Annotated in this window: 54 protein-coding genes (2 of these 54 running past the window's edge); 33 read left to right on the forward strand and 21 right to left on the reverse strand. The window is 67.7% G+C overall.

Features of this window, described 5'->3' with window-relative positions:
* From ACYCAX_RS15305 to ACYCAX_RS15320, 4 genes are all read right to left on the reverse strand, one after another.
* On the reverse strand, positions 1 to 361 hold the 5' portion of the coding sequence (locus ACYCAX_RS15305; RefSeq protein ID WP_294980942.1) for a tetratricopeptide repeat protein. It extends 185 nt beyond the left edge of the window; only the first 361 of its 546 coding nucleotides appear in the window; the start codon lies at positions 359 to 361; its stop codon lies beyond the left edge, outside the window.
* Positions 362 to 577: 216 nt separating this feature from the next.
* A complete protein-coding gene (hemL, locus tag ACYCAX_RS15310) occupies positions 578 to 1864 on the reverse strand; it encodes a glutamate-1-semialdehyde 2,1-aminomutase (protein ID WP_460248338.1) in 1287 nt (428 codons plus the stop codon).
* 41 nt (positions 1865 to 1905) lie between these two features.
* On the reverse strand, positions 1906 to 2535 hold the full coding sequence (thiE, locus tag ACYCAX_RS15315) for a thiamine phosphate synthase (RefSeq protein WP_460248339.1): 630 nt from the start codon (positions 2533 to 2535) through the stop codon (positions 1906 to 1908).
* Positions 2536 to 2551: 16 nt separating this feature from the next.
* The gene (locus ACYCAX_RS15320) at positions 2552 to 3349 is read right to left on the reverse strand and encodes a hydroxymethylpyrimidine/phosphomethylpyrimidine kinase (RefSeq protein ID WP_015475444.1); all 798 of its coding nucleotides are present in this window, start codon (positions 3347 to 3349) and stop codon (positions 2552 to 2554) included.
* A 210-nt stretch (positions 3350 to 3559) separates the two neighbouring features.
* Here ACYCAX_RS15320 and ACYCAX_RS15325 point away from each other — a divergent pair, with 210 nt between their 5' ends.
* Complete coding sequence (locus ACYCAX_RS15325) at positions 3560 to 5950, forward strand: hybrid sensor histidine kinase/response regulator (protein ID WP_015475445.1); 2391 nt, start codon at positions 3560 to 3562, stop codon at positions 5948 to 5950.
* Positions 5951 to 6121: 171 nt separating this feature from the next.
* Here the strand turns inward: ACYCAX_RS15325 and ACYCAX_RS15330 are convergent, their stop codons facing one another.
* Together ACYCAX_RS15330 and ACYCAX_RS15335 are read right to left on the reverse strand one after the other, a co-directional pair.
* Positions 6122 to 7141 (reverse strand): branched-chain amino acid aminotransferase, encoded by a 1020-nt coding sequence (locus ACYCAX_RS15330; RefSeq protein ID WP_015475446.1) that lies wholly within the window; start codon positions 7139 to 7141, stop codon positions 6122 to 6124.
* A gap of 374 nt (positions 7142 to 7515) precedes the next feature.
* A complete protein-coding gene (locus ACYCAX_RS15335; protein ID WP_460248340.1) occupies positions 7516 to 8331 on the reverse strand; it encodes an IclR family transcriptional regulator in 816 nt (271 codons plus the stop codon).
* 175 nt (positions 8332 to 8506) lie between these two features.
* Here ACYCAX_RS15335 and ACYCAX_RS15340 point away from each other — a divergent pair, with 175 nt between their 5' ends.
* From ACYCAX_RS15340 to ACYCAX_RS15430, 19 genes are all read left to right on the forward strand, one after another.
* Complete coding sequence (locus ACYCAX_RS15340) at positions 8507 to 8893, forward strand: Zn-ribbon domain-containing OB-fold protein (RefSeq protein ID WP_192211188.1); 387 nt, start codon at positions 8507 to 8509, stop codon at positions 8891 to 8893.
* The gene (locus tag ACYCAX_RS15345) at positions 8890 to 10041 is read left to right on the forward strand and encodes a thiolase (RefSeq protein ID WP_015475449.1); all 1152 of its coding nucleotides are present in this window, start codon (positions 8890 to 8892) and stop codon (positions 10039 to 10041) included. Before ACYCAX_RS15340 ends, ACYCAX_RS15345 begins: the two co-directional genes overlap by 4 nt.
* 127 nt (positions 10042 to 10168) lie before the next feature.
* Positions 10169 to 12304, forward strand: a complete 2136-nt coding sequence (locus ACYCAX_RS15350; protein WP_460248341.1) for an acetate--CoA ligase family protein — start codon at positions 10169 to 10171, stop codon at positions 12302 to 12304.
* Entirely contained in the window at positions 12288 to 13169 is an 882-nt protein-coding gene (locus ACYCAX_RS15355; protein ID WP_460248342.1) for a MaoC/PaaZ C-terminal domain-containing protein, read from the forward strand. The genes ACYCAX_RS15350 and ACYCAX_RS15355 overlap by 17 nt, the downstream gene beginning before the upstream one ends.
* Positions 13170 to 13208: 39 nt before the next feature.
* Entirely contained in the window at positions 13209 to 14579 is a 1371-nt protein-coding gene (locus ACYCAX_RS15360; protein WP_460248343.1) for an MFS transporter, read from the forward strand.
* Positions 14576 to 15034: a PaaI family thioesterase gene (locus tag ACYCAX_RS15365; protein WP_015475453.1), complete on the forward strand. Its 459-nt coding sequence runs from the start codon at positions 14576 to 14578 to the stop codon at positions 15032 to 15034. Before ACYCAX_RS15360 ends, ACYCAX_RS15365 begins: the two co-directional genes overlap by 4 nt.
* Before the next feature lie 4 nt (positions 15035 to 15038).
* On the forward strand, positions 15039 to 16097 hold the full coding sequence (locus tag ACYCAX_RS15370) for an acyl-CoA dehydrogenase family protein (RefSeq protein ID WP_460248344.1): 1059 nt from the start codon (positions 15039 to 15041) through the stop codon (positions 16095 to 16097).
* Positions 16098 to 16105: 8 nt separating this feature from the next.
* Complete coding sequence (locus tag ACYCAX_RS15375) at positions 16106 to 16861, forward strand: enoyl-CoA hydratase/isomerase family protein (RefSeq protein WP_460248370.1); 756 nt, start codon at positions 16106 to 16108, stop codon at positions 16859 to 16861.
* 15 nt (positions 16862 to 16876) lie between these two features.
* Positions 16877 to 18022: an acyl-CoA dehydrogenase family protein gene (locus ACYCAX_RS15380; RefSeq protein ID WP_460248345.1), complete on the forward strand. Its 1146-nt coding sequence runs from the start codon at positions 16877 to 16879 to the stop codon at positions 18020 to 18022.
* A gap of 48 nt (positions 18023 to 18070) precedes the next feature.
* Positions 18071 to 18988: an SDR family NAD(P)-dependent oxidoreductase gene (locus ACYCAX_RS15385; protein ID WP_460248346.1), complete on the forward strand. Its 918-nt coding sequence runs from the start codon at positions 18071 to 18073 to the stop codon at positions 18986 to 18988.
* 19 nt (positions 18989 to 19007) lie between these two features.
* The gene (locus tag ACYCAX_RS15390) at positions 19008 to 19985 is read left to right on the forward strand and encodes an NADH:ubiquinone reductase (protein WP_015475458.1); all 978 of its coding nucleotides are present in this window, start codon (positions 19008 to 19010) and stop codon (positions 19983 to 19985) included.
* 64 nt (positions 19986 to 20049) lie between these two features.
* Positions 20050 to 21300 (forward strand): OprD family porin, encoded by a 1251-nt coding sequence (locus ACYCAX_RS15395; protein ID WP_460248347.1) that lies wholly within the window; start codon positions 20050 to 20052, stop codon positions 21298 to 21300.
* A gap of 121 nt (positions 21301 to 21421) precedes the next feature.
* Positions 21422 to 22105, forward strand: coding sequence for a TetR/AcrR family transcriptional regulator (locus ACYCAX_RS15400; RefSeq protein WP_460248348.1), 684 nt, complete (start codon positions 21422 to 21424; stop codon positions 22103 to 22105).
* Positions 22102 to 23751, forward strand: coding sequence for an acyl-CoA dehydrogenase family protein (locus tag ACYCAX_RS15405; protein ID WP_294977436.1), 1650 nt, complete (start codon positions 22102 to 22104; stop codon positions 23749 to 23751). The genes ACYCAX_RS15400 and ACYCAX_RS15405 overlap by 4 nt, the downstream gene beginning before the upstream one ends.
* Before the next feature lie 182 nt (positions 23752 to 23933).
* A complete protein-coding gene (locus ACYCAX_RS15410) occupies positions 23934 to 24185 on the forward strand; it encodes a type II toxin-antitoxin system HicA family toxin (RefSeq protein ID WP_015475462.1) in 252 nt (83 codons plus the stop codon).
* The gene (locus tag ACYCAX_RS15415) at positions 24182 to 24523 is read left to right on the forward strand and encodes a type II toxin-antitoxin system HicB family antitoxin (RefSeq protein ID WP_015475463.1); all 342 of its coding nucleotides are present in this window, start codon (positions 24182 to 24184) and stop codon (positions 24521 to 24523) included. Before ACYCAX_RS15410 ends, ACYCAX_RS15415 begins: the two co-directional genes overlap by 4 nt.
* A gap of 245 nt (positions 24524 to 24768) precedes the next feature.
* Entirely contained in the window at positions 24769 to 26253 is a 1485-nt protein-coding gene (gene amn / locus ACYCAX_RS15420; protein WP_460248349.1) for an AMP nucleosidase, read from the forward strand.
* Between the two features lie 82 nt (positions 26254 to 26335).
* A complete protein-coding gene (deoC, locus tag ACYCAX_RS15425; protein WP_460248350.1) occupies positions 26336 to 27112 on the forward strand; it encodes a deoxyribose-phosphate aldolase in 777 nt (258 codons plus the stop codon).
* A gap of 115 nt (positions 27113 to 27227) precedes the next feature.
* Positions 27228 to 27791 carry an SEC-C metal-binding protein gene (locus ACYCAX_RS15430; protein ID WP_015475466.1) on the forward strand — a complete coding sequence of 188 codons (564 nt, stop codon included), beginning with the start codon at positions 27228 to 27230 and terminating at the stop codon, positions 27789 to 27791.
* Between the two features lie 40 nt (positions 27792 to 27831).
* Here the strand turns inward: ACYCAX_RS15430 and ACYCAX_RS15435 are convergent, their stop codons facing one another.
* On the reverse strand, positions 27832 to 28878 hold the full coding sequence (locus ACYCAX_RS15435) for an MBL fold metallo-hydrolase (protein ID WP_015475467.1): 1047 nt from the start codon (positions 28876 to 28878) through the stop codon (positions 27832 to 27834).
* Between the two features lie 147 nt (positions 28879 to 29025).
* On the opposite strand from ACYCAX_RS15435, the gene ACYCAX_RS15440 reads away from it, so the two are divergent.
* Entirely contained in the window at positions 29026 to 29592 is a 567-nt protein-coding gene (locus ACYCAX_RS15440; protein ID WP_294977445.1) for a pseudouridine synthase, read from the forward strand.
* Between the two features lie 27 nt (positions 29593 to 29619).
* On the opposite strand, the gene ACYCAX_RS15445 is transcribed toward ACYCAX_RS15440, so the two are convergent.
* On the reverse strand, positions 29620 to 29823 hold the full coding sequence (locus ACYCAX_RS15445; protein ID WP_015475469.1) for a DUF2788 domain-containing protein: 204 nt from the start codon (positions 29821 to 29823) through the stop codon (positions 29620 to 29622).
* A gap of 454 nt (positions 29824 to 30277) precedes the next feature.
* The gene (locus ACYCAX_RS15450; protein WP_015475470.1) at positions 30278 to 30757 is read right to left on the reverse strand and encodes an Lrp/AsnC family transcriptional regulator; all 480 of its coding nucleotides are present in this window, start codon (positions 30755 to 30757) and stop codon (positions 30278 to 30280) included.
* A gap of 806 nt (positions 30758 to 31563) precedes the next feature.
* Here ACYCAX_RS15450 and ACYCAX_RS15455 point away from each other — a divergent pair.
* A complete protein-coding gene (locus ACYCAX_RS15455) occupies positions 31564 to 32241 on the forward strand; it encodes a DUF6515 family protein (RefSeq protein ID WP_460248371.1) in 678 nt (225 codons plus the stop codon).
* Here ACYCAX_RS15455 and ACYCAX_RS15460 read toward each other — a convergent pair.
* From ACYCAX_RS15460 to ACYCAX_RS15470, 3 genes are read right to left on the reverse strand one after another with little or no spacing between them, the layout of a single operon-like run.
* The gene (locus tag ACYCAX_RS15460) at positions 32234 to 33130 is read right to left on the reverse strand and encodes a cation diffusion facilitator family transporter (protein WP_015475472.1); all 897 of its coding nucleotides are present in this window, start codon (positions 33128 to 33130) and stop codon (positions 32234 to 32236) included. The genes ACYCAX_RS15455 and ACYCAX_RS15460 overlap by 8 nt on opposite strands.
* Positions 33127 to 33639 (reverse strand): DinB family protein, encoded by a 513-nt coding sequence (locus ACYCAX_RS15465; protein ID WP_294977440.1) that lies wholly within the window; start codon positions 33637 to 33639, stop codon positions 33127 to 33129. Before ACYCAX_RS15465 ends, ACYCAX_RS15460 begins: the two co-directional genes overlap by 4 nt.
* Position 33640: 1 nt before the next feature.
* Complete coding sequence (locus ACYCAX_RS15470; protein ID WP_015475474.1) at positions 33641 to 34057, reverse strand: hypothetical protein; 417 nt, start codon at positions 34055 to 34057, stop codon at positions 33641 to 33643.
* 192 nt (positions 34058 to 34249) lie between these two features.
* Between ACYCAX_RS15470 and hrpB the strand changes: the two genes are divergently transcribed.
* Positions 34250 to 36781: an ATP-dependent helicase HrpB gene (gene hrpB / locus ACYCAX_RS15475; protein WP_294977441.1), complete on the forward strand. Its 2532-nt coding sequence runs from the start codon at positions 34250 to 34252 to the stop codon at positions 36779 to 36781.
* A 156-nt stretch (positions 36782 to 36937) separates the two neighbouring features.
* On the opposite strand, the gene ACYCAX_RS15480 is transcribed toward hrpB, so the two are convergent.
* The gene (locus tag ACYCAX_RS15480) at positions 36938 to 37702 is read right to left on the reverse strand and encodes a substrate-binding periplasmic protein (RefSeq protein ID WP_294977442.1); all 765 of its coding nucleotides are present in this window, start codon (positions 37700 to 37702) and stop codon (positions 36938 to 36940) included.
* Between the two features lie 104 nt (positions 37703 to 37806).
* Entirely contained in the window at positions 37807 to 38889 is a 1083-nt protein-coding gene (locus ACYCAX_RS15485; RefSeq protein ID WP_460248351.1) for an endonuclease/exonuclease/phosphatase family protein, read from the reverse strand.
* Positions 38890 to 39013: 124 nt separating this feature from the next.
* Between ACYCAX_RS15485 and ACYCAX_RS15490 the strand changes: the two genes are divergently transcribed.
* Positions 39014 to 39253, forward strand: coding sequence for a CDGSH iron-sulfur domain-containing protein (locus ACYCAX_RS15490; RefSeq protein ID WP_460248352.1), 240 nt, complete (start codon positions 39014 to 39016; stop codon positions 39251 to 39253).
* 154 nt (positions 39254 to 39407) lie between these two features.
* A complete protein-coding gene (locus ACYCAX_RS15495; RefSeq protein ID WP_015475479.1) occupies positions 39408 to 40244 on the forward strand; it encodes an SDR family oxidoreductase in 837 nt (278 codons plus the stop codon).
* 163 nt (positions 40245 to 40407) lie between these two features.
* Here ACYCAX_RS15495 and ACYCAX_RS15500 read toward each other — a convergent pair whose 3' ends face one another.
* Together ACYCAX_RS15500 and ACYCAX_RS15505 are read right to left on the reverse strand one after the other, a co-directional pair.
* Positions 40408 to 40848, reverse strand: a complete 441-nt coding sequence (locus ACYCAX_RS15500) for a VOC family protein (protein ID WP_015475480.1) — start codon at positions 40846 to 40848, stop codon at positions 40408 to 40410.
* Between the two features lie 89 nt (positions 40849 to 40937).
* Positions 40938 to 41606: a YciC family protein gene (locus tag ACYCAX_RS15505; protein WP_041712355.1), complete on the reverse strand. Its 669-nt coding sequence runs from the start codon at positions 41604 to 41606 to the stop codon at positions 40938 to 40940.
* 143 nt (positions 41607 to 41749) lie between these two features.
* Here ACYCAX_RS15505 and ACYCAX_RS15510 point away from each other — a divergent pair, with 143 nt between their 5' ends.
* The 3 genes from ACYCAX_RS15510 to ACYCAX_RS15520 all read left to right on the forward strand — a co-directional run bounded on the left by ACYCAX_RS15510 (position 41750) and on the right by ACYCAX_RS15520 (position 44459).
* Entirely contained in the window at positions 41750 to 42463 is a 714-nt protein-coding gene (locus ACYCAX_RS15510; RefSeq protein WP_460248353.1) for a DUF2076 domain-containing protein, read from the forward strand.
* 93 nt (positions 42464 to 42556) lie between these two features.
* On the forward strand, positions 42557 to 43033 hold the full coding sequence (locus tag ACYCAX_RS15515; protein ID WP_015475483.1) for a LabA-like NYN domain-containing protein: 477 nt from the start codon (positions 42557 to 42559) through the stop codon (positions 43031 to 43033).
* A gap of 49 nt (positions 43034 to 43082) precedes the next feature.
* Positions 43083 to 44459: a DEAD/DEAH box helicase gene (locus tag ACYCAX_RS15520; protein WP_460248354.1), complete on the forward strand. Its 1377-nt coding sequence runs from the start codon at positions 43083 to 43085 to the stop codon at positions 44457 to 44459.
* A gap of 159 nt (positions 44460 to 44618) precedes the next feature.
* On the opposite strand, the gene ACYCAX_RS15525 is transcribed toward ACYCAX_RS15520, so the two are convergent.
* Both ACYCAX_RS15525 and ACYCAX_RS15530 read right to left on the reverse strand, forming a co-directional pair.
* Positions 44619 to 45224, reverse strand: coding sequence for a GNAT family N-acetyltransferase (locus ACYCAX_RS15525; RefSeq protein ID WP_460248355.1), 606 nt, complete (start codon positions 45222 to 45224; stop codon positions 44619 to 44621).
* Positions 45225 to 45283: 59 nt separating this feature from the next.
* Positions 45284 to 46459 (reverse strand): TIGR03862 family flavoprotein, encoded by a 1176-nt coding sequence (locus ACYCAX_RS15530; protein ID WP_041712357.1) that lies wholly within the window; start codon positions 46457 to 46459, stop codon positions 45284 to 45286.
* Between the two features lie 417 nt (positions 46460 to 46876).
* On the opposite strand from ACYCAX_RS15530, the gene ACYCAX_RS15535 reads away from it, so the two are divergent.
* The gene (locus ACYCAX_RS15535) at positions 46877 to 47377 is read left to right on the forward strand and encodes a hypothetical protein (protein ID WP_015475487.1); all 501 of its coding nucleotides are present in this window, start codon (positions 46877 to 46879) and stop codon (positions 47375 to 47377) included.
* Here the strand turns inward: ACYCAX_RS15535 and ACYCAX_RS15540 are convergent.
* Both ACYCAX_RS15540 and ACYCAX_RS15545 read right to left on the reverse strand, forming a co-directional pair.
* Positions 47362 to 48285: a histone deacetylase family protein gene (locus tag ACYCAX_RS15540; RefSeq protein ID WP_294977526.1), complete on the reverse strand. Its 924-nt coding sequence runs from the start codon at positions 48283 to 48285 to the stop codon at positions 47362 to 47364. The two genes, ACYCAX_RS15535 and ACYCAX_RS15540, sit on opposite strands and share 16 nt — an antisense overlap.
* Positions 48286 to 48374: 89 nt before the next feature.
* Complete coding sequence (locus tag ACYCAX_RS15545) at positions 48375 to 49580, reverse strand: MFS transporter (protein WP_294977525.1); 1206 nt, start codon at positions 49578 to 49580, stop codon at positions 48375 to 48377.
* A 210-nt stretch (positions 49581 to 49790) separates the two neighbouring features.
* On the opposite strand from ACYCAX_RS15545, the gene ACYCAX_RS15550 reads away from it, so the two are divergent.
* Genes ACYCAX_RS15550 through ACYCAX_RS15565 form a run of 4 tightly spaced genes read left to right on the forward strand, consistent with a single transcriptional unit; the run spans position 49791 to position 53428 of the window.
* Positions 49791 to 50342: a GNAT family N-acetyltransferase gene (locus ACYCAX_RS15550; RefSeq protein ID WP_460248356.1), complete on the forward strand. Its 552-nt coding sequence runs from the start codon at positions 49791 to 49793 to the stop codon at positions 50340 to 50342.
* Positions 50339 to 51946: a nitroreductase family protein gene (locus ACYCAX_RS15555; RefSeq protein WP_460248357.1), complete on the forward strand. Its 1608-nt coding sequence runs from the start codon at positions 50339 to 50341 to the stop codon at positions 51944 to 51946. Before ACYCAX_RS15550 ends, ACYCAX_RS15555 begins: the two co-directional genes overlap by 4 nt.
* A gap of 19 nt (positions 51947 to 51965) precedes the next feature.
* A complete protein-coding gene (gene tesB, locus ACYCAX_RS15560) occupies positions 51966 to 52835 on the forward strand; it encodes an acyl-CoA thioesterase II (RefSeq protein WP_294977523.1) in 870 nt (289 codons plus the stop codon).
* A complete protein-coding gene (locus tag ACYCAX_RS15565) occupies positions 52832 to 53428 on the forward strand; it encodes an HAD family hydrolase (RefSeq protein WP_294977522.1) in 597 nt (198 codons plus the stop codon). The genes tesB and ACYCAX_RS15565 overlap by 4 nt, the downstream gene beginning before the upstream one ends.
* 356 nt (positions 53429 to 53784) lie before the next feature.
* Here the strand turns inward: ACYCAX_RS15565 and ACYCAX_RS15570 are convergent, their stop codons facing one another.
* Positions 53785 to 54768, reverse strand: the 3' portion of a protein-coding gene (locus tag ACYCAX_RS15570; RefSeq protein ID WP_294977521.1) for a TonB-dependent receptor domain-containing protein. The gene runs 873 nt beyond the window's last position; only the last 984 of its 1857 coding nucleotides appear in the window; its start codon lies off the right edge, out of view; its stop codon occupies positions 53785 to 53787.

The raw sequence follows: 54768 nt of genomic DNA on the forward strand, positions 1-54768 counted from the left end.
AGGCCTGTACGTTGTTGGCTTTCACGCCTTCGCCACGGAAGAACATGGTGCCCAGGCGCAGTTGCGCATTGGCGTGGCCTTGCAGCGAGGCTTTCTCGAACCAGTGCAGCGCGGCCTGGAAGTCGCGCGGGGCGCGCTCGCCGGTGTAGAAAAACTCACCCAGTTCGTACTGTGCTTCCGCATCACCGCCATTGGCCGCCTGCTGGCAGCTGGCGAGGGCCTGTTGCAACTGCTCGGGCACGGTGTTGAGGGTGCAGCGGCCGGTCGCCGGAATCAGCAGTGAGTTACCGCCCGCCTGGGTCAACAGGGGGAAGGCGAGCAACAGGCAACCCAGTAGCAGGGTACGACCGGTGCGGTACATGGGGAACAGCGGCCTCCAGAATCGGGGCGGGCAATGCCCGGCCAGCGAAATGCGCCGGCTTTCACATTATGAAATAAGCGAGCGCTTCCTTACAAAGTCTTTACCGTCTTTTCTGATTTTTCTGTTGTGGCGGCAAGAACAGTGGGGAAGGGCGTAACGCGGGAATAAAGGCTGGGTGGAGCGGAAGGCGCCCATTCGGGCGCCTTCGCAAGGGGCTTACTTGAGTGCGGCAAATGCGCGCTCGGCCGCATCCAGGGTCAGCTTCAGCTCGGTTTCGCCGTGGGCGATGGAGGTGAAGCCGGCTTCATATGCGCTGGGAGCAAGATAGACGCCGCCATCCAGCATCAGGTGGAAGAAGCGCTTGAAGCGCTCCACGTCGCTACCCATCACGTCCTCGAAGGTGACGATGTCGTCGGCACCGGTGAAGTACAGACCGAACATGGCGGCGCCCGCCTGGGTGGTCACGAAGGGGATGCCGGCCGCGTCGGCGCGTTCCTGCAGGCCCTGCAGCATCTTCGTGGTGTAGGCGGTCAGTTCGTCGTGGAAGCCGGGGCGGCTGATCAGGCGCAGGGTGGTCAGGCCGGCAGCCATGGCCAGCGGGTTGCCCGACAGGGTGCCGGCCTGGTAGACCGGGCCGAGCGGGGAAATCTGCTCCATGATCTCGCGCTTGCCGCCGAAGGCGCCCACCGGCATGCCGCCGCCGATGATCTTGCCGAAGGTCGATAGGTCCGGCTTCACGCCGTAGAACGCCTGGGCGCCGCCGAGGGCGACGCGGAAGCCGGTCATCACCTCGTCGAAGATCAGCACCACGCCGTGCTGGTCGCACAGGCTGCGCAGGCCTTCGAGGAAGCCCGGTGCCGGCGGTACGCAGTTCATGTTGCCGGCCACCGGCTCGACGATGATGCACGCCACTTCCTTGCCGACTTCGCCCAGGGTCTTCTCCACGGCGGCGATGTCGTTGAACGGCAGGGTCAGGGTGTGCTTGGCGAAGGCCGCCGGCACGCCGGGGGAGTTCGGCACGCCGAAGGTCAGGGCGCCGGAGCCGGCTTTCACCAGCAGGCTGTCGGAATGGCCGTGGTAGCAGCCTTCGAACTTGATGATGCTGTCGCGGCCGGTGTAGCCACGGGCCAGGCGGATGGCGCTCATGGTGGATTCGGTGCCGGAGCTGACCATGCGCACCATGTCCATCGACGGCACCAGGGAGCAGACCAGGTCGGCCATTTCCACTTCCAGCGCGGTCGGCGCGCCGTAGGACAGGCCGTGGTCGAGCTGCTTGCGCACGGCGTCGAGGACGTCCGGATGGCTGTGGCCGAGGATCATCGGGCCCCAGGAGCCGACGTAGTCGACGTAGCGCTTGTCATCCTCGTCCACCACGTAGGCGCCTTCCGCGTGCTTGAAGAACAGCGGGGTGCCGCCGACGCTCTTGAACGCGCGCACCGGCGAGTTCACGCCACCGGGGATGTGTTTCTGGGCATTGGCGAAAAGCGTTTCGGAACGGGACATGGTGTACCTCGCGAAGCTGTGAAGGGCTGGGCGCGTGGCGCTCAGCGGGTTTCGAAGAGTTGGCTGAAGGCGCGGGCGCGCTGTTCGACCTCGGCCGGGGAGTCGGCGGCGAACAGGGCGTGGATCACGGCGATCATGTCGGCACCACGGGCGATCAGCTCGGGCGCGTTGTCCGGGGTCACGCCGCCGATGGCCACCCGCGGCACGTTGAAGCGGGCCTTGGCCTGTTCCAGCAACTCGACGCTGGCGGCCGGGGCGCCCGGCTTGGTCTGGGAATTGAAGAAGCGACCGAAGGCGACGTAGCTGGCGCCTTCGGCGATGGCCTGTTCGGCCAGCTCCAGGCTGGCGTGGCAGGTGCCACCGATCACCGCGTCGCGGCCGAGCAGGGCGCGGGCGGCGGCCAGCGAGCCGTCGGTCTGGCCCAGGTGCACGCTGACGCCCAGGCGCGCAGCCAGCTCGGCGTCGTCGTTGATCAACAGCGTGGCGCCGTAGCGCGCGCACAGTTCGCGCAGGGCCTCGGCTTCGCGCAGGCGGCGCGAGGCGTCGGTGGACTTGTCGCGGTACTGCAGCAGGCGTGCGCCGCCTTTCAGGGCGGCTTCGACGTAGGGCAGCAGGCGGCCGCCGTCGAGCAGCTGGCTGTCGGTGATGGCGTAGAGTCCGCGCAGTTTCATCAAGGCCTCGATCGGATCAGTTGCAGTAGTCCAGCGGCAGGCGGCGGGGCACGTACTGGCCGTGGCCAGGGGCTTCCGCGTCGCGCAAGGTGCGCCAGGTGTAGTCCAGGGCGCTGCGTACCGCGCCCACCAGTTCCTCGCCCAGGGCCAGGCGGCCGGCGAGGGTGCTCGCCAGGGTGCAGCCCGAGCCGTGGTAGCTGCCCGGCAGGCGCTGGCAGGTGAAGGTGTGGCGCTGGCCGTCGCGGGTGTAGAGGCGGTTGTGGACCTCGGACTCGTCGCCGTGGCCGCCGGTGATCAGCAAGGCCTGGATATACGGCAGCAGCTTCTCGGCGCATTCGTCCGCCGTGCCTTCGGGCAGTTCGGCGAGGATGCGTGCTTCAGGCAGGTTCGGTGTGGCGATGGCGGCGATCGGCAGCAGCCGCTCGCGCATGGCGTAGCCGACGTCGTCCTTGCCCAGCGAGCCGCCGCCACCGGCGCGCAGCACCGGGTCGCAGACCAGCGGGATGCCCGGCAGGGACTGCATGATCTCGACGACCGTATCGACCATCTGCACCGAGCCGAGCATGCCCAGCTTGACCGCAGCCACCGGCAGGTCGGCGATCACGGCGTTGGCCTGGGCCAGCACCCACTCGCGGTCGAGCACGCGGAAGTCGGAAACGTTGACGGTATCCTGAACGGTCAGCGCGGTGACGGTCGGCGCCGCGTGGCAGCCTTGGGCGATCAGGGCTTCGATATCGGCCTGCAGGCCGGCACCGCCACTGGGGTCGTGGCCGGACAGGCAGAGCACTACGGGACGGGAGGTTGGCGTTTTCATGGCGCGGGAGCTTATCACTAAACCGCCGCCGTGAGCTGACCGAGCGGTCCAATTCGCGTCGCCGGGGCAGGCCCTGGGCGGGCGGTCGAATGCCACGTGGCACAAGGCCTGTGCTAAAGTTCGCCGATTCCAACACGACGCCTCCACGGGCGCGCCAATACGGGAGATGGGGCTCCTCGGCGCGACTGTCCGGAGGTACTGCGGGGCACCATGCGGTACTGGCTGATCTTCCTGATCGTTTTCCTTCTCTCGCCAGTGGCGAGCGCTGTCAGCTTCGACGAGCACGTCGGGCAATTGCCCCTGGGGCGGGCAATGGATGTCTTCGAGGACGTGCGTGGCACCGCCGATATTTCGGAGATCAACTCTCCGGCGCTGGCCGCCAGCTTCCGCCGGCATGAACACGATGTGCTCAACGCCGGCTACTCGCGATCGGTGTTCTGGCTGCGCCTGGATCTCGACTACCAGCCCCGGGCATCCCACGACCCTGCCAACTGGCTGCTGGAGCTGGGTTATCCGCCGCTGGACAAGCTCGACCTCTACCTGCCCGACGGCAAGGGCGGCTACCGCCTGGCCCAGCGCACCGGCGACACCCTGCCGTTCGACAGCCGGCCGATCCGCCAGAACAACTACCTGTTCGATCTCAAGCTGGAGCCGGGCAAGCCGCTGCGCGTGTACCTGCGCCTGGAAAGCCAGGGGTCGATCCAGGCGCCGCTGACCCTCTGGTCGCCCAAGGCCTATCTGGAAGAGCAGCCGGGCCGCATCTATGTGCTGGGCATCATCTATGGCGTGCTGCTGGTGATGCTGATCTACAACCTGTTCATCTTCCTCAGCGTCCGCGACACCAGCTACCTCTACTACATCCTTTATATCGCCTCGTTCGGCCTCTACCAGATCTCGGTCAACGGCGCCGGCATCGAGTACTTCTGGCCCAACAGCCCGTGGTGGGCGAATGCCGCCACGCCCTTCCTGATCGGCTCGGCGGGCCTGTTCGGTTGCCAGTTCGCCCGCAGCTTCCTGCACACCCGCGAGCACAGCCTGTGGATCGACCGTCTGCTGCTGGTGCTGATGGGCGTCGGCGCGCTGGTGATGACCCTGGCGCTGACCGTCAGCTACGCCATTGCCCTGCGCCTGGCCACTTACCTGGCGCTGGCCTTCACCGTGGTGATCTTCACCGCCGGCATCCTCGCCTGGCTGCGCGGCATGCGCGTGGCGCGCTACTTCATCTTCGCCTGGAGCGCCTTCCTGCTCGGCGGCATCGCCAACACCCTGATGGTGCTGGGGTTCCTGCCCAACGTGTTCCTCACCATGTACGCCAGCCAGATCGGCTCGGCGCTGGAAGTGGGGCTGCTGTCGCTGGCGCTGGCCGATCGTATCAATGCGATGAAGGAAGAGCGTACGCGCATCCTCCAGGAAACCAGCCGCAAGCTGGAACAGCTCAACCTCGAACTGGCCGGCAGCAACCGCCTGAAGGACGAGTTCCTCGCCACCGTCACGCACGAACTGCGCACGCCGATGAGCGGGGTAATCGGTTCGCTGGAGCTGATGCAGACGGTGCCGATGGACATCGAGCTGGCGCAGTACCACAAGACCGCCACCGGCTCGGCGCGCGACATGATGCGCATGGTCAACGACATCCTTGCGCTGATCGAGCTGCAGGCCGGCAAGCTCTATCCGCGCCGCGAACCGTTCAGCCTGCGCGGCCTGTGCGACGGCCTGCGCGCCCAGTACGCGCCGCGTGCCGAGGAACGGGGCCTGCGCTTCGTCCTGCAACTGGACGAGAGCCTGCCCGACACCCTCGAAGGCGACGCCGGCAAGCTGACCCAGGCATTGGGCTATCTGTTGGACAACGCCATCAAGTTCACCCACCACGGCGGCGTCAGCCTGCGCGTCAGCGGGGCGCCCAGTACCGAAGGACTGGCGCTGCGCCTGGAGATCAAGGACAGCGGCGTCGGCTTCGCCACACCGTCGGATGGTTCGCTCTACCAGCGTTTCTATCAGCTCGACGGCTCGCTGACCCGCGAGTATGGCGGCCTGGGCATCGGCCTTGCGCTGTGCCGCAAGCTGGTCGCGCTGCTGGGCGGCGAACTGTCCCACGAATCCATGCCGGGGCAGGGCAGTTGCTTCGCCCTGACCCTGCAGGTCGGCCAACCGGTGCAGAGCGTCGCGCCGCCGCCGCGCCGCGCGGGTGGTCAGGCATTGCGCGGCCCGGAGCAATGCACCGTGCTGGTGGTGGAAGACAACGCCATCAACCAACTGGTGATCCGCGGCATGTTGCTCAAGCTCGGTTATCGCGTGCGCACCGCCGACAACGGCGCCGAAGCCATCGAGCTGTTGCGCCGCGAGGCCGTCGACGCGGTGCTGCTCGACTGCCAGATGCCGGTGATGGATGGTTTTGCCACCTGCCGTGCCCTGCGCAGCCTGCCGCGCTGCGGCGACCTGCCGGTGCTGGCGATCACCGCCCACAGCCACAGCGGCGATCGCGAGCGCTGCCTGGCCGCCGGGATGAGCGACTACCTGGCCAAGCCGGTGAAGTTCGAGGAACTGCAGACGCTGCTGCATGACTGGCTGCTATGCCAGCCGGCGCTGCCCAGCCACGCTTGAGGCCTGGCTTTGTGTAAGAGTGGACTCCGTCCGCGATAGGCTCGCCCCGCGCCGGAAGCCATCGCGGACGGAGTCCGCTCCTGCGTGATCGGATGCCCCTCTGCCGGATAAAGAAAAACGCCGCGATACCTTTCGGTTCCGCGGCGCTTTGCCTTTGGCTGGCGGTCAGGCTCAGACCTTGACGACCCAGCCTTCCGGGCCTTCCACGTCGCCGGTCTGGATGCCGGTCAGCTCTTCATAGAGGCGACGGGTCACCGGGCCTACGTCTTCGCGGCTGTAGAACACGTGCAGCTTGTCCTGGTACTGGATGCCGCCGATCGGCGTGATCACCGCAGCGGTACCGCAGGCGCCGGCTTCCTTGAAGCGCGCCAGGTCGTTGATCTCCACGTCGCCCTCGATCACCTTCAGGCCCAGGCGCTGTTCGGCCAGTTGCATCAGCGACAGGCGGGTGATGCCCGGCAGCACCGAGCTGGAGCGCGGGGTGACGAACTCGTCGTCCTGGGTGATGGCGAAGAAGTTGGCCGAGCCCACTTCCTCGATGCGGCTGTGGGTGGCCGGGTCGAGGTAGATGCAGTCGGCGAAGCCTTCCTTCTTGGCCTGGGCGCCCGGCAGCAGGCTGGCGGCGTAGTTGCCGCCGACCTTGGCGGCGCCGGTGCCGTGGGGCGCGGCGCGGTCGTAGGTGGAAATCACGAAGTCATGGGGCTTCATGCCACCCTTGAAATAGGCGCCGACCGGGATGCAGAACACCGAGAAGATGAACTCCGGAGCCGGGCGCACGCCGATGTTTTCGCCCACGCCGATCACGAACGGACGCAGGTACAGGGCGCCGCCGGAACCGTAGGGCGGAATGAAGCGCTCGTTGGCGCGGACCACCTGCTTGCAGGCGTCGATGAACTGCTCCTCGGATACCTGCGGCATCAGTACGCGGGCACAGCTGCGGGCCATGCGCGCGGCGTTCTGGTCGGGGCGGAACAGGTTGATCGAGCCGTCCTTGCAGCGATAGGCCTTCAGGCCTTCGAAGCATTGCTGGCCGTAGTGCAGCGCCGTGGAGCCCTCGCTGATGTGCAGGGTGTTGTCCTCGGTCAGCTTGCCGTCGTCCCACAGACCATCGCGCCAATGGGAGATGTAGCGGAAATCGGTCTTGATGTAATCGAATCCGAGCGTGCCCCAATCGATGTCTTTCTGTTCCATGGTTGCCTCAATTCAATGGGATTACCTGCGGCTGCCGCGAGCCATGCAAGGTCGGCGAGCATCCGGGCAGAGGGTTTGGCGGGCTCTGGCGGCGGGCGCTGCCTGAATCGTCGAGGATTCGGGGCGCGGCGGGAACGGCGTTCTCCGCGGGATGGTCGCCGTCAGGACTCCATCAAGACTTGCCATGATACCGGCGATATTCGCGGCTGTGGGCCCCGGCCTGCGAATATCGCTGCCATCAGTCGCATCGAGAACAGGCTGGCCTGGGCGGCGACGAGTGGGGCTGTGCTGCCCGGTATCGCATCCTTTCCGATACTTCGGTTGAAACCATCCTTTAGTATGAATGTCATTTCTTATGGTGAATGAAGTGTCTGTCATTCATGCGGGGCGGTGGTGCTCTGCGGGAACAGCGAGCGGCTGATGAAACGAGCCGTTTCGTGCAGGCTGGCGCCGATATGCTCGAGCTTCTCGCGGTTGTGCTGGGCGCTGATGCCGATGCCGGAAATGATGAAGCGCGGCTGGCGATCGTGGTCGATGATCGCACTGGCGGCCATGCTGACGCCGCGGTACAGGTGGTCCTGATCGATGGCCCAGCCGCGCTCCAGGGTGGCGGCGGCATCGCTGCGGTACTCTTCGAAACTTGGCGGGCTCTCCCAGCGCACGCGGGTCAGGCGGCGGCGCAGTTCATCCTCGGGAAGGTTGCGCAGCCCGGCGATGCAGCGCCCGGCGGCGCCCACCAGTTCCGGCAGGCGCGAGCCGATGGCGACGTTGACGTGCGCCACGGCCGGCGCGGATACCGCGATCACGCGGATGTGTGCGTCGTCGGTGACCTGCCACAGGGTGATCAGGATGTGGTGGCTGGTGCTCAGGCGCTCCAGTTCCGGCTGGATCAGGTCGGCGTAGCTGCGGCCGATGAAGCTCACTGCCAGCTCCGACAGGCCCAGGCCCAGGCGGTAGGTCTTGGTTTCGTTGTCGAACGAGGTCAGCTGTTCGTTGCTCAGCGTGCGCAGGATGTTGAAGGTGGTGCTCGGGCTGATGCCGGTGGCGCGGGCAATGGCGGTCGCGCCCTCGGGGCCTTCGGCGTTGGCCAGGTGGCGGAGGATCTGGATGGCGTTCACCACGGCGCCGACATCCTTGGCGCTGCCGGTGCGTTTGTTGTTGGCTTCTTCGGTATTTTTTTTAGTTGGCATATTCTGTATTCTGATTGACATTCAGTATTGTGAATGTATTCTGACCCTACGACGCCTGCAACGGCTTCCCTGAAGCTGGTTTGGCGTGGGCGGTAACGCACTTTGCAGCAAAGTCAGAACAAGAACAAAGGCAGAACAAGAACAAAGGCAGAACAAGAACAAAGGAGAAACCTCAATGGTGGATTTCCCCGACCGCAACATGCCAGGGCCAGAGGCGCAGTACCTCGCCTTCCTCGCCCAGGGGCGCTTCATGTTGCAGCGCAGCGCCTCCACCGGCCGGCACGTGTTCTACCCGCGCACCCAGGTGCCCGGCAGCGGCGAAACGGACCTGGAATGGGTTCCCGCCAGTGGCCTGGGCACTCTTTATGCCCTGACCGTCAACCGTGCCCGCAGCGGTGACTACAACGTCGCCCTGGTCGACCTCGATGAAGGCGTGCGCATGATGTCCCGTATCGAAGGTCACCTCAGCCTGCCCATCGGCACCCGCCTCAAGGCGCGCATCGCCCAGCAGGACAGCGGCCCCGCCGTCGTCTTCGAGCCCCTGACGGAGGCACAGTCATGAGCCAGGTCCTGCGCGGCAAGACCGCCATCGTCGGCATCGGCAGCGCCGGTATCGGTGAGGCCCACGGCTACAGCGCCATGGAATTGCTCGGCCAGGCCTCGCTGAAGGCCATCGCCGATGCCGGGCTTGCGCTCTCGGACATCGACGCGGTGTTCTCGGCCACCAGCTCCCACGCCTTCCCGACTCTCTCGGTCTGCGAATACCTGGGCATCAAGCCGAAATTCGTCGACGGCACCAACGTCGGCGGCTCCAGCTTCGAGCTGCACCTGCTGCAGGCGACCCTGGCCCTGGAGGCCGGCCTGTGTGACGCGGCGCTGATCTGCTATGGCTCCAACCAGCGCACCGCCGGCGGCAAGCTGGTGTCGATGAGCGAGCCGCAGTGGCACGAGACGCCCTACCAGCCGCGTCACCCGATCACCGCCTACGCCCTGGCCGCCAGCCGCCACATGCATCAATACGGCACCACCCGCGAGCACCTGGCCGAAGTGGCCGTGGCGGCGCGCGCTTGGGCCAACCTCAACCCCGAAGCCTTTGCCCGTGGCCCGCTGAGCATCGATGACGTGCTTGCCGCACGGATGGTCAGCGACCCGCTGAGCAAAGCCGATTGCTGCCTGGTCACCGATGGCGGCGGCGCCTGCGTGATGGTGCGCGCCGACCGCGCGCGCGACCTGCCCAAAGCACCGATCTATTTCCTCGGCGCCGCGGGTGCGCAGTGGCACCGCTCCATCGTCGCCATGCCCGACCTCACCGTTACCGCCGCTTCCGAGAGCGGCCCGCGCGCCATGCGGATGGCCGGGGTGAAGCACTCGGACATCGACCTGGTGATGGTCTACGACGCTTTCACCATCAACACCCTCCTGTTCCTCGAAGACCTTGGCTTCTGCCCGAAGGGCGAGGGCGGCCGCTTCGTCCAGGGCGGGCGCATCGCCCCCGGCGGCGAGCTGGCGGTGAACACCAACGGCGGCGGGCTGTCCTGTGTGCATCCGGGTATGTACGGCATGTTCCTGATCATCGAAGCGGTCACCCAGCTGCGCCGCCAGGCCGGTGAACGCCAGTTGAAGAAGGCTGACGTGGCGCTGCTGCACGGCAATGGCGGCACCTTGTCCAGCCAGGTTACGGCACTGCTCGGCACCCAAGCGGTGCTCTGAAATCCCGTGCTCTGAAAACCAGGGCCGACGCTCCCGGTGGCTGCTGCCTGCAGCCTGCCGTGGACGTGTTCGCCCTCGCGCCGGCACACAAGCGCCCGGCACCCGCTACTTGTTCAGGTGGAACGTCATGTCAGTGAGTCACTTGCAACACACCGGTTTCTCCAGTCTCACCCCCCTGGTGCAGCCGCGCTCGGTCGCCGTGGTCGGCGCTTCCAGCGACCCGCACCGCATCGGCGGTCGCCCCATCGCCTACATGCTGCGCAACGGCTTCAGCGGTCGCATCCTGCCGGTGAACCCCAACCGCACCGAGATCCAGGGCCTGCCGGCCTACGCCAGCGTCGATGCGCTGCCCGAGGCGCCGGACGTGGCGATCATCGCGGTGCCGGCGCCGCAGGTGCTGGAGACCGTCCAGGCGCTGGGCCGCAAGGGCGCACGCAGCGCCATCGTGTTCTCCTCCGGCTTCAGCGAAGTCGGCGAGGAGGGCGTGGCCATGCAGGACGCCATCGTCGAAGCCGCCCGCGCGGCGAATATGCGCCTGCTGGGGCCGAACGCGCTGGGCGTGTTCAATGCCAACCTGGGTTACTACGCGTTCTTCTCCACCAGCCTGGAGCGCGGCATTCCGCTGGCCGGGCGGGTCGGCATCGCCACCCAGTCTGGCGCCTACGGCGCGCACCTGCTCGGCCTGTCGCGGCAGCGCGGCCTGGGCACGCCGATCTGCGTCGCCACCGGCAACGAGGCCGACGTCACCCTGGGTGATGCCATCGGCTGGCTGGTGGAATCGCCGGAGATCGACGTGGTGATGGCCTACGCCGAATCCATTCGCAACGTCGACAGCTTCCTCGCCGCCCTCGAAGCAGCCCATCGCGCCGGCAAGCCAGTGATCCTGCACAAGGTCGGGCGCAGCGAACTGGGCGGCCGCGCGGCCATGTCGCACACCGCTTCCCTGGCCGGCGACGACAAGGTGCTCGACGCGGTGCTGGCCGACTACGCCGTGGTCCGCGCGCGCACCACCGAGGAGCTGGTGGACATCGCCTACCTCGCCACCCAGCGCATCTACCCGGTGAACAACAGCCTGGGGATGATCACCGTCAGCGGCGGCGCCGGCATTATCGTCAGCGACGCCGCCGAGGACTTCGGCCTGCCCATGCCGCCGATGCCCGAAGCGGCCCAGGCGCGCCTGAAGCAGCGCCTGTCCTATGCTTCGCCGCTCAACCCGGTGGACTGCACCGCCCAGGCGCTCAACGACCTGAGCCTGGTGCACGACTTCACCGAATCCATGGTGGTGGACGGTGGCTACCGTTCGCTGATCGCCTTCTTCACCCAGGCTGGTACCGCCGCGTCCATCGGCCCGCGCCTGGCCGAGCAGTTCGCGCGGATCAAGGTCGATCACCCGGACCGTCTGTTCGTGGTCTCGGTGATGGGCGAGGGCGAGGAACTGGCGCCGTACCAGAAGGCCGGCTTCGCCCTGTTCGAGGACCCGACCCGCGCGGTGCGCGCCATCCAGGCCATGGGCCAGCTGGGCGAAGCCTTCGCCCGGCCGCTGCGCAGGATTCCCGTGGTCGGTGGCGTCGAGTTGCCGGCCAGCACGCCCGGCGAGGCCGAAGCCAAACAACTGCTGGCGCGTGCCGGTATCGAATCGGCGCCGGAGCGCGTGCTGAAGAGCGCAGAGGATGCCGCCGCGTTCGCCGAGCAGATCGGCTTCCCGGTGGTGCTGAAAATCGCCTCGGCGGACATCCTGCATAAATCGGAAATCGGTGGTGTGCTGCTCGACGTGGGCAGCACCCAGGCCGTGCGCGAGGGCTACGACCTGTTGCTGCAACGCGCTGCCGAACATGCACCCAGCGCTCGTATCGACGGCGTGCTGGTGGCCCGTCAGCTGCAGGGCGGTGTGGAATGTTTCATGGGCATCCAGCGCGACCCGCAGTTCGGACCGGTGGCAGTGTTCGGCCTCGGCGGCATCTTCGTCGAAGTGCTCAAGGACGTGGTGTTCCGCCGCTGCCCGTTCGGCGTCGACGAAGCCGAACAGATGATCCGCAGCATCAAGGGCGCACCGCTGCTGCTGGGTGCCCGTGGTCGCCCGGTGACCGACATCAAGGCGCTGTCGCGGGTGCTCGCGCAGCTCTCCCAGTTCGCCGCCGAGGCCGGTCCGCGCCTGCGTTCGGTCGACCTCAACCCGGTCTTCGCCATGCCCGAGGGGCAGGGCGCCTGGGCCGCCGACGCGGTGCTGGAAGTGGAGGAGGTGACCCGTGGCGCTGAATCCTGAGCACCTGCTGAACTACCCGATTCCCGAAGTACGCCAGCGCTTCAGTCGCCGCGACAGCGCCTTCTATGCGCTGTCGGTGGGCCTCGGGGCGGACCCGATGGACGAGCACCAGTTGACCTTCGTCGACGCCAACCGCGACCTCCAGGCGCTGCCCTGCATGGCCGTGGTGCTCGGCCATCCCGGTTTCTGGCTGGGCAACCCGGACACCGGTGTCGATGCCTTGCGCCTGGTCCACGGCGAGCAGAGTATCGAGTGGCGTAGGCCGCTGCCGGTGGAAGGCGAAGTGATCGGCCGCACCCGCGTCACCGGCCTGGTCGACAAGGGTGCCGGCAAAGGCGCGCTGCTCTACAGCGAGAAGGTCGTCAGCGACGCGCTGAGCGGCGAGGTGCTGGCGATTGCCCGTGGCACCACCTTCCTGCGCGGTGACGGCGGCTTCGGCGGCGGCAGCCAGTCGCTGAGTCAGCCGCACCGTCTGCCCGAGCAGGCGCCGGATCTGGTCATCGACTTGCCGACGCGCCCCGAACAGGCGCTGCACTACCGCCTGAACGGCGACGACAACCCGATCCACGCCAGTCCGGCGGCAGCCGCGCGCGGTGGATTCCCGCGGCCGATCCTGCACGGCCTGTGCACCCTCGGCGTGGCCTTCCATGCACTGCTGCGCGGCATTGCCGACTACCGCGCGGAGCGCTTCGCCCACCTGCAGGTGCGCTTCTCGGCACCGGTGTTCCCCGGCGAAACCCTGCGTACCGAAATCTGGAATGACGGCTCCTTCCGCACCCGCGTCGTCGAGCGCGACGTGGTGGTGCTGGACAACGGCCGCGTGAGCCTGACCCCGGACATTGGAGAACCAGCCGGGCGGGCCTAGCGCGACGACGACCTTAACCAACCTGCGAGAACAACAACAATGAACGCATCCGACAGCTTGGCCCAGAACGCCGCGATACCCCGGCGGACCCTGGTGATTGCCTTCTTCTTCTGCTTCCTGGGTCTGCTCGCCGACGGCGCTGACCTGATGTTCCTCGCCTACAGCCTGAACAGCCTCAAGGCCGAGTTCGGCCTGTCCAACTTCGAGGCTGGCTCGCTGGGCAGCATCACCCTGGCCGGCATGGCCATCGGCGGCATCTACGGTGGCTGGGCGTGCGACCGCTTCGGCCGGGTGCGCGTGGTGACCTGGACCATCCTGGTGTTCTCCGTGGGTACCGCGTTGCTGGGCATGGCTCACAACTTCTGGGCCTTCGCGCTGATCCGCTTCGTCTCCTCGCTGGGCCTGGGCTCGCTGTTCGTGGCCTGCAACATCCTGATGTCCGAGTTCGTCACCGCCAGGTACCGCACCACCATCCTGGCGACCATGCAGGCCGGCTGGACCGTGGGTTACCTGGTGGCGACCATCCTCGCCGGGCAGATCATCCCGGACTACGGCTGGCGCGCGCTGTTCTTCACCGCCATCGGCGCGGCGCTGATCTGCCTGGCGCTGCGGCCCTGGGTGCCGGAGTCGCCGTCCTGGCTGGCGACCCGTGCGCAACGGGTGCAGCAGGCCGCCGGCAACCGCCAGCAGAGCGCGCCCAGCGGCGGCATGCGCCAGTTGTTGGGCGATCCATCGACGCGGCGCATGTTCCTGCTCTGGAGCATCACCTCGTGCTTCCTGCTGTTCGGCTACTACGGCACCAACAACTGGATGCCTTCGTACCTGGAAAGCGAGCTGGGCATGAACTTCAAGTCCATGACCGGCTACATGGTCGGCACCTACACCGCGATGATCCTCGGCAAGGTGCTCGCCGGCATCGCCTCGGACCGCTTCGGCCGCCGCGCCACCTTCGCCGCCGGCGCCATCGGCACCGCCATCTTCATGCCGGTGATCGTGTTCTGGCACACGCCGGACAACATTGTCTGGATCCTCGCACTGTTCGGCTTCATCTACGGCGTGCCGGTGGGCGTGCTGGCCACCTACATGACCGAGAGCTTCTCCACCCAGGTACGCGGCGCCGCCGTGGGCACCGCCTACAACCTCGGCCGCATCGGCGCGGCGGTGGCCCCGGCGGCCATCGGCCTGCTGGCTTCGCACGTGTCCATCGGCGCGGGCTTCCTGGTGATGGGCATCACCTACGTCATCACCGGCCTGGTTCCGGCGCTGATGATCCCCAACCGCCTGTATGACCCGAACCGCGAGGCGCGCAGCCCGCAAGCCGATGCCGCACCCGCAGCGCCTGCGCGTCCGGCGGTACAGGGCGTGGCTCGCCCGACGAGCCAGCCTGCCACGGAGGAAAGCGTTCGATGACCGATCTCACTGCCAGCCCCGCCGCTGCACCTGCTGAGAGTGGGCTGGAGACGTTCCCCAGCGGCCGCTTCACCTTCCAGGAGTTCCTCGGCCTGGAGCGCTGGATCGATGGCGACGTGGTGCGGGCGCGCCTGCGCCACCGCCCGGAGCTGATGAACTACATCGGCAGCTTCCACGGCGGCGTGCTGATGAGTGTGCTCGATGCCGCCATGGCCGGGGCCATTCGCGCGCAGATGCCGGGTTGTTCGATGGTCACCATCGACATGGCCACCCACTTCATGGGCAGCACCAGCGGCGAGATCAACGCTGTCGGCCGGGTGCTGCGGCGGACCCGCACGCTGTGCTTCTGCGTGGCGGAAATCTTCGATGAGGCCGGCGAGCTGGTTGCCAGCGCCACCGGCAGTTTCAAGTACCGGCCCGCCGCGGCCGGCACTGTTCAACCGACACGGGAATGACGAAATGACCGACAACACCGCGATGGCCGAGGAGCGCGAAGAGCGCCTGCGGATGATCCGTGACAGCGCCGCCTCCCTGGTGCCGCGTGGCGGCGATTTGAGCCGGGTGCGCCGCCTGCGCTTCCAGCAGTCTGCTATCGACCGCGACGCCTGGGCCGAGGTCTGCGCCATGGGCTGGCCGGGCCTGCGCCTTGCCGAAGAACTGGGCGGCAGCGGGCTGGGGATGGGCGAGTACACCGCGCTGCTGGAAGAGCTCGGGCGCGGCCTGCTGCCCGAACCGCTGATCGAGGCGAGCCTGGTCGCTCCCTTGCTGCCCGCCGCCGAGCGCGACGCGCTGCTGGCCGGCGAGCGACTGATCCTGCCCGCTGGCATCGGCTACGAAGCCGGCGCTGCGCTGCCGGTGCTTTGCGACGGTCAGTTGCGCGGCGAGATCGCCCACGTTGCCCTGGGGGCTGCCGCCGATGCCTGGCTGGTTGCCTGCAACACCGGCCTCGCCCTGGTGCAGCGCAATGCCGAGGGCCTGAGCGTTCACCAGGAACCGACCCAGGACGGCGGCCACCTGGCGCGCCTGCGCTTCGATGGCACGCCCGCGCAATTCGTCGACGCCGCGCCTGCTGCCCTCGACGAGTCGGCACTGGCCTGCGCCGCCTACCTGGTCGGCCTGATGGATGCGGCCTTCGAACAGACCCGCGACTACCTCGGCGTGCGCCGCCAGTTCGGCCGCGAGATCGGCAGCTTCCAGTCGCTGCAGCACCGCATGGTCGACCTGAAACTGCAGATCGAACTGGCCCGCGCCATCGTCGGCGAAGCGGCCACCGCGCTGGACGAAGGCGCGCCGGTCGCACAGGTGCAGCGCCTGGTGTCCACCGCCAAGGTGCGCGCCGCCGAAGCGGCCATGCTGGTGACCCGCCAGGCGATCCAGCTGCACGGCGGCATCGGCTACACCGACGAGGCCGACATCGGCCTGTTCCTGCGCCGCGCCATGGTGCTGCTCAACAGTCAGGGCTCGCTGGCCTTCCACCGGGCGCGCTACATCGCCCTGCTGCATGCGGAGGTGGCGTGATGAGCGAGATGCTGCTGCAGGAAACCCACGGCTCGGTGCGTCTGCTGCGCTTCAACAATCCGGCGCGGCGCAATGCGTTGCCATTCGCACTGCGCATGACGCTGCTCGATGCGCTGCGTGAAGCGGACGCCGACCCCAACGTGCGCAGCGTGGTGCTCACCGGTTCGGCGGAAGTGTTCAGCGCCGGCGGCGACCTCAGCGACATGAATGTCACCGACCTGAATACCGGCCGCGTGCGCATGCAGAAGAACGCTGACCTGATCCGCCAGATGCTGCGCATGGGCAAGCCGATCATCGCCGCCATCGAGGGCTGGGCGGTGGGCGCTGGGCTGTCGGTGGCGCTGGCCTGCGACAGCCTGGTGTGCGGCGGCACGGCGCGCTTCGCCGCCGGTTTCGGCAAAGTCGGATTGATCGCCGATCTCGGCCAACTGCACACCCTGCCGGCGCGCATCGGCATCGGCCGCGCGCGGCAGGTGCTGATGTTCGGCCAGGTCATCGAGGCCGAGGAAGCGCTGCGCATCGGCCTGGTGGACCAGCTCTGCGCACCGGGTGCTGCGCTGGACGCGGCCCTCGCGCTGGCCGCGAAAGTGGAGCAACAGGCGCCGCTGTCGCTGGCCTTGACCAAGGCCCTGCTGGCCGACGGCCTGGAGCTGCTGCTCGAACGCGAAGGCGATTTCCAGAGCCAGCTGTTCCTCAGCGCCGACCATGCCGAAGGCAAGGCGGCCTTCCTCGATAAACGTTCGCCCTCTTTCAAAGGCCAGTGAGCCGAGGACATTGAAATGACCGATTACAACGCCCTCGATGATGGCGAGTTCCGCCGGCTGGTGCGCGACTGGGTCGCCGCCAACTACCCGCAGCGTATCCGCAACCCGGCCCACCGCCTGGGCCGCGACGACACCTGGGAGTGGTACCAGGCACTGTCGCAGCAGGGTTGGCTGTGCCCCGGCTGGCCGGTGCAGTTCGGCGGCATGGGCCTCGCCGCCGGCAAGCAGCTGATCATGATCGAAGAGATGGAGAACTACGGCTGCGCGCGCCTGCCCGACAGCGGCATCACCATGCTCGGCCCGCTGCTGATCCGCTACGGCACCGACGCCCAGCGCGAGCGCTTCCTGCCGCGCATCCTGAGCGGCGAGGACATCTGGTGCCAGGGCTACAGCGAACCCAACGCCGGCTCCGACCTCGCCAGCCTGCGCACCGAGGCGGTGCTGCAGGACGGCGAATGGGTGATCAACGGCCAGAAGACCTGGACCACCATGGGCACCGAGGCCAACTGGATCTTCGTGCTGGCGCGCACCGAGCGCAGCGCCAAGGCCCAGCAGGGCATCAGCTTCCTGCTGGTGCCGATGGACAGTCCCGGCGTCGAGGTGCGGCCGATCCTCAACCTGGAACTGCAGGGCGAGTTCTGCGAGGTGTTCTTCAACGATGTGCGCGTGCCGCAGGAGAACCTCGTCGGCGCGGTGAATCACGGCTGGGGCATGGCCAAGGCGCTGCTCGGCTTCGAGCGCATCTTCCTCGGCTCGCCCAAGCAGGCCACCTTCGCCCTCGAACGCCTGGTGCGCCTGGCCCGTCACCAGGGCCTGTGGGACGACCCGGTGTTCGCCCAGCGCTTCGCCGCGCTGAGCATGGATCTGGACTGCCACAAGGCGCTCTACGAACGCTTCGCCGAACGCCTGCGGCGCGGCGAGGAACTGGGCCCGGACGTTTCCCTGCTGAAGATCCACCAGTCCGAGCTGTACCAGCGCATCAGCGAGCTGGGGCTGGAGATCGCCGGGGCGGATTCGGCGCTGCAGAACCCCTTCGCCGACGATCCCGAGCTGCACCCGGCGGGCATCTTCATCCAGTCGCGGCCGACCACCATCTACGGCGGCACCAACGAGATCCAGCGCAACATCCTGGCCAAGGCCGTGCTCGGCCTGCCGAGCTGATCTGCGCGCAACGAACTCCCTGATTGAACGAACAGTAAGGAATTAGCGATGACCCAACGACTCAACGAAGGCAAGGTAGCGATCGTCACCGGCGCCGGTGGCGGCATCGGCCGCGAGATCGCCCTGGCCCTGGCCGACAGCGGCGCGCGGGTGCTGATCAACGATATCGGCGTGTCCCTGCAGGGCGAGGGCGGCTCGGCAACCCCGGCCGAGGAAACCCTCGGGCTGATCCGCCAGCGCGGCGGCGACGGCGCCATCAACACCGACAGCGTGTCGGACTGGGACAGCGCGCGGCGCATCGTCTCCAGCGCCATCGACGCCTTCGGCCGCGTCGATATCGTGGTGAACAATGCCGGCATCCTGCGCGACACCATCTTCCACAAGATGAGCGCCGAGGACTGGCTGTCGGTGATCAACGTGCACCTCAACGGCAGCTTCTTCGTCAGCCGCGCCGCCGCCGAGCACTTCCGCGCGCAGAACAGCGGCGCCTTCGTGCACATGACCAGCACCTCGGGGCTGATCGGCAACTTCGGCCAGGCCAACTACTCGGCGGCCAAGCTGGGCATCGTCGCCCTGAGCAAGTCCATCGCCCTCGACATGCAGCGCTACAACGTGCGCTCCAACTGCATCGCACCCTTCGCCTGGAGCCGCATGACCGACTCGATCCCGGCCGAGACGCCGGAGCAGAAGGCACGGGTGGAAAACCTGCAGCGCATGACCCCGGACAAGAACGCGCCGCTGGCCGTGTACCTCGCCTCCGACGCCGCCAGTGCGGTCAACGGCCAGGTGTTCGCCGCGCGCAACCACGAGATCTTCCTGATGAGCCAGAGCCGCCCGTTGCGCAGCGTGCACAGCGACAACGGCTGGACCCCGCAGAGCATCGCCGAGCACGGCATGCCCGCGCTGCGCAGCAGCTTCATGGACCTGGCGCGCAGCCCGGACGTGTTCTCCTGGGACCCGATCTGAACCGCCGGAGGACAGGCGCATGTTCAAGACCCGATTCACCGAAACCTTCGGCGTCGAACACCCGATCATGCAGGGCGGTATGCAGTGGGTGGGCCGCGCCGAGATGGCCGCGGCGGTGGCCAACGCAGGCGGGCTGGCGACGCTCTCGGCGCTGACCCAGCCGACCCCGCAGGCGCTGGCCGATGAGATCGCGCGTTGCCGCGAGCTCACCGACAAGCCCTTCGGCGTCAACCTCACGCTGCTACCGACGCAGAAGCCGATCCCCTACGCGGAGTACCGCGCGGCGATCATCGAGGGCGGCATCGGCGTGGTCGAAACCGCCGGCAACAATCCCGGCGAGCACATCGCCGAGTTCCGCCAGCACGGGATCAAGGTCATCCACAAATGCACCGCCGTGCGCCATGCGCTCAAGGCCGAGCAACTGGGCGTGGACGCGGTGTCCATCGACGGCTTCGAGTGCGCCGGCCATCCGGGCGAGGACGACATTCCCGGCTTGGTCCTGCTGCCCGCGGCGGCCAATCGGCTGAGCGTGCCGATCATCGCTTCCGGTGGTTTCGCCGACGGGCGCGGATTGGTCGCGGCGCTGGCGCTGGGGGCCGATGCGATCAACATGGGCACGCGCTTCCTCAGCACCCGCGAGTGCCCGATCCATCCGCAGGTCAAGGCCGCCATCCGCGCGGCGGACGAGCGCTCCACGGACGTGATCATGCGTTCGTTGCGCAACAGTGCGCGGGTCGCGCGCAACGCCATCAGCCAGGAAGTGCTGGCCATCGAGGCGCGCGGCAACGCCACCTACGCCGACATCGCCACGCTGGTCAGCGGCCTGCGCGGGCGCACCGTCTACGAGCAGGGCGACACCGACCTGGGAATCTGGTCGGCGGGCATGGTCCAGGGCCTGATCGATGACGAACCCAGCTGCGAGGAACTGCTGCGCGACATCGTCGAGCAGGCGCGCCAGCTGATCCGCCAGCGACTGGAGGGCCTGCTCTCCGATTGATCCCGAGCGCGGCGCCTTCAGGAGCGGCGCCGCCTTCACCTCACCTGACGAAGAGACAACAACAATGAAAAGTCTTCCCGTACGGGCGCTCGTTTCGAGCATCGCCTGCCTGCCCCTGTTCGCCCATGCGGACTTCATCGCGGACAGCAAGGCGAACCTGGAGCTGCGCAATTTCTACTTCAACCGCGACTACCGCCAGAGCGGTGCCGCGCAGTCGAAATCCGAGGAGTGGGCGCAGGGTTTCCTGCTGCGCTTCGAGTCGGGCTACACCGAAGGCACGCTGGGCGTGGGCGTCGATGCCCTCGGTTTGCTGGGGATCAAACTGGACTCCAGCCCTGATCGCAGCGGCTCCGGCCTGCTGCCGTACTCGGCCAGCGACAAGCGCGCCGCCGATGACTACAGCTCCCTCGGCGTGACCGCCAAATTGCGCGCCTCGAAGAGCACCCTGAAGGTCGGCACCCTGCTGCCCAAGTTGCCGGTGGTGCAGTACAACGACACCCGCCTGGCCCCGCAGACCTTCCAGGGTGGCCTCGCCGAGGTCAACGAGATCGACGGCCTCAGCGCGCAGCTCGGCCAACTGCGCCAGGTCAAGCAGCGCGACTCGACCAACGACGAAGACCTGTCGATGACCCGTGGCAACAAGCGCAACATCGTGCTTGGCAGCCACACCAGCAGCGACCGCTTCAACCTCGCCGGCGGCACCTACCGCTGGACCGACAACCTCAGCACCAGCTACCACTACGGCGGCCTGGAAAACTTCTACCGCCAGCACTACCTGAGCGTGGTGCACACCCTGCCGATCGCCGAGGGCCAGTCGCTCAAGTCGGATATCCGCTGGGCGCGCTCCACCGATGACGGCGGCAGCAACGTCGACAACCGCGCGCTCAACGCGCTGTTCACCTACCGCATCGGCGGCAGCGGCTTCGGCGTCGGCTACCAGCGCATGTCCGGCGACACCGGTTTCGCCTACCTCAGCGGCACCGACCCGTATCTGACCAACTTCGTGCAGATCGGCGACTTCGCCAACAAGGACGAACGCTCCTGGCAGGCGCGCTACGACTACGATTTCGCCGGCCTCGGCCTGCCCGGCCTGACCTTCATGACCCGCTACCTGCAGGGCGACCACATCGACCTGCTGAACGGCCAGGGGCGCGGCAAGGAGTGGGAGCGCGACACCGATATCGGCTACGTGGTGCAGAACGGCCCGCTGAAGAACCTTGGCTTCAAGGTGCGCAACGGCGCCTTCCGCAGCGACTTTGGCAATGACATCGACGAAACGCGGGTGATCGTCAGCTACCAGATGCCGCTCTGGTAAGGATGCGCACGGGCGGTGACGGTTTGGCCAGAATCGCCCCGCCCGTGGCGGGAATGTCCCTTTCAGCAAAGGTCTGAACCGTGATTCACTGAATTCCATGCAGTGAATCCGGATTCAGATCATGGCCTACCGACACTCCCCAGCACGGCTGCAAAAGGACGGCGAACTGCGCGAGCGCATCCTCGAACTGGCGCTGGCGCGGGTGGCCGACGGCGGTTTTTCCGCCCTGACCATGCAGAGCCTGGCGGACGCTGCCGGCATCGCCACCGGCAGCCTCTATCGGCACTTCAGCGGCAAGGGCGAGCTGGCTGCCGAGGTTTTCGCCCGCGCCAGCCAGCGCGAGGTCGATATCCTCGGCACGCTGCTGAAAGCTCCCGGCAGCGCTTCCGAACGACTGAACCTGGGCCTGCACCAGTTCGCCGCCCGCGCCTGGGGCAGCCGGCAGATGGCCTTCGCGCTGATCGCCGAGCCGGTCGATCCGGAAGTGGACGAGCAACGCCTGATCTACCGCGAAGCCTACGCCGCGCTGTTCGTCACCCTACTGGAGCAAGGCATCGCATCCGGCGAATTCCAGCCCCAGCCGGTGCAACTGACCGCCGCCTGCCTGGTCGGCGCCATCGCCGAGGCCCTGATCGGCCCGCTTTCGCCGCCCGCCCGCGCCGCGCGGGATGCGGGCCAGTCCAGCGTTTCCCTGGAGGACGTCAGTGACGCCCTCGCCAGCTTCTGCCTGCGCGCCGTCGGCGCGTCCACATCTGCCTTGCCCAAGCCAGCCAGGCCCACGCCCGTTATGGAGGACCAGCCATGATCCCGCACCCGTACGCCGAAACCCATGAAGTGACCAACCAGGTACCGCCGCTGGACGGCGCCAACCTCTATCGCGTCGACGTACCGCTGCAGGAGTGGGTGCGCCGCTACGGCGGCGGCTGGGCCGAGCAGAAACTCGATGCCTATGGCGCGCTGGCCGGCGGGCCGCTGATGGCGGCGGGCTTCCTCGCCAACGAGAACAAGCCGGTGTTCAAGTCCCACGACCGCTTCGGCCATCGCGTTGACCTGGTGGAATTCCACCCGGCCTACCACGAGCTGATGCGCGCGGCCATCGAGGCCGGCCTGCCCTCGATGCCCTGGACCGATCCGCGTGCTGGCGCCCACGTCGCCCGTGCGGGCCTGAGCTACCTGCACAGCCAGGCCGAAGCCGGCACCGGCTGCCCGCTGACCATGACCTTCGCCAGCGTGCCTGCTCTGCGTCTGCAGCCGGACCTCGCCGAGCAATGGCTGCCGAAGATCCTCTCCACCGAATACGACCCGCGCAACCTGCCCATCGAACAGAAGACCGGCGCCACCATTGGCATGGCCATGACCGAGAAGCAGGGCGGCACCGACGTACGCGCCAACACCACGCGCGCCTACCCGGTCGGCATCCCTGGTCCGGGCCAGGCCTACGAGTTGGTCGGCCACAAGTGGTTCTGCTCGGCGCCGATGTGCGACGCCTTCCTCACCCTGGCCTACACCGACAAGGGCCTGACCTGCTTCCTGCTGCCGCGCCACCGTCCGGACGGCAGCCGCAACGAGTTCTACATCCAGCGCCTGAAGAACAAGCTGGGCAACTGGTCCAATGCCTCCAGCGAAGTGGAATACCGCGGTGCGCTGGCCTGGATGGTCGGCGAGGAAGGCCGCGGCGTACCGACCATCATCGAGATGGTCGCCATGACCCGCTTCGACTGCATGGTCGGCTCCAGCTCGCTGATGCGCCAGGCGCTGACCCAGGCCGCGCACCACTGCGCCTACCGCCAGGTCGGCGGCCGCGTGCTGGCCGAACAGCCGCTGATGCAGAACGTGCTGGCCGACCTCGCCCTGGAAAGCGAAGCCGCGCTGGCCCTGACTATGCGCATGGGCCGCGCCCTGGACAATCTGCACGACGAGCAGGAGGACAAGTTCGCCCGCCTGGTCACCGCCGTGGGCAAGTACTGGATCTGCAAACGCGCCCCCGCGATGATCAACGAGGCCGCCGAATGCCTGGGCGGCGCCGGCTACGTCGAGGACACCATCCTTCCGCGCCTGTACCGCGAGGCGCCGGTCAACTCCACCTGGGAAGGCTCGGGTAACGTGCAGTGCCTGGACGTGCTGCGCGCCCTGTCCAAGGAGCCGGGCGTACTCGACGCACTGTTCAGCGAACTGGGCGATGGGCATGGCGACGCGCGCCTGGCCTCGTTCATCGGTAACCTCAAGGCTTCCTTCGCCGACACCCAGGACATCCAGTACCGCGCCCGCCAGCTCACCGAGAACGTCGCCATCGCCCTGCAGGCCAAGCTGCTGCTGGAAGCGGGCAACTCGGTGGTCTCCGACGCCTTCATCGCCAGCCGCCTGGACGATGGCGGCCGCGTCTACGGCACCCTGCCGCGCGGAGTGGATGTGGAAGCGCTGGTGGCGCGGGTGACGCCGCATCTGGTGTGAGGAAATTTCAGTAGAAGTTTTCGGGTTGAACCGTCGCTGGTCGATCAATAGGTTGCAGGAGGAGTGTTCTTCGCCGGGACCGGGATGAGCCTCGCAGGTCTTCCTTTCGGTGCGGGCAGCTCAGTGTTGAGATTGCCTTGGTCTATAGCTGCAACTAAAATTAGTTGCAGCTGGGAGAGGGTATGTCTCAGCACGAGAAGCTGCTGGCCAAACTGCTGAACAGGCAGGCTGTGTTCACCTGGCAGGAGTTGGTTGTGCTGCTGGGTGGGCTGGGTTATCGCAAGCTCGAAGGCGATGGAAGCCGGGTCAAGTTCGACAACGGCGATCCTTGCGCGATGATCAATCTGCACAAGCCCCATCCCGGCAATGAATTGAAGGCCTATGCCAGGCGCCAGGTGATCGAGCACCTGAAAAGCGGAGGACTGATACGATGAACAACCTGCTGCAGCACCGCGGCTATTACGGGTCCATCGAGGCCAGCCCGGAAGACAACTGCCTGTTCGGCAAGCTGCTGTTCATCCGCGCCCTGATCAATTACGAAGGCGACACCGTCGCCGAGCTGGCCGGCTCGTTCAGGGCAGCGGTCGACGACTACCTGGCTGATTGCGCTGTCAGGGGCGTCGAGCCGGAAATCCCCTGCAAGGGCTCCTTCAACGTACGCGTAGGCCACGAACTGCACATGGCGGCGAGCATCGCCGCCATCCAGCAGAACATCACGTTGAACGACCTGACGCGCCGGGCGTTGAGTGAGTACATCGAGCAGCACGCCTGAGCGCGCTATCCGGGATGCCATCCTGCTCAGGCGGGTGAACAAGGCACTTCCAGCAGCTTGGGACGGCCCGACAAGCGATATACGAAAATGGAATGCAGTCGCTTCATTCCGGCTGTCATCCGCACTCACGGTTGTGGATTCTGTCTTAGGCTTTCTTCAACCCGTCCGCTCGTCCTGCCGGCTCGGAATCTGTCATCCCTTTCTGTGACGGAAGCAGGCAAGATGGAGCTGATCGTTCAGACAGGATGCCCACCATGAGTCTTACGACTGGTGACGAGTTCTTCGTCGCCCAGACCGCCGAAGAGGCCGTCGATCAACTGGCCGTGTTGCACGAGCGAGCCACCGGCGCCCTGAACCAGGCGCTCAAGCGCTACCTGAAGGAGCGCGCGGTGCCCGACGCCGAGCAGCGCAGCCTGTTCCGCTACCCGGAATTGCGGGTGGTCTACCTGTGCCAGGGCGAGGTGCCGTCTACCACCCGCGCCTACGCCAAGGTCCAGGTGCCCGGTACCTATGCGGTGACCATCACCCAGCCCAAGGCCTTCCGCAAATACCTGCTGGAGCAACTGCGCCCGCTGATGGATGACTTCACCGTGCGGGTGGAGGTCGGCGTCAGCCAGCAGAACATCCCCTATCCCTACGTGGTGGAGGGCGGCGACGAGCTGGGCGGCTCCGGCGTGACCGCCGCGGAGCTGGCGCGAGTGTTCCCCAGCACCGACCTGTCCGCCACTTCCGACGGCATCGCCGACGGCCTGTATGAATGGGAAGGCGCCGACCCGATGCCGCTGGCGCTGTTCGATGCCGCGCGCACCGACTTTTCCCTGCGCCGCATGGTGCACTACACCGGCAGCGACTGGCGCCATGTGCAGCCGTGGATCCTGCTGACCAACTACCACCGCTACGTCGACCAGTTCATCCACCTGGGCCTGGAGCGCCTGCGCGACGACCCGCGCTTCGTGCGCATGGTCCTGCCGGGCAACGTGATCATCGAGCGCGGCACCGACGAGGGCGAGGCCAATGCCATCGTCGCCAGCGTCGAGTGGCACCGCTTCCAGATGCCGGCCTACCACCTGATCGCCGAGGACGGCGACGGCGTGACCCTGGTGAACATCGGCGTCGGCCCGTCCAACGCGAAGAACATCACCGACCACCTGGCCGTGCTGCGTCCGCATTGCTGGCTGATGGTCGGCCACTGCGGCGGCCTGCGGCAGTCGCAGACCATCGGCGACTACGTGCTGGCCCACGCCTACATGCGCCGCGACGGCATCCTCGACCGCGTGCTGCCGCCGCACATCCCGATCCCGGCGCTGGCCGAGGTGCAGGTGGCGCTGCAGGAGGCCGCCGCGCTGGTCACCGGCGAGCGTGGCGAGCAGCTCAAGCGCCGCCTGCGTACCGGCACCGTGCTGACCTACGACGACCGCAACTGGGAGCTGCACTGGGCCCAGGAGCGCCCGCTGATCAACCTGGCGCGCGCCATTGCGGTTGACATGGAAAGCGGCACCATCGCCGCCCAGGGCTACCGCCTGCGGGTGCCCTACGGCACGCTGCTGTGCGTGTCGGACAAGCCGCTGCACAGCGAGATCAAGCTGCCCGGCGCGGCCACCGCGTTCTACCAGCGCGCGGTGAGCCAGCACCTGTCGATCGGCATCGCCGCCGTCGACCTGCTGCGCACCCAGCTCAATTCGCTGCACTCGCGCAAGCTGCGCAGCTTCGACGAGCCGCCGTTCCGCTGATCTGCGACAGGGCACGGGGCGGCCGCCAGGGTGATGGTGGTCGCCCTGGCAGCCTGAAGAAAGCCGATGGAGACAGTTGCCGATGACCGATCCTCGCAAGACCCCGGCGGGCCGCGTGCTCGCCCTGCTGGACCTGACTTCGCTGAATGCCGGCGATGACCTGCAAAGCACCGTGGACCTCTGCCGCCGCGCGCTGACGCCCTACGGCGAGGTGGCGGCGGTGTGCGTGTGGCCGAAGTTGGTGCATGTTGCCCGGCGCACGCTCAATACGCTGGGTGGGCGCAGCGTGCGGGTGGCCAGCGTGTGCAGCTTCCCCGGCGGCGATGCGCCGCTGGCCGATGTGGTGGAAGAGGTGCGCAAGACCCTGGCCGAGGGCGCCGACGAGATCGATCTGGTCTATCCCTGGCGCAAGCTCAAGGCTGGCCAGGAGACCGGTGCAGTGGAGCTGATCCGCACCTGCAAGACGCTGTGCGGGCCTTACCACCGGCTCAAGGTGATCCTGGAGACCGGCGAGCTGGCCGCCCCGGAACTGATCCGCTCGGCCTGCCGTGAAGCCATTGCCGGCGGCGCCGACTTCCTCAAGACCAGCACCGGCAAGACTATGGTTCACGCCACGCCCGAAGCCGTGCGGGTGATGCTCGAAACCATTGAGGAGGAGGGCGGCAAGGTCGGCTTGAAAGTCTCCGGCGGACTGCGCACGCTGGCCGATGCGCAGGTCTACGTGACGCTCGCGGAGGAGCGTTTCGGCGCCGCCTGGATCAAGCCGGAGCACCTGCGTTTCGGCGCATCCGCGCTGCTCGACGACCTGCTGCGCGAGCTGAGCGGCGAGGCGCAGCCGATCTCCACGCGGGACTATTGATCGCCCTGCGTTGACGCCGCCCCGGGCGAGCCTAGAATGCTCGCCTTTCGCACCACGGGGAACCGTGGCGCGTCCCTCCGGTCGGACCTTCGCCGACCTTTCCGCTGGTGATCCCATGCCGTTCCGCGCCCCTTCGCACCTCACCAACCCGCTGCGCCGTTTCGCCCGCCGTCTGGTGGAAAACGCTACGCCCGAAGTCGCCGCGCCGCTCCCACTGCCTGACAGCATCGCTGGCGAACCCTGGTTCTCCGTGGGCAAGGCGGTGGCAGGCCTGGGCGGCGAACGGGTGGATGGCTGGTGCCTGGAAGAGTGGCCGGGGCTGGCCTTGCGCGCCCGTTTCAGCGCCTGCTGGCGCGACGCCCAGGGCCGCCTGTGGAACGTGCTTCCGGGCGGTGAAGCCATCGCCTTCCTGCCGGACCCGAAGCGCCGCTACGAAGGCGTTCCGCTGGCCGAACAGCTGCACGCGCTGGAGCGTGACGAGCTGCTGGAAGACTACCTCTGGCTCTGCCGCGAACTGGGCAAACCGCAGCTGGACGACGAGTGCCGGGAAGTCCGCGACTCCATGCGCCAGCGCCTGGAAAGCTGGCTGGAGCTGGGGGGCCGTGGCGACAAGCCGTGCCCGTGCAACAGCGGCAAGCGCTATCGAAACTGCTGCAGCAAGCGGGTGCGGGAGAACTGACCCTCCTTGTAGGAGCGAGCTTGCTCGCGATGGCTTGTACCTACAGTGATGCGTCCGGCATCAGTGGAACGAGCCACTGTTCCCCCGGCTTCGGCGCTCGGAAGCGCTCCGGCGTCACACCACGTTGCTGCAGCGCTGTTGCCAGGTCGCTGAGCGGGGTGAACTGCCCTTCGTCGCTCAGGCGGAAGGTGCCGAAATGGATCGCCATGCTGCACTGCGAATCGAGCTGCTGATGTGCCTGCACCGCGTCGTCCGGGTTCATGTGGTGGTGGCGCATGAACCAGCGCGGTTCGTAGGCGCCGATGGGCAGGGCGGCGAAGCGCATCGGGCCGAAGCGCTGGTGCATCAGCTTGAACTCCTCGCCCAGGCCGGTATCGCCGGGGAACAGCACCGGGCCGTCCGGCGACTCCAGCACGAAGCCCAGCCACAGGGTGCGGTTGGTGTCGCGTCGCGAGCGCGCCGACCAGTGCTGCGCCGGTACGCCGGTGAGCAGCATGCCCTCGGGCATCGGCAGGCTCTGCCACCAGTCCAGTTCCACCATGTCGGTGAAGCCGCAGGCGCGGATGAGATCGCCGTTGCCCAGCCCAGTCACCACCTTGGCGTCCGGGAAGCGCCGTGCCAGTTCGCGCAGGCTGCCGATGTCCAGATGGTCGTAATGGTTGTGGCTGACCAGGATCAGGTTGATCGGCGGCAGTTCGTCCAGCGCCAGTCCCGGCGGGTGATGGCGGCGCGGGCCGATGAAGCTGAACGGGCTGGTGCGCTTGCACCACAGCGGGTCGGTGAGGATGTTCAGTCCGCGATGCTGGATCAGCAGGGTGGCGTGGTTGATGTAGGTGACGCGCAGCTCCGCGCCGCTGACCCGGGCCTGTATGTCCGGGCGCGTGGCCGGGCCCGGCTGGTCGAGCCAGGGCGTCTGGCGGCCGCGCTCGCGTTGCCACTTGAGGAAGGCGCGCAAGCCGTGGTGCGGCTGGCGGTCGAGGTTGTGGAAGCGTTGTCCGTCGAAGTTCGCGGTCTGCGGGCCGCGGTAGCGGGCGCCGAGGCGGCCGCTGAGGCTGCGCAGGGTGATCAGCCAGGTGGGATGGCTCATGGGTAGGCTCTTGCGGTGGGGGCTCGGCACAACCTAGCATGCCGGGCATTCGCTTTACCCTCATCTCCGGTTACCAGTCTTTTCGCCATGTCCCGTCCGCCTCGTCCTGCTTCCCGCCGTCCCGCTCCCCGCCCTGCGCCGCGCCGCGTGGCCAAGGTGCCGCCGGCACAGCCGCGGCTGATCCTGCTGAACAAGCCGTTCGACGTGCTGACTCAATTCAACGATAGCGAGGGCCGGGCGACCCTGAAGGATTTCGTCGAGGTGCCGGGCGTCTATCCTGCCGGACGGCTGGACCGTGACAGCGAAGGCCTGTTGCTGCTGACCAACGACGGCCGCCTGCAGGCGCGCATCGCCGACCCCAGGCACAAGTTGCCCAAGACATATTGGGTGCAGGTGGAAGGGGAGCCGAGCGACGAGCAGCTCGAACAACTGCGCAAGGGCGTGCAACTCAATGACGGCCCGACCTTGCCGGCCGAGGCACGGCGGCTGGATGAGCCGCAGCTGTGGGAGCGCAACCCGCCGGTGCGCTTCCGCAAGTCAGTGCCCACGGCCTGGCTGGAGCTGGTGATCCGCGAGGGCCGCAACCGCCAGGTACGACGAATGACGGCGGCCGTCGGCCTGCCGACCCTGCGCCTGGTGCGCGTGCGGATCGGGCCGTGGAGCCTGGACGGTTTGCCGCCGGGGCAGTGGCGGGACGTCAGCCCCGAGCTCTGAGAGCCGGGGCGAGTGCGGGAGAAGGCGTCAGAAGCCGCCTTCGAGCCCCGCGACGACGACGGACTTGATCAGGAAACCAAGCACGCCCAGGCCCAGGGCGAAGAACAGCACCATGGTGCCCATGCGGCCGGCCTTGGACTTCTTCGCCAGGTCCCAGACGATGAAGGCCATGAACAGGATCAGGCCGGTCACCAGGCCATACATCATCCAGTCTTCGAAACTTTCGTTCATTGCTGCTCCTGCCCGGTGCGGAGGTTGTCCGAGGGACGCCGGGGCTGAGGGTGGTGGTGGAGAAGGCGCGCATTATACGCATCTGGTTGTTTGATGATCAGGGGTGTTCATAAATTGATCAGATCTTGCTGCGGGAGAGGTGGAACACCCTTGAATATCCCGCCAGAGGCCGGCTGGCGGGGAAATTTCCGGTAATGGATTGGTCTGGCGGTATGCAGGGTGCGGTGCTGTGTCGCAGGAGCGGCAGATGTTGCAGGAGCGAGCTTGCTCGCGAACGGGGTGGTGCCGGGTTTGCAGGTGGACCGCGGACAGAGTCCGCTTGTACGAAAGCCGTGCGGACCTCACCCCGTACAAGCGGACTCCGTCCGCGATAAGACGTGATACAGGCGACAAGGCACCGGCGAAGTGCGGTTCGCGAGCGAGCTCGCTCCTGTGAAGAACGTCAACTCTGCGATCAAACCCGCAGGTGATCCAGCGGCAGTTCGGTACTGGCCAGCACGTTGCGCAGCACGAAGCTCGACCGCACGCTGGTGACGCCCTCGATGCGGGTCAAGGTTCCCAGCAGGAAGTGCTGGTAGCGTTCCATGTCCGGCACCATCACCTTGAGCTGGTAGTCCGCGTCCATCCCAGTCACCAGGCTGCATTCCAGCACTTCCGGGCATTTGCCGATGATCTGCTGGAAGTGCTCGAAGCGCTCCGGGGTGTGGCGGTCCATGCCGATCAGGACGAAGGCGGTGAGGCTCAGGCCGAGCTTCCTGCTGTCGAGCAGGGCGACCTGGCGGACGATGTAGCCGTCGTCTTCCAGCTGTTTGACCCGCCGCGAGCAGGGCGAGGGCGACAGGCCGATGCGTTCGGCCAGCTCCTGGTTGGAGATGCGCGCGTCGCGTTGCAGTTCGGCGAGAATACGCAGGTCGTAGCGGTCCAGCTTGTCCATGAAAGCCTCGTATTTCAGATAAATTGCGCTTTTTGCGTAAATTCTAGTTAATCATTGCTATGGTTGTGTCTGTATGAGCAATATTAGCAATCATTTTCCTGTTCTGTCGCCGTACTATTTCTTCCAGATTCACGGCCCGGACACTACGTCCCCAGCGATCCGCCCAATCAGGCGCTTCGCGGCCCGCCGATCCCACCGGATCGTGCCGGCCCCCGGGCTACGCACTGCCCAGAAGGCGGAGCGAGGTGAGCCGGCGCCAACAGCGACGAGCAGGACGAGATTCACGAAGGGAGGCTGACGAGCCTCCCTTTTTTCTTGCCCGCGATTTTTCCTCCATCTTTACCCCGACTTTACTCAACGCCTTGCAATACGCGGCCTGCGCCGTGGTCTATGGCAGTGTCACATCACTGTTTTCGGCCCAGGCCGAAGTGAGGAGTCCATGAAGTCGGGCATCTGGCCGTTCGCCGGGTTCGCTGTGCTCTCGCTGGCCATTGCTGCCCAGGCGTTGGCGGCAAGCCCGCCGGATCAGTACGGCCCGTCCCAGGGGCGGCCCGGCGCGAGCCAGGGCGGTAATGCCGGGGGGCGGACGGGGGCCGATGTCCCGTGAGGGGCCGAGTCTTCCCATGAGTCGCTGGCAGCAGCGTCCGGCACAGAACGATGGCGGACACTGGCAGGGCTGGCCACCGGCCAGCAACGGCGGGCAATGGCACGGGCGCCCAGGCGATCACGACTGGCAGGGCAACCCGTCGGGCCACAACGGAGGGCAATGGTTGGGGCGTCCACCCACGACCAATCTCAATCCGGGGATGCGCCCGCCGAGCGACCGCGATCAATGGAAAGGCCGCCCCATTGGCAACACTCCCCATTGGCAGGGCGATCATTCCGATCGGCCCGGTTGGCAAGGCGGTTCGCGCCCGCCACCCGGAGGCTGGCAGGGGCGTCCGCCGCCGGCCCACGGCAACTGGGGGCCGCACCCGTCCTACTGGCGTCCGGGGTATGTGGTGGGCGGGGTGCCGGCAGGGCATTACCGTGTGCCTTACCGCGGCGTGGATTACTTCTTCAACGACGGCTACTGGTATCGCCCGTATGGCTCGCGCTACGTGGTGGTGACGCCGCCCTATGGCGTGCGGGTGCGCTATCTGCCGCCTTACGCCGAGCAAGTGTGGATCGGCAGCATCGGTTATTTCCTGGCTGCCGGGACCTACTACCTGTGGCAGGCCGGCGCGCAGGAATACGAGGTGGTGCCATCGCCCGTGGAACAACCGCTGGTAGCACAGACGGCCTACGATGTGGTCGCCTACCCGTTGTACGGCCAGGGGCCGGAGCAGCAGAACCGCGACCGCTACGAATGCCACCGCTGGGCCGCCGGCCAGAGCGGCTTCGACCCGGCTTCGGCCAGCTACGCGCCCCCGGCCTACACCGCCGACAACTACCGCCGTGCCCTCGGCGCTTGCCTGAGCGGACGTGGCTACAGCGTCAACTGATGGTCTCTTTGCCCACCACTTCCTGCGGGTCGGCGTGCACCAGCACCTCGGCCCGCGGGAACTCCTTGTGGATCGCCAGCACCGCTTCGTCGCACAGCCGATGCGCCTTGGACAGCGTCAGCTCGCCGGGCAGCTCCAGGTGCAGCTGGACGAACCAGTGGGTGCCGGAAATCCGCGTGCGCAGGTCGTGGGCGCCGAGCACGCCGGGCACCTCGCGCACCAGTTCGAGCATGCGCGTGCTGACGTCCGGCGGCAGTTCCTCGTCCATCAGCACCGCGACGGATTCGCGGGCGATCTGGAAGGAACTCCAGAGGATGTACAACGCAATGCCCAGGCCGAAGATGGCGTCCATCTGCTGCCAGCCGAATTGCGCCAGCAGCAGGGCGACCAGGATGCTGCTGTTGAGCAGCAGGTCCGAGCGGTAGTGCAGCGAGTCCGCGCGGATGGCATTGGAGCCGGTGATCCTCACCACATAGCCCTGCACCATCAGCAGGGCGGCGGTGAGCGCCAGGGACAGCGCCATCACCGCGATGCCCCAGCCGGCGGCCTCCACCGGCTGCGGGTGCTGCAGGCGGTCGATGGCCTGGGTGCCGACCAGCACCGCACTGACCGCGATGAACAACGCCTGGGCCAGCCCCGAGAGGGATTCGGCCTTGCCGTGGCCGTAGCGGTGGTCGTCGTCCGCCGGGCGGATGGCGTAGTGCACCGCCAGCAGATTGAGGAAGGAGGCGGCGCCGTCGAGCAGCGAGTCGGTCAGGCCGGCGAGCAGGCTGACCGAACCGCTGAACCACCAGGCGATGGCCTTGGCCACCACCAGGGTGATGGCCACGCCGAGCGACGCGAAGGTCGCCAGCCGCAGTAGTTGGGAGTGGCTGGCGTGGGTGATCATGTGTCCATGCGATTGGGTAGGAAGTAGATGTAATCCAGCAGCGGCGCCTTCTGGCCGATGGCGGTCAGCGCCGCGCTCATTTGGCCACGGTGGTGGGTGCCGTGGTTGACCAGGTGCTGGACGATGTTGGCCAGGCTCTGGCGGTGCACCTGGCCGGCCATGTTGCGGTAGTCCAGTTGGCTGCCGAGGGTGGCGTCGGTCTGTTTGTCGAGCCACAGCCGCCAGGCGTCGACGCCCTCCTTGAGGAAGGCCTCGAGGCCGGCGCGATCGGGCGCCGCCTCGGCGTCCAGGCGTTCGAACTGCCAGGGCTCTCGTTGCACACGGGCGAACCAGATGCGATCGACCACCGCCAGGTGATTGAGGGTGTCGTGCAGGCTGCCGAAGAACAGCCCGCGCGGCGCGCGATAGGCCGTCTCATCCAGGGGCGCCACGGCCTCCAGGATGCGTTCGTAGGCCCACTGGTGGTACGCCAGGAGTTGCCGAAGATGTGTCGCGAGAGCGCCGTGCATATCAAGCCTCCGGGTGCAGACCCAGGCTGGCGAGTTGTTGGAGACCGCCGCTGCGCTGGATCAGACGCGGGTCGTCCAGGGGCAGGCTGCGGCCGGTTTCACGCTCGAGGATCGCCTTGAGTTTAGCCTTGTCGACGCTTCCGTCTTCGCTCACGGCATCCTTGAGTTTTTCCGGCGCGACCGAGTACTTGGCATCGGGCAGATAGATGGCGCCGGTGGCGAAGTCTACGCCGAAGGCGATCAGGCCCGGGATGATGTAGAACAACAGACCGATGGCGTCGAAGGCGACGATGGCCGGGTCGATGCGGCCGTCGATCTGGCCGCGGCGGTCGGGGTAGAACAGGGTGCCGCAGGCCGTCAGTTGGCTGAACAGGGTGGCGCAAAGAACCGCGCAGGACACACGGGTGGCGAGACGCATGGATAACCTCCGGGAGGATGATGCGGATAACTATATCAACGAGCCGCTCCGCGCTGCTGGCAGATTCGCACTATGTGGGCGCTCGCTGTTTCTAAGACTGCTGAGTCGACCTCGTGGTTCGCCCGGTATAATCGCCGCCTCCCGCGTCCGCCGGGTTACCGCGGCAGGACGTTTGAACCTCACGGAGCCGGCATGAACCTCCTTCCCATCGACAGCGTCCTTCCCGAGCTGCGCCAGGCCCTGGCCGCGCGCCACGAGGTGGTGCTGGAAGCGCCGCCCGGCGCGGGCAAGACCACCCGGGTGCCGCTGGCGCTGCTCGAGGAGCCGTGGCTGGGCGGGCAGTCGATCCTGATGCTGGAGCCGCGCCGCCTTGCCGCCCGCGCCGCCGCCGAGCGCCTGGCCGCCGAACGGGGCGAGAAGGTGGGTGAAACGGTGGGCTACCGCATCCGCCTGGACAGCAGGGTCGGCCCGAAGACCCGCATCGAAGTGGTCACCGAAGGCATCCTCGCCCGTCGCCTGCAGGACGACCCGGCGCTGGAGGGCGTCGGCCTGGTGATCTTCGACGAGTTTCACGAGCGCAGCCTCGACGCGGACCTCGCCCTGGCGCTGACGCTGAACGGCCGCGCGCTGCTGCGCGACGAGCCGCCGCTGAAGGTGTTGGTGATGTCGGCGACGCTGGACGGCGAGCGCCTGTCCGCGTTGCTCGAGGAGGCGCCGGTGGTGCGCAGCGACGGCCGCATGTTCCCGGTGGATATCCGCTGGGGGCGCCCCTGGCAGGCTGGCGAGTTCATCGAGCCACGGGTGGTGCAGACGGTGCAGCAGGCGCTGGCCGACGAGTCCGGCAGCCTGCTGGTGTTCCTGCCCGGCCAGGCGGAGATTCGCCGGGTCGCCGAGCAACTGGGCGAAGCGTTGGCCGGGCGCCCGGAAATCCTCATCTGCCCCCTGCACGGCGAACTCGATCTCGATGCCCAGCGCGCCGCCATCGAGCCGGCGCCGACGGGCAAGCGCAAGGTGGTGCTGGCCACCAATATCGCCGAGACCAGCCTGACCATCGACGGCGTGCGCGTCGTGGTGGATGCCGGGCTGGCGCGGGTGCCGCGCTTCGATCCGGGCAGCGGTATGACCCGCCTGGACACCCAGCGCATCTCCCGCGCCTCCGCCACCCAGCGCGCCGGTCGCGCCGGGCGCCTGGAGCCGGGCGCCTGCTACCGGCTGTGGTCGGAAGCGCAACATGAGCAGTTGCCGGCCTATGGCACGGCGGAAATCCTCCAGGCCGACCTTGCCGGTCTCGCTTTGCAGTTGGCGCGCTGGGGCGTGGCCCCGCAGGAGCTGGCCTGGCTCGACCTGCCGCCCGCCGCCGCTTATGCCCAGGCCCTCGACCTGCTGGAGCGCCTGGGCGCGCTGGCTTCCCGCGCCGGTGGCGGCAGCCTGACGCCCCACGGCCAGGCGATGGCCGAACTGCCGGCGCACCCGCGCATCGCGCACCTGCTGCTGCGCGGTCACGCACTCGGGCTGGGCGCGCTGGCCTGCGACCTCGCCGCGCTTCTGGGCGAGCGCGACATCCTGCGCGGCAACGATGCCGACCTGCACCACCGCATCGCCCTGCTGGCCGGCGAGCAGAACGGTCCGCGCGCCAGTCGTGGCGCGGTGCAGCGTGTTCGCCAGCTGTCGCGGCAGTTCAAGGGGTACTTGCGCGGCCCGGCCCGCGAGCCGGTGAGCGATCCCGATCATCCGCGCTGGCTGGGCGGTCTGCTGGCGTTCGCCTATCCGGACCGCATCGCCCGCCAGCGCCGTGCCGGCGGCGGCGAGTACCGCCTGGCCAATGGCCGCGCCGCGCTGTTCGGCGAGCCGGACGCGCTGATGAAGGAGCCCTGGCTGGTGATCGCCGACCTCGGCAGCCGCCAGGGCCAGCGCGAGGAGCGCATCTATCTGGCGGCGGCGCTGGAGCCGGCGCTGTTCGAGACGATCCTGGCTGAGCAGGTCAGCGTCCACGACGAGCTGGACTGGGACGAGCGCGAGGGCGTGCTGCGCGCCGAGCGCCAGCACAAGATCGGCGAGCTGGTGCTGGCCAGCGAAGCCTTGCCGTCGCTCGACGAGGAAGCCCGCAGCCGCGCGTTGCTCGGCCTGGTTCGGCGCAAGGGCCTGGAGTTGCTGCCGTGGACGCCGGAACTGCGCCAGTGGCAGGCGCGGGTCGCGTTGCTGCGCAGACTGGACCTGGAGAGCAAGGGCGAAAGCGAGTGGCCGGACGTCAACGATGCCGCCTTACTGGCGGCGCTGGAAGACTGGCTGCTGCCGTACCTGGGCAAGGTTTCGCGGCTGGCGCATTTCGCCAACCTGGAGCTGGCCGGGATTCTCCACAGTGTGCTGCCCTGGCCGCTGCCGCAACGATTGGACGAGCTGGCGCCGCGTACCTTGCAGGTGCCGTCCGGCTCGAACATCCGCCTGGACTACACCGAGTTCCCGCCGGTGCTCGCCGTGCGCCTGCAGGAGCTGTTCGGGCTGGCCGACACCCCGCGTATCGCCGGCGGCCGGCTGGCGGTAAAGCTGCACCTGTTGTCGCCGGCGCAACGGCCGGTGCAGGTGACCCAGGACCTGGCCAACTTCTGGCGCAGCACCTATGCGGAGGTGAAGAAGGACCTGAAGGGGCGCTATCCCAAGCATTACTGGCCGGATGATCCGCTGATCGCCGAGCCGACGGCGCGGGCGAAGCCGCGCAAGGTGTGAGCGCGCCGCGCCAGCCCTGCCCCAAGGGGGGAGGGCCACGAGGGCTCTTGTAGGAGCGGATTCACCCGCGATGCTCCTGCGTGGGGGAAGACCCGATCACTGACGCTACAGGTGTCGGGACACAGGGCCGCCTGTTCTCGCAGGATGGGTATCGCTTTACGGCAACTCCATCTCATATCCCGCCGCCTTCAATTCGTCGTAGGCGCGGTCGAGCTGTGCGCGCAGCGCCTCGGCATGGGGCGCGCGGCGGGAGACGATGAGTTTGGTCGGCACGCTGTACAGCCGGTCGAAGGCCAGCGGCGCCATCCCCAGTTCGCGGCGGGCCTGTTCCACGGGCGCCTGGTAGTCGATCAGGTAGTCGCCGCGCTGGCGGTCGAGCATCTGCAGCGCCGCCACGTGGGTGCTGGTGCGGTGCAGTTCCAGTTTCAGGTGCGGGTCGTCCAGCAGGTCGGTGATCGGTTTCCAGTAGCTGTAGCCGCTGATCAGGATGATCCGGCTGCCAGCCAGTCCCTGCGGCAGTTGTGGCGCATCGTGCGAGGGCAGGCGGTAGAGGTTGAGGTCGGCGTGGCCGAGCGTGCGCTCGCACTCCAGCGTGCTACCGACCAGCTCGGGCTTGCCGGGGGCGCCAGCCCATAGCTGTACGCTGCCGTCCTGCAGGCCGAGGTACAGGCGCGCGCTGGGCAGCGAGCGGAAGCGGGCGCGGTAGCCGGCCTTGAGCAGGATGCGCCGGACCATCTCGGCGCCGCTGCCGCGGGTGCTGCCGTCGGGGGCGGTGTAGGTGTAGGGCGGAAATTCGTAGTAACCGACATCCAGCACCGGCAGCGGGTGCGGCAGGCGGTCGGCCAGGCCGGGGTTGTCACGGGCACTGGCCTGGAGGCAGAACAGCATGGCGATCAGCCAGGCGATACGGCGAAGGAGCATGGCTACCTGGGGCGAGGATTATCGTTGTCGTATGTCGCTGGCGCAGCATGCGTCGGGGCCGGCGCTCTTGTCCAGCCTTGGCCGGCGAGGGCGTGCGGCAGCGCTCAGTGTGGCAGCAGGAAGCGCCCGTTGAGCGGCAGGTGGTTGGAGATGCGCAGGGTGTCGTTGCGTCGCACGCCCGCGTCGATGCGGTTCAGCCGGGAGCTGTAGAACAGGTAGTCGAGGGTGCGGTCGGGGTTGTGCACGCGCGGGTCGTTGGGGAAGTGGGTGTACCACTGTTCCTGCTCGGCGCCGCTGGATTCCTGCACCGCCGGGATCACCGGGAAACGCGCCGCCAGCAGGTTCAGCTCGCTGTTGGCGCGGTAGGGCGCGCGCAGCACGTCGGGCAGGTAGGGGTACTGGCCCAGCGGCAGCAGGCCGAGATCGCCCCCGAGCAGCCACGGCTGGCCGGCGGCCTGCAGGCGGCTGAGGTGGGCTTCCAGGGCTTCGACCTGGCGCTGCGGGGTGTCGTCGCCGTTCGGGCGCTCCAGTCGGGTATTGATCACCGTGAGCCGGCCGCCGCCGCGGATCGGCAACTCGCTCTGCAACAAGGCCGGCTGCGGCGCGAACAGGCGCAGCAGCGGGATCGACGCGCGCTGCGGCAGGGCGATGCGTTCGCCGCCGCTGATCTGGAAGCGGCTGAAGGTCACCAGCTTGCGCCCGGCGCTGCCGAACACGTGGGGGTTGGGATCGAAGCGCGCCTTCCAGTCGAAGGCGGCGGTGGAGCAGGGGTAGAGGTCGGTCAGGCGGTCGCCAAGCAGGGCCTGCTGGTCCTGCTTGCCGGTGGCCGCCGCGCCATCGTCGACTTCCTGCAGCAGCACGATGTCCGGCGCTTCGTCGCGGATCACCCGCACCACTTCGTCGAGGCTGTAGGCGATGTCTTCGGCGCTGGGCTTGTCGTCCGGTCCGGTGGTGTCGGGCAGGTCGTCCCAGAAGATGTAGCGCTTGCCGGCCAGGTACTGGACGTTCCAGGTCATCACCTTCAGTGCCTGCCCCGGTTGCAGCTGCGGCGCCGGGGAGCGGCATTGCGCGGCCACCGGCTCCCGCTCGGCGGGATGCCAGGCCAGCAGCCAGGCGCCGACGGTCGCGGCGAGCAGCAGGACGATGAGCAGCAGGAACAGGACGCGACGCGGCAACGAGAGGTTCATGGAGCTTAGGGACTATCCTAGATGTGCGAGAGGATAGTGTTTGTGACCGCGCATTTCACCTGTGCGTTTCCCTCACGAAGCATTCTGCAACCTTGAGGCGCGGTTGCGCCGGGAGGTTCGTCCCATGACCGAGGCCTTGATAGCCCAGCGCGGACCCTATGCGGTGGAGGTCCACGCCGGCGAAGACTATTTCTGGTGCCGCTGCGGCCGCAGCGCCAGCCAGCCGTTCTGCGACGGCTCGCACAAGGGCACCGGCCTGCTGCCATTGAAGTACCACGCCGAGCGGGACGAGCTGCTGTTCTTCTGCGGCTGCAAGCACAGCCACACGCCGCCGTGCTGCGACGGGACCCACGCGTCCCTCTGAGAGCCTGCTCAATGTCTGCCTGCACTTGCTCATGCGGCGTTGAAAACAGGCTCAAAATGCTCATTTACAACTCGTAAGCTGCGCTTTTTCGCCTGTTTTTGCCTTGCCTGAGCTGCGTTCGGCGAGACCTTGAACAGGCTCTGAGGAGGTTGGCATGCCGCGCAAATTCTTCACCCGCCAGGCCTATCGGCACAAGGTGGTGCTGGTCACCGGCGGCTGCTCGGGGATCGGCCGCGCCCTGGCGTTGCGCTTCGCCCAGGCCGGTTCGCACCTGGTGATCCTTGACCTCGACCAGGCGGCGCTGGACAGCCTGGTGCAGCACCTGCGCGAGCACCTGAACGTCGAGGCGCTTGGTCTGCGCTGCGACATCGCCGACCCCGAGGCGGTGCGTCAATCAGTGGCGCTGGCCATCGAACGCTTCGGTGGCCTCGACGTGCTGGTGAACAACGCTGGCATTACCCACCGCAGCCTGTTCGCCGATACCGAGCTTGCGGTGTTCCAGCGGGTCATGGCGGTGAATTTCTATGGCGCGCTGCACTGCACCCAGGCGGCGCTGCCCAGCCTGCTGGCGCGGCGCGGGCAGATCGTCGTGCTCAGCTCGCTGACCGGCTTCGCGCCCTTGCTCTACCGCAGCGCCTACAACGCCAGCAAGCATGCCTTGCACGGGCTGTTCGACACACTGCGGATGGAGCTGGAAGGCACGGGCGTGGCGATCACCCTGGCCTGCCCCGGCTTCACCGCCACCGACCTGCGCAAGAACGCGCTGGTGGGCGACGGCTCGGTGATTCGTCAGCCGGCGGTGGTGCTGGGCGCCGAGGTGGCCTCGCCGCGCGACGTGGCCGAGGCGATCTACCAGGCCGCGCTGCGCCGCAGGCGGTTGCTGGTGCTGTCCAACGTCAACTGGCGGGCGCGGATCCTGGCGCGCTTCTTCCCGCGGCTGTTCGAGAAACTGCTGGTGCCGAAGATGTCGGGGCTCAAACCCGGGCATTAGCTCTTCGTAGGAGCGAGCTTGCTCGCGAACCGCCCTGGCGCCGGGGGCGATCCCGGTTCGCGAGCAATAACGATGGCGTCCCCCTCGCTCCTACAGGCGGGTTACGGTCGCTCTTCGTAGGGCGGATACCCCGTTCCGGGTTATGCGCCCTACGTATGTCGGGTCAGTGGGAGTGGCTGTCGAAACCGCCGCCTGCCAGAGCCATGTCCCAGAACGATGCCTCGATCTTGTGCCCATCCAGGTCGCGGATGAAGCAGCCGTAGTAAGGGTCGCCATACTGCGGGCGCGGGCCCGGTGCGCCGTCGTCGGTGGCGCCGGCGGCAATCGCGGCACGGTAGAAGGCATCCACCTCTTCGCGGGAGTTGGCCATGAAGCCGAAGTGCGTACCGTTGCCGACGCTGGCGGGGCGGCCGTCGATCGGCGTCTGCACCCAGAACTCGGGGAACACGCGGCCGTAGGCCACGGCGCCGGGGTGCTGCATGATCGTCCTGCAGCCCAGGGCGGGCAGCACGGCGTCATAGAAGGCCCTGGCGCGGGCGAAGTCGTTGGTGCCGATGGAAATGTGCGAAATGCAGCTGGGCGGATAGCTGGGTTGGTCGCTCACGGGAGTCTCCGGTCGAGGGCAGAAGACCCCAGCGTAGAAGGCGGCCTGGCGGTTCGCCGTGGCGAAGTGTTGCCGATTGCTGCGCGGCCTCAGGCCTCGCGTTCCTCCTGCCCTTCGCGCCCGGGGCCGAGGATGAAGATGCGGTACGCCGCGACCGTCACCAGCAACTGGAAGAAGCCGCTGGCCGAGTGCAGCAGCACGCCCAGCCCAGGGGACGCCTGGCCGACCTGGGTGATCCAGCCTTCGGCCAGCCAGACCGGCGCGAGGATCACCAGCGCTGTGATGAGCAGCAGGAAGAAGTGCCCGGTGGTCAGGCGGAAGCTCTCGCGCATGGCGTCGATGGGCGAGTTCCCGCGTTGCACCAGGAGAAACTCGGAGAAGGCCATCTTGATCATGAAGAAGATGCCCGGCAGCACATACAGCGTCAGGCCGACCAGGATCAGCAGCGAGCTCAACGCCGAAAGCAGGGCGAAGGCCGGCCACAGCCGCAGCGCCGCGTTCCACAGCTCGCGGACGCCGCGTTCACGGCCCTCGCCACAGTCGATCAGGAAGAGGATCAGGCTGGCGGTGTACAGCGGATAGAACACCAGCCCGGCGGCCATGCCCCAGGGAGCGAAGTTCTGCGAGTCGGTGGCGACGTCGATCTGCTGCTGGACCAGCGTTTCCACGATGATCCACGGCAGGCACAGCGGTAGCAGCGTGCCGATGTGACGGGTGAAGAAGAACCAGGTATCGCGCAGGACGGAGATGGGATTCATCGGCATGGTAGACGGATCGACGGGCCTCGACTCTAACTTAAGCAAACCTTCAGTTGAAGGTAGGACATTTCAGTCACTGGAACTTGTTTTTTAGCGTCCCGATCCAATCTTCCGTTGCACACCCCGCTCACTCGAGGCCCGCCATGAATTCCGAAGAGCAATCCCTGATCGATGGCCTGTTCGTCCGCCTGCGCGACGCCGAGGCACAGACCGCGCCGCGCGATACCCAGGCCGAGGCGCAGATCAACCAGCACCTGGTGCGGCAGCCGGCGGCGCCGTACTACATGGCCCAGGCGATGCTGATCCAGGAAGCGGCGATCAAGCGCCTGGACCAGCGCGTCAAGGAGCTTGAGGCCCAGGCCAGGGAGACGCGTCCGAGCAGCGGCGGCTTCCTCGCCGGTCTGTTCGGCGGCGGCCAGGGCCAGGAGCCGCGCCCGGCGCAAGCGCAGCAACGCCCGGACGGCTGGGGGCAGACGCGCTTCTCGCAGCCTGGCGGCAGCGCCAGTTACGCCAGCAACCCCAATGACTTCCGGCCGGCCCAGGCCGCGTCCCAGGGCGGCGGCTTCATGCGCGGAGCCCTGCAGACCGCCGCCGGCGTGGCCGGCGGGGTGATGGTGGCGGACCTGCTGACCAGTATGTTCCACCACAGCCAGCCGCAGGAAATCGTCGAGGTGATCCAGGAGCAGCCGGTGCAGCCGGAACCTTCGAACTTCGATGACTCGCCAGGAGACGATACCTTCGCCGGCGGCGACCGCTATGCCGACAATGGTTTCAACGATGCGAATTACGACGACAGCGGCAGCTTCGGCGACGACTCGGGCTTCTTCGGCGGCGACGACAGCGACCTGTTCAACTGACCCGACCGCCTGGTCATCCCGTCCGCCGGGACTGGCGGGGGCCGCGCGCTGTGCCGATAATGCGCCCCCGCTGTTCGAGTCCCGGAGCCACCGTTGAAGACCATCGCCCTGTTCGCCGACGTGCAGAACCTCTACTACACCGTGCGTCAGGCCTACGGCTGCCACTTCAACTACGCCGCCCTGTGGGCCGAGCTGAGTGCCCAGGGCACCATCGTCCAGGCCTACGCCTACGCCATCGAGCGGGGCGATGCCAGGCAGCAGCAGTTCCAGCAGATCCTGCGCAACCTCGGCTTCACCGTGCGGCTCAAGCCCTACATCCAGCGCGCCGATGGCTCGGCCAAGGGCGACTGGGACGTGGGCATCACCATCGACATCCTCGACGCCGCGCCCAAGGTGGATGAAATCGTCCTGGCTTCCGGTGACGGCGACTTCGACCTGCTGCTCGAACGCGTCCGTGCCGGCGGCACCGACGCCACCGCCTATGGCGTACCCGGTCTCACCGCCCAGGCGCTGATCCGCGCCGCCAGCCGCTACGTGCCCATCGACGGCCCGCTGCTGCTGCGTCACTGAGCCCAGCGGCTACAATGCCGCCCATTCCCGACTTCTCTGCGAGCGCTCCATGACCTTCGCCACCCTCGGCCTGATCGACCCTCTCCTGCGCGCCCTCGACGGGCTCGGCTACCAGAACCCGACGGCGGTCCAGGCCCAGGCCATCCCCGCGGTGCTCAAGGGTCGCGACCTGCTCGCCGCCGCCCAGACCGGCACCGGCAAGACCGCCGGTTTCGCCCTGCCGCTGTTGCAGAAGCTGCTGCAGGAAGGCCCGCAGGTGGCCGCCAATTCCATCCGCGCGCTGGTGCTGGTGCCGACCCGCGAGCTGGCCGAGCAGGTGCACGAGAGCTTCCGCGCCTATGGCCAGCACGTGCCGCTGCGCACCGCCGTGGCGTATGGCGGGGTCAGCATCAACCCGCAGATGATGAAGCTGCGCAAGGGCGTCGACGTGCTGGTGGCCACCCCCGGCCGCCTGCTCGACCTGTACCGGCAGAACGCCCTGAAATTCACCCAGCTGCAGGCCCTGGTGCTGGACGAAGCCGACCGCATGCTCGACCTCGGTTTCGCCCGCGAGCTGGACGAAGTCTTCGCCGCGCTGCCCAGGCGCCGGCAGACCCTGCTGTTCTCCGCGACCTTCTCCGACGCCATCCGCCAGATGGCCCGCACCCTGCTGCGCGACCCGCTGACCATCGACGTGGCGCCGCGCAACACGGCGGCGAAGACGGTGAAGCAGCACCTGCTCACCGTGGACAAGAAGCGCAAGGCCGAGCTGTTCCTGCACCTGCTGCGCGAGCAGGGCTGGCGCCAGGCGCTGGTGTTCGCCAAGACCCGCAAGGGCGTCGACGAACTGGTCGACCTGCTGCAGCGCGAAGGCATCCGCGCCGACTCGATCCACGGCGACAAGCCGCAGCCCTCGCGTCTGCGCGCCCTGGCGCGGTTCAAGGCCGGCGAGGTGGACTTCCTCGTCGCCACCGACGTCGCCGCGCGCGGCCTGGACATCGAGGAAATGCCGCTGGTGGTCAACTTCGACCTGCCCATCGTCCCCGAGGATTACGTGCACCGCATCGGCCGGACCGGCCGCGCCGGTGCCAGCGGTCAGGCGATCTCGCTGGTCTGCGCCGATGAAGTGCAGCAGCTGGCGGCCATCGAGACGCTGATCGGCCAGACCCTTCAGCGCCAGGAAGAAGATGGCTTCGAGGCGGAGCACCGGGTGCCCGTCACCGCGCCCGGCGGCCAGGTGATGAAGAAGCCGAAGAAGCCCAAGCAACCCAAGGTGCCCGAGGGCAAGCCGGGCAAGGTCCATCTCGGCGCGCTGCTGGACGACAAGCCGCAGGTCAAGGCGGTGCGCAAGGCGCCGGGCTTCGGCCTGGGCGGCAGCAGGCCGTCGGCCGGAAAACCCGGCGGCGCAGGCAAGCCGGCCGGGAAGAGGAAACCGGGCAACCGCTGAGCATTCTCACCGGTTGAAAGTGAGCGCCGGGAATCACCGTCCTTTGTAGGCGCTTGCTCGCGAATAACGCCGGCCTGGAATACCACGGGTCGCCGGGAGAATCCCTTCGCGAGCAAGCTCGCTTCTACGAGGAACCATCGCGCCCACGCCGCAATGGCTTCACAGCGGCCGCTGCATGTAGCGGTGGCTGGCGACGCCGGGCAGTGTCGAGGGGCGCTCGACCTGCACGCTGAAGCCCAGGCGTTCGTAGAGCGCCTGGGCCCTGGGGTTGGCCACCGAGACATCCAGTGCCGCCACCGGCAGGCCGGCGTGGCGGCCGCAATGCAGGAAATGGTCGATCAACTGGCTGCCCAGTCCCTCGCCGCGCCGCTCGGGGGCGACACCCAGGTGCGCCAGGTACAGCGTGCGCCGGGGCGGAGGGCAGATGATCCGCTCCAACTGCAGGCCACGCACCATCACGGCCGGCGAGGCGAGTCCGAAGTAGCCGAGGATCTGCCGGGTGGCCGCCAGCATGTAGCCCAGGTTCACCTCGCCGCCGAACGCCGTGCCGGCTGCCAGTACCTGGCCGTCCTGCTCGCCGACCCAGTGCTGGCGCCAGCCGAACTGGCCGCTGCCCTGGAGGAAGGCATGGCGCAGGAAATCCGTCGCGCTGCTGCGGCCGGGGCGGGCGAAGGCATAGTCGAAGGCGTCGGGACCGGAGCTGTAGATCAACGGGATGGCGGCGTCGACATCGGTGGGGCGGGCGCGGCGGAAGGTCAGTGGCATGCAGGCGACTCCAGAGTGGGAATCTGGAATCTAGCACTATCGTTCCAGTTGTGCGGCGCTCAGGCGCTTCTCTGCAGCCAGCGCAGGGCGCCGAGTCCGGCGGCGCGGCCGCTGGCGAAGCAGGCCGTGAGCAGGTAGCCGCCGGTGGGGGCTTCCCAGTCGAGCATTTCGCCCGCGCAGAACACGCCGGGCGCCGCCTTGAGCATCAGGGCTTGGTCCAGCGCTTCGAAGGTCACGCCGCCGGCGCTGCTGATGGCTTCGTCCAGCGGACGGGGGCGCACCACGGCCAGTGGCAGCGCCTTGATCAGCGCGGCGAGACGCTGCGGATCGGCATAGTCGGCGGCTGTGGACAACTCCCGCAGCAGCCCGGCGCGCACGCCGTCCAGGCCGAGGCGGCCGCGCAAGTGATTGGCCACGGACTTGGAGCCGCGTGGCTGGGCCACGGCCTTGGCCACCTGTTCCAGGCTGCGGTTGGGCAGCAGGTCGAGGGTCACCGTGGCGCTGCCGTGCTGCTCGATGCGCTCGCGGATGGCGGCGGACAGCGCGTAGACCAGGCTGCCCTCGATGCCGCCGGCGGTAACGACGAACTCGCCCTGGCGGGGTTCGCTGCCGGCCACGGACAGGGCCACCGGCTTGACCGGTGCGCCGGCGAACTTGTCGCGGAAGAATGCGCTCCAGCCCGCCACCTCGAAGCCGCAGTTGGCCGGCCGCAGCGGCGACACATCCACATCCCTGTCCCGCAGCAGCGGCACCCAGGCGCCGTCGGAGCCCAGACGCTGCCAACTGCCGCCGCCCAAGGCGAGTACGGTGACGTCGGCGCTGAGACTGCGCCGGCCTTCCGGGCTGTCGATCAGCAGCGCGCCATCGGCGTCCCAGCCCTGCCAGCGGTGACGGGTGTGGATGACCACGCCGGCGTCGCGCAGGCGCTTGAGCCAGGCGCGCAGCAGCGGCGCGGCCTTCATGTCGGTGGGGAAGACGCGGCCGGAGGTGCCGACGAAGGTGTCGATGCCCAGGCCGTGGATCCATTGGCACAGCGCCTGGTTGTCGAAGGCATCGATCAGCGGCGCCAGGCGCGCGGCGCGCCGCCCGTAGCGCGAGAGGAACGGCTCGCGCGTCTCCGAGTGGGTGATGTTCATGCCGCCCACGCCGGCCAGCAGGAACTTGCGTCCGACCGAGGGCATGGCGTCGAACAGCTCCACTTTGACGCCGGCGCCGGCCAGGACTTCGGCGGCCATCAGGCCGGCGGGGCCGCCGCCGATGACGATGGCGGTGCGGGAGGCAAGTGCGGGGATGTCGGTCATGGAGCGGCCAGGCAAGGGGGCGAACGGGGCGCAATTCTAGCGCAGCGGCCGGGCTTCCCGACTGAACATTTTCCAGCCAGTTCCGCCGGACGCCGCGGGCATCGGCGCTGCATGCACTTTCCCGCAGCTTATCCACAGGCTGCTCCACCGTTGCCGTGGACAACCTGGGGCGCAGGGACCGCGATCTCGGGAGTGCCTGTTACCCACGGGGCGGCTCGCCGCAGCGCTCTCGGATTCTCGGCGGGGAGCGATTGCGACAATTCCTACAGGGGATAGGGAGTGCGCCTGATTCTGGCGCATTTGTGAATCCGTCAGCATGCCGGCCTGTTGCAAATCCGGTCGTGTCTGTCGATGAAAGTGCGTGATTATCTCCGTTCCCATGAGGCCCATCTGTGGGGCGAGGGCAGCGATACCCGAGTGCGTGTCAATGGCGTGGATATCGTCATTCGAAGCCTGCCCAGCCATGAAATCCGCGACCTGTTGAACGAGGCCGTGGCACATATGCTGGTGCGCCTGGAAAAGAACCTTCGGCAGTCGAAGCTGAAGTTCGAGCAGAAGCTGCTCGAACGCATTTCGTTGCAGGTGGCGCTGCATAACCTCTATGTGTACACCAACTGGAGCCGCTTCCTGCCGCGCTACCTGGATTGCGCCGGCCCCCTGCGGGCCCAGGAGCTGCTCAAGCATCATGTGCCGGAGCAGGTGCTGGGCGTCTGCGAGAAGGTCTTCGGCGTGGATGGCAGGCAGCGCGCGGCGGCCCTGCTGGGCTTCTCCGAGCACGAATGGGTGCGTTGGGAGCAGCAGCGCCTGCCCTCGCGCATGTGCACCAACAACTCGCGCTACCGGATGAGCTGACGCTCCGCCGCGACCCGGCCGGCGCTGTGGTGCAGGATGCCGTGGCGCCTCGCCAGGGCCTGGCGGTCCTTGTCGTAGCCGCCGCCGATCACGCCCACCACCGGGATGTCGCTGGACAGGCAGCGGCGGATGACGTGCTCGTCGCGCGCCGCCAACCCCGCGTCGGTGAGTTGCAGGTAGCCCAGGGCGTCGTCCTTGTGCACGTCGACGCCGGCGTCGTAGAGCACGATGTCCGGCTGGTACAGCGGCAGCAGGTAGTCCAGTGCCTCTTCCACCACCTTCAGGTAACCGGCGTCGCCCAGGTGCAGCGGCAGGGGGATGTCCCAGTCGCTCTGGGCCTTGCGCGCCGGAAAGTTCTTCTCGCAGTGCAATGACACCGTCACCGCGTCCGGCACGTTCTCCAGGATGCGTGCGGTGCCGTCGCCCTGGTGCACGTCGCAGTCGAAGATCAGCACGCGATTGGCCTTGCCGCTTTCCAGCAGGTACAGGCTGATCACAGCCAGGTCGTTGAAGATGCAGAAGCCCGAGGCGTGGTCGTAATGCGCGTGATGGGTGCCGCCGGCCAGGTGGCAGGCCAGGCCGTGTTGCAATGCCAGTTCGGCGCTCAGTACCGAGCCGCCCACCGCGCGCACGGTGCGCCGGGCCAGCGCTTCGCTCCAGGGCAGGCCGAGGCGGCGCAGCTCCTCGCGGCTCATCTCGCCGCCGCAGTAGCGTTCGATGTAGGCGCGGTCGTGGGCCAGGGCGAGGATCTCCACCGGGCAGAGTTCCGGGCGCAGCAGCGCGGTGTCGCAGGTCAACCCGCTGTCCACCAGATGGTCGCGCAGCAGGCGGAACTTCTCCATCGGGAAGCGGTGGTTGTCCGGGAAGGGCGGACTGTAGTCGTCGTGGTAGACCAGGGGCAGCGGCATGGCGTCGGCGGGGCGGGGGAGATGCGCGACAGGGTACGTCGCCGGAGGGCGCAGGCGAAAGGGCCGGCAATGCGCCGGCCGTGTGCGCCTCAGCAGTCGGTGGAAACCGCTGCGTTGCGCTGGGCGCTGCGGCTGGCGGCCACCGAGACCGACCACAGGACGAAGCCGCCGATGGCCAGCAGGCTGCCGACCCAGCCTGGCGAGGTCCAGCCGTAGCCGGCCGCCAGGGCCAGGCCGCCGAGGTACGGGCCCAGCGCATTGGCGAAGTTGAACGCCGAGTGGTTCAGGGCCGCGGCGAGGCCCTGGGCGTCTTCGGCGACGTCCATCAGGCGGGTCTGCAGCACGGTGCCCAGCGCGCCGCCGAAGCCGACGAAGAACACGCAGAGCGAGATGGTCCAGATGTTCCCCGCAGTGAACGGGAAGATCGCCAGCACCACCGCGCTCCACACCAGCAGGCCGCCGGCGGTGGGCATCACGGCGCGGTCGGCGAGCACCGGGATGAACAGGTTGCCCAGGGTCATGCCGATGCCGAACACCGCCATCACCAGCGGCACGATGCTCGGCGACACGTGGGTTACCGCGCCGAGGATGTCGGCCAGGTAGGTGTACACGGCGAACAGCCCGCCGAAGCCGATGGCGCCGATGCCCAGGGTCAGCCAGACCTGCCCGCGCCTGAGCGCGCCCAGCTCGCGCAGCGGACTGGAGTCCGGCTCGGCCGGTGAGTGGGGCGCCAGCAGGCGCACACAGATCATGGTCAGCACACCCAGCGCGGCCACCAGGGCGAAGCTCCAGCGCCAGCCCACGGCCTGGCTCAGCCAGTTGGCCAGCGGTACGCCGATGATGGTGGCGACGGTGAGGCCGAGGAACATCCGCCCGACCGCCACGGTGCGCCGGTGCGGCGGCACGATGGAGGCGGCGACCAGCGCGGCGATGCCGAAGTAGGCGCCGTGGGGCAGGCCGCTGATGAAGCGGAACAGCAGCATCCAGTGGTAGGTCGGCGCCAGGGCGCTGAGGCCGTTGCCGACGGCGAACAGCGCCATCAGCAGGACCAGCAGGGTGCGCCGTGGCAGGCGCGCGCCGAGCACCGCCAGCAACGGCGCGCCGACCACCACGCCCAGGGCGTAGGCACTGATCACGTGGCCGGCGGTCGGGGCGTCGATGCCCAGGGCCGGGGCGAAGTAGGGCAGCAGGCTCATGGTGGCGAATTCGGTGGTGCCGATGGCGAAGCCGCCGACGGCCAGCGCGAAAAGCACCAGGGCCGGGCTGCGGTGCAGTCCGGTGGGGGAGGTGGTCATGGGGAGTCCTTGGTCTTTTTCGAGGTGCGCCGTGGTGGCGCGGCTGTCTGCGCGGGGCACGGTCAAGGCAGTGACCGACAGCGAAGGTGCGATAAAAATACCAGAAGCGGGCGGCGCTGTGCTGAAACGATTGTGCGTTCCGGACGGGCTGCGTTCGCCAGATCTGCCTGCAGGTATCATGGACACCCTGACGAATCGAGAAGCCTTGCGATGGACATCCCCAGCCTGACCACCGAACGGCTGCTGCTGCGGCCCTGGCGCGCCTATGACCTGCCGACGTTCGCCACGCTGAACGCCGACCCCGAGGTGATGCGGCACTTCCCCGCCTGCATGAGCCGCGAGGAGAGTGACCTGCTGGCCGCGCGCATCCTGCTGCATTTCGACGCGCACGGCTTTGGCCAGTGGGTCGTCGAGTGCCGCGAGGATGGCGCCTTCATCGGTGTGCTCGGGTTGCAGCATGTGTCCTTCGAAGCCGCCTTCACTCCGGCGGTGGAAATCGGCTGGCGCTTCAATACCGCCTATTGGCGCCAGGGCTATGGGCTGGAAGCGGCGCGGGCGGTACTGGATTTTGCCTTCGATTCGCTGGAGCTGGCGGAAGTGGTCGCCTTCACCGTGCCGGCCAACCTGCCGTCGCAGGGGCTGATGCAGCGCCTGGGCATGCGACGCGATGCGGCCGGCGACTTCGAACACCCACGCCTGCCGGAGGGGCATGCCTTGCGCCAGCATGTGCTGTACCGGATCAGCCGGGAAGATCAGGCATGACTCCTGAAGACGACGTACGCACCTACCACGAACTGAGCCAGCACCGTCCGGAGCGCTTCGCCCCCGGCCCTGGCCAGCTCGACTGGGCGGCCCAGCCGGCACCGTTCCGCCGCTATGCCGGCGCCCGCCTCATCGAGCTGCTGCATCGGCCGCAAGAGGAGTCGCCCGGCTACGACGAGGTGTTCGCCGGGCCCATCGGCCAGCCGGCGACTCTGAGCCTTCAAAGCATCTCGCAACTGCTCTACGACAGCCTGGCGCTGTCGGCCTGGAAAGAGGCCGGCGGTAACCGCTGGGCGTTGCGGGTCAATCCCTCCAGCGGCAACCTGCACCCCACCGAGGCCTATCTGCTGCTGCCCGCCGGCGCTGTGGATAACTCCGCGCTGCTGGCGCACTACAGTGCCGACGAACATGTACTGGAGGTGCGCGCCGAGTTGCCCGTGCCCTTGGCCTCGGGCTTGGATGCGGCGCTTCCGAGTGGCGGCTGCCTGCTGGCGCTGACCAGCATTCCCTGGCGCGAAGCCTGGAAGTATGGCGAGCGCGCCTACCGCTATTGCCAGCACGATCTTGGCCATGCGCTGGCCTGCCTGGGTATCGCAGCCGCGATCCAGGGCTGGCATGCCCGTGTGCTGCGTGGCATCGCCGAGGCGCGATTGGACGCCGTGTTCGGCCTGGACCGCGACGGCTTCGACGAACGCGAAAGCGTGGACGTGCTGCTGTGGATCGGGCCGCCACGGGCCGCTGAATTTCCGCTCCCGGATGCGCTGCTCAACGGGCTCGCCGAACTGCCACTGGCCGGTGCGCCCAACCGCCTGTCGCGAGACTATCGCCACTGGCCGGAACTGGAGCGCGTGCATCAGTGCTGCCGCGCGCCCGCGCTGCCGACCCAGGCGTGGTCCGCGCAGACCATCGAGGCCTCGGCGGATAACCCCGGCCTGCCCGCGCGGCCGATCCTTCACCGCCGGCGCAGCGCGCAGTCGATGGACGGCCGCAGCGGCATCCAGGCCGAACTGCTCTACGCCTGGCTGCGCCGCCTGTTGCCGGAGCGCTCGCCGGTACCGTTCGCCTGCACCGGCGAGCCGGCGCGCGTCGACCTGCTGCTGTTCGTCCACCGTGTCCAGGGCCTGGCGCCGGGGCTTTACTGGCTGGGCCGCAGCGGACGCACGCCGGGTGGCCTGCGCGAGGATTTCCAATGGCAGTCGGCCAGCGACTCGGGCCTGCCGCTGTACCGCCTGCTGGAGGGCGATGCCCGCGGGCTGTCCGCCTTCCTGTCGTGCGGGCAGGACATCGCCAGCGACGGCTGTGTCGCCTTCGCCATGCTCGCCGACCTCGACGCCGCCCTGGCCGAGGGCGCCTGGAGCTATCCCCGGTTGTACTGGGAGTGCGGGCAGATCGGCCAACTGCTGTACCTGGAGGCCGAGGCGGCGGGGCTGTCGGGCACCGGTATCGGCTGCTACTTCGACCCGGCGGTGGAGGAATTGCTCGGCGAGGGACCGGACCGTCCGGTCAGCCTCTATCATTTCACCATCGGCCGCGCGGTATGGGACACTCGCCTGACCAGTCTCCCCGCCTACCCGGCGCCGCGTCGTCACCCATTCGAGCTGTAGAGTCTTTCGAGGAAAGCGCATGACCCTGATCCTGGACAACCTGGTCGCTCTGTTGAGCCTGGAACCCATCGAGGAAAACCTGTTTCGCGGCATGAGCCAGGACCTCGGGTTCCGCCAGCTGTACGGCGGGCAGGTGCTCGGCCAGGCGCTGTCGGCGGCCAGCCAGACCGTAGACCCGGAGCGCCACGTGCACTCGATGCACGGCTACTTCCTGCGCCCGGGGGATGCCAGCAAGCCGGTCGTCTACCAGGTCGACCGCGTGCGCGACGGCGGCACCTTCAGCACCCGGCGCGTCACCGCGATCCAGAAGGGCCAGCCGATCTTCGCCCTGAGCACCTCCTTCCAGACCGACGAGGAGGGCTTCCAGCACCAGATCCCGATGCCTGACGTGGTTGGCCCGGAGAACCTGCCCACGGATCTCGAGCTCAAGCAGCGCAGCGCCGAGCAGTTCCCCGAACTGATCCGCGACAAACTGCTGTATCCCAAACCCATCGAGATCCGCCCGGTCACCCAGAACGACCCCTACGAGGCGCAGGTCGGCGAGCCGATCAAGTACCTCTGGCTGCGCGCCGACGGCAAGCTGCCGGACATCCCGGCGCTGCACAAGTACATCCTCGCCTACGCCTCGGATTTCGGCTTCCTCACCACCTCGCTACTGCCTCACGGGCATTCGGTGTGGCAGAAGGACATGCAGGTTGCCACCATCGACCATTCCGTGTGGTTCCACCGCGACCTGCGCGCGGACGAGTGGCTGCTCTATGCGATGGACAGCCCCTGGGCCGGCAATGGCCGCGGCTTCGTGCGCGGCAGCATCTTCAACCGCGACGGCCAACTGGTCGCGTCCACCACCCAGGAAGGCCTGATTCGTCATCGCGAGGATTGGTCGTGAAACTCGGCGACATCCGCCACTGGGTGTTCGACATGGACGGTACCCTGACCCTGGCGGTGCACGACTTCCCGGCGATCAAGCGGGCCTTGGGCATTCCCCAGGAACACGACATCCTCTCCCACCTCGCGGCATTGCCGGAGGACGAGGCGGCGGCCAAGCACGCCTGGCTGCTGGAGCATGAGCGCGAACTGGCGGTGGCCTCCATTGCGGCGCCCGGTGCGGTGGCGCTGGTGCGCGCGTTGCACGGGGCCGGCTACCGCCTGGGCATCCTCACCCGCAACGCCCATGAGCTGGCGCTGATCACCCTGGCCGCCATTGGGGTGGGCGATTGTTTCCACAGCGGCGACATCCTCGGCCGTGGCGAGGCCGATCCCAAGCCCAGCCCGGACGGCCTGCTGCGCCTGGCCGCGCGCTGGGACGTGGCGCCGCAGCGGATGCTGATGGTCGGCGACTACCGCTTCGACCTCGATTGCGCCCGCGCGGCGGGTGCGCACAGTGCGTTGGTCAACCTTCCGGATAACCCCTGGCCCGAGCTGACCGACTGGCATGCGCAGGATTGCGCGCAGTTGGGGCGAATGGCGGGAGTGCTCTAGGCCCGCTGCTGGGCGGGTTCGCGAGCAAGCTCGCTCCTACAGGGTTCAGCACGCGCTGAGACATCGGAGCTACACCGGGCCGCTTTTTGTAGGAGCGAGCTTGCTCGCGAACCGACTTCCCACTATTCCACAGGCCCGGCGTAGGAGCGGACTTCGTCCGCGATTGGTGTCGGCCACGCAGGAGCATCGCGGATGAATCCACTCCTACGGAGGCTCTGTTCGATACCGGTGCGCCTCACCCCAGCCCTCTCCCAAGGGGTGAGGGCGCCGAATCTTGAGCCTGCCAGGACAGTCCCTCTCCCTCCGGAGCGGGTGCGTAGCCAGGGGCAGGGTGAGGGGCCGTCAGGCCGCTTCCCTTACAGCTCCGGCGTCCAGGTCACCGCCAGCAGCGCGGTGCGCCCCGGTTCGCGGTAGGGGCGGGCTTCGCCCATGAAGTCCATCGGGCTGGTCGGGCGCAGGTAGTCGCCCAGGGTGTAGTTGCGATCCAGGGCGTTATCCAGCTTCAGGTCGAAGCGAATCTCATCGCTGGCCAGCCAGCTGGTGCGCAGGTCGAGCACGCCGTAGCCGGACAGTTCGCGGGTGTTGGCCGCGTCGTCGTAGCGTTGGCTGACCGCACGCCAGGTGCCGCCGACGCCGAAGGCGCCGAACTGGCGATCCAGGTCCAGGCTCAGGGTGCGCCGCGCGCGGTATGGCAGGGTGTGGCCGGTGTCGCGGTCGCGCGGGTCGATCAGGCTCAGGCCGAGCGCGGCCTGCCAGCCCAGCACGTCGCGGGCGACGCTGGTCTCGAAGCCATTGATGCGCGCCTTGTTGATGTTCTCCGGCTGATTGCTGTTGCTGTCCCAGGCAATCATGTCGTCGATTTCGGTGCGGTACAGCGAGGCTTCCAGGTGTGTGCCCGAGAAGTCACCGCGCCATTGCAGCTCGTAGGTCTTCGAGGTCTCGGCCTTGAGGTCCGGGTTGCTCGCGCCGGGGTAGTAGAGGTCGCTGAAGGTCGGCGCGCGGAAGCCTTCGCCGTAGCTGGCGATCCAGGTCTGGCTGTCGCCCACCGGCAGGCTGAAGGCGGCGTTCCAGCTGTTCTGGCTGCCGTAGGCCTGGTTGTTGTCGTGGCGGATACCCAGCTCGGTGCCGAAGCTGTCGCCCTTGAAGCTGTGCTGGGCGAAGAAGGCACGGTTGCTGCGCTGGTCGTCGGCAAAGGCGGTGGTGCCGTCGACCTTGTCTTCGTACCAGTCGGTGCCCAGCGCCAGCTGATTGGCATCGTCCAGTCGCAGGCGGTTGATCCAGCTCGCCGAGTGGCGGGTGGTTCCCAGCGTGCCGTTGTTCCAGCTGTCGGCGGCGCCCAC

The organism is Pseudomonas sp. MT3 (assembly GCF_054720805.1).

What these genes read in the sequence shown, in the direction of transcription:
- ACYCAX_RS15395 (WP_460248347.1), top strand. Translation starts at nt 20,050, where the DNA reads ATGAAAAGTCTTCCCGTACGGGCGCTCGTTTCGAGCATCGCCTGCCTG.
- ACYCAX_RS15350 (WP_460248341.1), top strand. Translation starts at nt 10,169, where the DNA reads ATGTCAGTGAGTCACTTGCAACACACCGGTTTCTCCAGTCTCACCCCC.
- ACYCAX_RS15445 (WP_015475469.1), bottom strand. Translation starts at nt 29,823, where the DNA reads ATGAACGAAAGTTTCGAAGACTGGATGATGTATGGCCTGGTGACCGGC.
- ACYCAX_RS15540 (WP_294977526.1), bottom strand. Translation starts at nt 48,285, where the DNA reads ATGCCGCTGCCCCTGGTCTACCACGACGACTACAGTCCGCCCTTCCCG.
- tesB (WP_294977523.1), top strand. Translation starts at nt 51,966, where the DNA reads ATGACCCTGATCCTGGACAACCTGGTCGCTCTGTTGAGCCTGGAACCC.
- ACYCAX_RS15550 (WP_460248356.1), top strand. Translation starts at nt 49,791, where the DNA reads ATGGACATCCCCAGCCTGACCACCGAACGGCTGCTGCTGCGGCCCTGG.
- ACYCAX_RS15415 (WP_015475463.1), top strand. Translation starts at nt 24,182, where the DNA reads ATGAACAACCTGCTGCAGCACCGCGGCTATTACGGGTCCATCGAGGCC.
- ACYCAX_RS15340 (WP_192211188.1), top strand. Translation starts at nt 8,507, where the DNA reads ATGGTGGATTTCCCCGACCGCAACATGCCAGGGCCAGAGGCGCAGTAC.
- ACYCAX_RS15480 (WP_294977442.1), bottom strand. Translation starts at nt 37,702, where the DNA reads ATGCTCCTTCGCCGTATCGCCTGGCTGATCGCCATGCTGTTCTGCCTC.
- ACYCAX_RS15320 (WP_015475444.1), bottom strand. Translation starts at nt 3,349, where the DNA reads ATGAAAACGCCAACCTCCCGTCCCGTAGTGCTCTGCCTGTCCGGCCAC.
- amn (WP_460248349.1), top strand. Translation starts at nt 24,769, where the DNA reads ATGCCCACCATGAGTCTTACGACTGGTGACGAGTTCTTCGTCGCCCAG.
- hemL (WP_460248338.1), bottom strand. Translation starts at nt 1,864, where the DNA reads ATGTCCCGTTCCGAAACGCTTTTCGCCAATGCCCAGAAACACATCCCC.
- ACYCAX_RS15370 (WP_460248344.1), top strand. Translation starts at nt 15,039, where the DNA reads ATGACCGACAACACCGCGATGGCCGAGGAGCGCGAAGAGCGCCTGCGG.
- ACYCAX_RS15495 (WP_015475479.1), top strand. Translation starts at nt 39,408, where the DNA reads ATGCCGCGCAAATTCTTCACCCGCCAGGCCTATCGGCACAAGGTGGTG.
- ACYCAX_RS15455 (WP_460248371.1), top strand. Translation starts at nt 31,564, where the DNA reads ATGCGCCCGCCGAGCGACCGCGATCAATGGAAAGGCCGCCCCATTGGC.
- ACYCAX_RS15410 (WP_015475462.1), top strand. Translation starts at nt 23,934, where the DNA reads ATGTCTCAGCACGAGAAGCTGCTGGCCAAACTGCTGAACAGGCAGGCT.
- ACYCAX_RS15435 (WP_015475467.1), bottom strand. Translation starts at nt 28,878, where the DNA reads ATGAGCCATCCCACCTGGCTGATCACCCTGCGCAGCCTCAGCGGCCGC.
- ACYCAX_RS15510 (WP_460248353.1), top strand. Translation starts at nt 41,750, where the DNA reads ATGAATTCCGAAGAGCAATCCCTGATCGATGGCCTGTTCGTCCGCCTG.
- ACYCAX_RS15485 (WP_460248351.1), bottom strand. Translation starts at nt 38,889, where the DNA reads ATGAACCTCTCGTTGCCGCGTCGCGTCCTGTTCCTGCTGCTCATCGTC.
- ACYCAX_RS15385 (WP_460248346.1), top strand. Translation starts at nt 18,071, where the DNA reads ATGACCCAACGACTCAACGAAGGCAAGGTAGCGATCGTCACCGGCGCC.
- ACYCAX_RS15530 (WP_041712357.1), bottom strand. Translation starts at nt 46,459, where the DNA reads ATGGCCGCCGAAGTCCTGGCCGGCGCCGGCGTCAAAGTGGAGCTGTTC.
- ACYCAX_RS15460 (WP_015475472.1), bottom strand. Translation starts at nt 33,130, where the DNA reads ATGATCACCCACGCCAGCCACTCCCAACTACTGCGGCTGGCGACCTTC.
- ACYCAX_RS15405 (WP_294977436.1), top strand. Translation starts at nt 22,102, where the DNA reads ATGATCCCGCACCCGTACGCCGAAACCCATGAAGTGACCAACCAGGTA.
- ACYCAX_RS15545 (WP_294977525.1), bottom strand. Translation starts at nt 49,580, where the DNA reads ATGACCACCTCCCCCACCGGACTGCACCGCAGCCCGGCCCTGGTGCTT.
- ACYCAX_RS15345 (WP_015475449.1), top strand. Translation starts at nt 8,890, where the DNA reads ATGAGCCAGGTCCTGCGCGGCAAGACCGCCATCGTCGGCATCGGCAGC.
- ACYCAX_RS15360 (WP_460248343.1), top strand. Translation starts at nt 13,209, where the DNA reads ATGAACGCATCCGACAGCTTGGCCCAGAACGCCGCGATACCCCGGCGG.
- ACYCAX_RS15390 (WP_015475458.1), top strand. Translation starts at nt 19,008, where the DNA reads ATGTTCAAGACCCGATTCACCGAAACCTTCGGCGTCGAACACCCGATC.
- ACYCAX_RS15400 (WP_460248348.1), top strand. Translation starts at nt 21,422, where the DNA reads ATGGCCTACCGACACTCCCCAGCACGGCTGCAAAAGGACGGCGAACTG.
- ACYCAX_RS15525 (WP_460248355.1), bottom strand. Translation starts at nt 45,224, where the DNA reads ATGCCACTGACCTTCCGCCGCGCCCGCCCCACCGATGTCGACGCCGCC.
- thiE (WP_460248339.1), bottom strand. Translation starts at nt 2,535, where the DNA reads ATGAAACTGCGCGGACTCTACGCCATCACCGACAGCCAGCTGCTCGAC.
- ACYCAX_RS15330 (WP_015475446.1), bottom strand. Translation starts at nt 7,141, where the DNA reads ATGGAACAGAAAGACATCGATTGGGGCACGCTCGGATTCGATTACATC.
- ACYCAX_RS15555 (WP_460248357.1), top strand. Translation starts at nt 50,339, where the DNA reads ATGACTCCTGAAGACGACGTACGCACCTACCACGAACTGAGCCAGCAC.
- deoC (WP_460248350.1), top strand. Translation starts at nt 26,336, where the DNA reads ATGACCGATCCTCGCAAGACCCCGGCGGGCCGCGTGCTCGCCCTGCTG.
- ACYCAX_RS15430 (WP_015475466.1), top strand. Translation starts at nt 27,228, where the DNA reads ATGCCGTTCCGCGCCCCTTCGCACCTCACCAACCCGCTGCGCCGTTTC.
- ACYCAX_RS15520 (WP_460248354.1), top strand. Translation starts at nt 43,083, where the DNA reads ATGACCTTCGCCACCCTCGGCCTGATCGACCCTCTCCTGCGCGCCCTC.
- ACYCAX_RS15535 (WP_015475487.1), top strand. Translation starts at nt 46,877, where the DNA reads ATGAAAGTGCGTGATTATCTCCGTTCCCATGAGGCCCATCTGTGGGGC.
- ACYCAX_RS15380 (WP_460248345.1), top strand. Translation starts at nt 16,877, where the DNA reads ATGACCGATTACAACGCCCTCGATGATGGCGAGTTCCGCCGGCTGGTG.
- hrpB (WP_294977441.1), top strand. Translation starts at nt 34,250, where the DNA reads ATGAACCTCCTTCCCATCGACAGCGTCCTTCCCGAGCTGCGCCAGGCC.
- ACYCAX_RS15450 (WP_015475470.1), bottom strand. Translation starts at nt 30,757, where the DNA reads ATGGACAAGCTGGACCGCTACGACCTGCGTATTCTCGCCGAACTGCAA.
- ACYCAX_RS15335 (WP_460248340.1), bottom strand. Translation starts at nt 8,331, where the DNA reads ATGCCAACTAAAAAAAATACCGAAGAAGCCAACAACAAACGCACCGGC.
- ACYCAX_RS15375 (WP_460248370.1), top strand. Translation starts at nt 16,106, where the DNA reads ATGCTGCTGCAGGAAACCCACGGCTCGGTGCGTCTGCTGCGCTTCAAC.
- ACYCAX_RS15470 (WP_015475474.1), bottom strand. Translation starts at nt 34,057, where the DNA reads ATGCGTCTCGCCACCCGTGTGTCCTGCGCGGTTCTTTGCGCCACCCTG.
- ACYCAX_RS15465 (WP_294977440.1), bottom strand. Translation starts at nt 33,639, where the DNA reads ATGCACGGCGCTCTCGCGACACATCTTCGGCAACTCCTGGCGTACCAC.
- ACYCAX_RS15325 (WP_015475445.1), top strand. Translation starts at nt 3,560, where the DNA reads ATGCGGTACTGGCTGATCTTCCTGATCGTTTTCCTTCTCTCGCCAGTG.
- ACYCAX_RS15505 (WP_041712355.1), bottom strand. Translation starts at nt 41,606, where the DNA reads ATGAATCCCATCTCCGTCCTGCGCGATACCTGGTTCTTCTTCACCCGT.
- ACYCAX_RS15365 (WP_015475453.1), top strand. Translation starts at nt 14,576, where the DNA reads ATGACCGATCTCACTGCCAGCCCCGCCGCTGCACCTGCTGAGAGTGGG.
- ACYCAX_RS15490 (WP_460248352.1), top strand. Translation starts at nt 39,014, where the DNA reads ATGACCGAGGCCTTGATAGCCCAGCGCGGACCCTATGCGGTGGAGGTC.